General features: G+C 70.6%; 26 protein-coding genes and 3 pseudogenes. 8 read left to right on the top strand and 21 right to left on the bottom strand.

Annotation, left to right across the window (positions count from 1 at the left end):
* From ADL29_RS18375 to ADL29_RS46035, 9 genes are all read right to left on the bottom strand, one after another.
* Nucleotides 1-951: ABC transporter transmembrane domain-containing protein (locus tag ADL29_RS18375; RefSeq protein WP_169795240.1), on the bottom strand; the 951-nt coding region annotated here is incomplete at its 3' end.
* Nucleotides 948-2,561 carry a (2,3-dihydroxybenzoyl)adenylate synthase gene (locus tag ADL29_RS18370; RefSeq protein ID WP_053924723.1) on the bottom strand — a complete coding sequence of 538 codons (1,614 nt, stop codon included), beginning with the start codon at nucleotides 2,559-2,561 and terminating at the stop codon, nucleotides 948-950. The genes ADL29_RS18375 and ADL29_RS18370, both read right to left, overlap by 4 nt.
* 1 nt (nucleotide 2,562) lies before the next feature.
* Nucleotides 2,563-3,933, bottom strand: coding sequence for a salicylate synthase (locus ADL29_RS18365; RefSeq protein ID WP_078971094.1), 1,371 nt, complete (start codon nucleotides 3,931-3,933; stop codon nucleotides 2,563-2,565).
* Nucleotides 3,934-4,011: 78 nt separating this feature from the next.
* Entirely contained in the window at nucleotides 4,012-9,540 is a 5,529-nt protein-coding gene (locus ADL29_RS18360; protein WP_053924722.1) for a non-ribosomal peptide synthetase, read from the bottom strand.
* A 22-nt stretch (nucleotides 9,541-9,562) separates the two neighbouring features.
* Nucleotides 9,563-10,951 (bottom strand): FAD-binding oxidoreductase, encoded by a 1,389-nt coding sequence (locus ADL29_RS18355; protein WP_053924721.1) that lies wholly within the window; start codon nucleotides 10,949-10,951, stop codon nucleotides 9,563-9,565.
* A gap of 2 nt (nucleotides 10,952-10,953) precedes the next feature.
* Nucleotides 10,954-11,676: a VOC family protein gene (locus ADL29_RS18350; protein WP_053924720.1), complete on the bottom strand. Its 723-nt coding sequence runs from the start codon at nucleotides 11,674-11,676 to the stop codon at nucleotides 10,954-10,956.
* Nucleotides 11,670-13,943 (bottom strand): bifunctional Gfo/Idh/MocA family oxidoreductase/class I SAM-dependent methyltransferase, encoded by a 2,274-nt coding sequence (locus tag ADL29_RS18345; protein ID WP_053924719.1) that lies wholly within the window; start codon nucleotides 13,941-13,943, stop codon nucleotides 11,670-11,672. The genes ADL29_RS18350 and ADL29_RS18345 overlap by 7 nt, the downstream gene beginning before the upstream one ends.
* A complete protein-coding gene (locus ADL29_RS18340) occupies nucleotides 13,940-15,040 on the bottom strand; it encodes a saccharopine dehydrogenase NADP-binding domain-containing protein (protein ID WP_053924718.1) in 1,101 nt (366 codons plus the stop codon). The genes ADL29_RS18345 and ADL29_RS18340 overlap by 4 nt, the downstream gene beginning before the upstream one ends.
* On the bottom strand, nucleotides 15,037-22,677 hold the full coding sequence (locus ADL29_RS46035; RefSeq protein ID WP_053924717.1) for a non-ribosomal peptide synthetase: 7,641 nt from the start codon (nucleotides 22,675-22,677) through the stop codon (nucleotides 15,037-15,039). Before ADL29_RS46035 ends, ADL29_RS18340 begins: the two co-directional genes overlap by 4 nt.
* Nucleotides 22,678-22,781: 104 nt before the next feature.
* Between ADL29_RS46035 and ADL29_RS18330 the strand changes: the two genes are divergently transcribed.
* A complete protein-coding gene (locus ADL29_RS18330; protein WP_078971092.1) occupies nucleotides 22,782-24,404 on the top strand; it encodes an MFS transporter in 1,623 nt (540 codons plus the stop codon).
* 108 nt (nucleotides 24,405-24,512) lie between these two features.
* Here ADL29_RS18330 and ADL29_RS18325 read toward each other — a convergent pair whose 3' ends face one another.
* The 7 genes from ADL29_RS18325 to ADL29_RS46030 all read right to left on the bottom strand — a co-directional run bounded on the left by ADL29_RS18325 (nucleotide 24,513) and on the right by ADL29_RS46030 (nucleotide 32,423).
* Nucleotides 24,513-25,289: a thioesterase II family protein gene (locus tag ADL29_RS18325; RefSeq protein ID WP_053924715.1), complete on the bottom strand. Its 777-nt coding sequence runs from the start codon at nucleotides 25,287-25,289 to the stop codon at nucleotides 24,513-24,515.
* Nucleotides 25,290-25,392: 103 nt separating this feature from the next.
* A complete protein-coding gene (locus tag ADL29_RS18320) occupies nucleotides 25,393-28,005 on the bottom strand; it encodes an ABC transporter ATP-binding protein/permease (RefSeq protein ID WP_245689490.1) in 2,613 nt (870 codons plus the stop codon).
* Nucleotides 28,002-28,988 carry an ABC transporter permease gene (locus ADL29_RS18315; protein WP_053924714.1) on the bottom strand — a complete coding sequence of 329 codons (987 nt, stop codon included), beginning with the start codon at nucleotides 28,986-28,988 and terminating at the stop codon, nucleotides 28,002-28,004. Before ADL29_RS18315 ends, ADL29_RS18320 begins: the two co-directional genes overlap by 4 nt.
* Entirely contained in the window at nucleotides 28,985-30,571 is a 1,587-nt protein-coding gene (locus ADL29_RS18310; RefSeq protein WP_053924713.1) for an ABC transporter substrate-binding protein, read from the bottom strand. The genes ADL29_RS18315 and ADL29_RS18310 overlap by 4 nt, the downstream gene beginning before the upstream one ends.
* A 92-nt stretch (nucleotides 30,572-30,663) precedes the next feature.
* The gene (locus ADL29_RS18305) at nucleotides 30,664-31,758 is read right to left on the bottom strand and encodes a cation diffusion facilitator family transporter (RefSeq protein WP_053924712.1); all 1,095 of its coding nucleotides are present in this window, start codon (nucleotides 31,756-31,758) and stop codon (nucleotides 30,664-30,666) included.
* Nucleotides 31,759-31,857: 99 nt separating this feature from the next.
* Nucleotides 31,858-32,250, bottom strand: a complete 393-nt coding sequence (locus ADL29_RS18300) for an SCO5389 family protein (RefSeq protein ID WP_053924711.1) — start codon at nucleotides 32,248-32,250, stop codon at nucleotides 31,858-31,860.
* Between the two features lie 47 nt (nucleotides 32,251-32,297).
* Nucleotides 32,298-32,423, bottom strand: coding sequence for a hypothetical protein (locus ADL29_RS46030; RefSeq protein ID WP_281181880.1), 126 nt, complete (start codon nucleotides 32,421-32,423; stop codon nucleotides 32,298-32,300).
* Between the two features lie 185 nt (nucleotides 32,424-32,608).
* On the opposite strand from ADL29_RS46030, the gene ADL29_RS18295 reads away from it, so the two are divergent.
* From ADL29_RS18295 to ADL29_RS18275, 5 genes are read left to right on the top strand one after another with little or no spacing between them, the layout of a single operon-like run.
* Nucleotides 32,609-33,550: a metal ABC transporter solute-binding protein, Zn/Mn family gene (locus ADL29_RS18295; RefSeq protein WP_053924710.1), complete on the top strand. Its 942-nt coding sequence runs from the start codon at nucleotides 32,609-32,611 to the stop codon at nucleotides 33,548-33,550.
* On the top strand, nucleotides 33,550-34,440 hold the full coding sequence (locus tag ADL29_RS18290) for a metal ABC transporter ATP-binding protein (protein WP_053924709.1): 891 nt from the start codon (nucleotides 33,550-33,552) through the stop codon (nucleotides 34,438-34,440). Before ADL29_RS18295 ends, ADL29_RS18290 begins: the two co-directional genes overlap by 1 nt.
* Nucleotides 34,437-35,363 carry a metal ABC transporter permease gene (locus ADL29_RS18285; RefSeq protein ID WP_053924708.1) on the top strand — a complete coding sequence of 309 codons (927 nt, stop codon included), beginning with the start codon at nucleotides 34,437-34,439 and terminating at the stop codon, nucleotides 35,361-35,363. Before ADL29_RS18290 ends, ADL29_RS18285 begins: the two co-directional genes overlap by 4 nt.
* Nucleotides 35,364-35,392: 29 nt before the next feature.
* Nucleotides 35,393-35,704, top strand: a complete 312-nt coding sequence (locus ADL29_RS18280; RefSeq protein ID WP_053924707.1) for a DUF1490 family protein — start codon at nucleotides 35,393-35,395, stop codon at nucleotides 35,702-35,704.
* Between the two features lie 2 nt (nucleotides 35,705-35,706).
* A complete protein-coding gene (locus ADL29_RS18275) occupies nucleotides 35,707-37,920 on the top strand; it encodes a heavy metal translocating P-type ATPase (protein WP_053924706.1) in 2,214 nt (737 codons plus the stop codon).
* Between the two features lie 46 nt (nucleotides 37,921-37,966).
* Here the strand turns inward: ADL29_RS18275 and ADL29_RS18270 are convergent.
* The 5 genes and pseudogenes from ADL29_RS18270 to ADL29_RS18255 form a co-directional block, all read right to left on the bottom strand.
* Nucleotides 37,967-39,284, bottom strand: a pseudogene (locus ADL29_RS18270) (pyridoxal-phosphate dependent enzyme); the annotation flags it as partial.
* Nucleotides 39,285-39,547: 263 nt separating this feature from the next.
* Nucleotides 39,548-39,934: an ArsR/SmtB family transcription factor gene (locus ADL29_RS18265; RefSeq protein WP_342671171.1), complete on the bottom strand. Its 387-nt coding sequence runs from the start codon at nucleotides 39,932-39,934 to the stop codon at nucleotides 39,548-39,550.
* A gap of 1 nt (nucleotide 39,935) precedes the next feature.
* A pseudogene (locus ADL29_RS45330) lies at nucleotides 39,936-40,182 on the bottom strand ((2Fe-2S) ferredoxin domain-containing protein); the annotation flags it as partial.
* A gap of 126 nt (nucleotides 40,183-40,308) precedes the next feature.
* Nucleotides 40,309-41,007, bottom strand: a complete 699-nt coding sequence (locus ADL29_RS18260) for a cation efflux transmembrane domain-containing protein (RefSeq protein WP_053924742.1) — start codon at nucleotides 41,005-41,007, stop codon at nucleotides 40,309-40,311.
* Between the two features lie 3 nt (nucleotides 41,008-41,010).
* A complete protein-coding gene (locus ADL29_RS18255; RefSeq protein ID WP_053924705.1) occupies nucleotides 41,011-41,346 on the bottom strand; it encodes an ArsR/SmtB family transcription factor in 336 nt (111 codons plus the stop codon).
* A 173-nt stretch (nucleotides 41,347-41,519) separates the two neighbouring features.
* On the opposite strand from ADL29_RS18255, the pseudogene ADL29_RS18250 reads away from it, so the two are divergent.
* Both ADL29_RS18250 and ADL29_RS18240 read left to right on the top strand, forming a co-directional pair.
* A pseudogene (locus tag ADL29_RS18250) lies at nucleotides 41,520-42,239 on the top strand (IS6 family transposase).
* A gap of 820 nt (nucleotides 42,240-43,059) precedes the next feature.
* A complete protein-coding gene (locus ADL29_RS18240) occupies nucleotides 43,060-43,947 on the top strand; it encodes a DUF5655 domain-containing protein (RefSeq protein WP_053924703.1) in 888 nt (295 codons plus the stop codon).
* The last annotated feature ends 159 nt before the right edge of the window (nucleotides 43,948-44,106 follow it).

The raw sequence follows: 44,106 nt of genomic DNA, 5'->3' as shown, positions 1-44,106 counted from the left end.
CTTCGCATCGTTGATGTAGTTCGCCAGGTGCATCAGCGGACCGGCCGCCTCGATGGGCATCGCCCCGATCATCAGGGCGAGCAGGAAATCGGTGACCGAGATCCAGTCGGCCACCAGCATCGGCAGGCCGGTGGCGGAAAGGATCAGCAGCGTGGGCAGCGGCACGATGAACAGCCGGTGCAGCAGCCCCCCGGACCGCGAGGTCGCCAGCCAGCCGGCGACCGCCTCGGTGAACTCGTCGACCGCATCGGCGAATCGGCGGAAGGACCCCTGCCCGTCGTCGAAAGTCCGCACCACCGGCATTCCCTGCACGAACTCGACCACCGCCGCGTTGATGTTCTCGTTCGCGTCGTTGTAGCGCGCCCGCTGTGCGGCATGGTCGCGGGTCAGCAACGACAGACAGACGACGGCGATCGGCACGACGATCAGCGCGGCGAGCAGCAGCCGCCACTGCACCACTCCGAGCGCGATGGCGGCGGCCAGTGGCTGGGCGAGGCCGGAGCCGACGAACGGCAGCGCGTCCGCGACCACGTTGTGCAGCGACTTCACATCGTCCTGCACGACCTTCTTGATCCGGCCCGCACCCAGCCGCTGCACCTCACCCAGCGGCATACGCGCCAGGGCGTCCGCCAACGCGCGGCGGAGCACCACCTCCAGCTCGTAACTCGCCTCGTGTGCCATGTGCTCGGCCAGCCACCTGGCACCGAAGCCCACGAGCAGGCCAACCAGCGCGCCGCAGCTCCACCAGGCCACGACCGACCCCGACGGTTCGGCGGCAAAGAGCTCACCGACCGCGAACGCCGCACACACCAGGCCGACCACTCCGCCGACCCCGCCGAGGACCCCGAGCAGTGCCGCGCGCAGCAGACGCCTGCGGACGGCCGGGGACAGCGCCACCAGTTCCCGTATGGTCCCGAGGCCGCTTTCGGCCCTCTTCTCGCTCTCGGTCACCGCGCCACGCTCCTGGCTATCTGCTCGGCCAGGGCCCGCTTGTTGACTTTGCCCAGGCTCGTCCGCGGGAAGGAGGCCAACATTCTTACCTCGTCCGGCAGTTTGAAGGCGGCCAGGCCGCTGCGGGTGAGATGGGAGTTCAACCCCGCGCGCGTGGGTGGGGGACCGTGTGCGATGACGCAGGCGCAACTACGCTCCCCCAGAGCCTCGTCCGGAATGCCGACAATGGCGACGTCGTGCACGGCGGGGTGGCTCAGCAGCAGGTTCTCGACCTCCTCCACGGGGACCTTCTCCCCGCCCCGGTTGATGACGTCCTTGATGCGTCCCTCCACCACGAGGTGTCCGCTGGGCAGTTGCCGTACGAGGTCGCCGCTGCGGTAGAAGCCGTCGGGCGTGAAGGCCGTAGGGTTGTGCTCCTCGGCCCGGTAGTAGCCGCGCAGCGTGTACGGGCCGCGCACCAGCAGCTCGCCGACCTCGCCGGGTGTCACCTCACGGTCGTCGGCGTCGACGATCCGCAGTTCGTCGTCCCCGGCGAGCGGTCGGCCCTGCGTCTCCAGTACCAGTGGCTCGGGGTCGTCGAGCCGGGTGTAGTTGAGCAGTCCCTCGGCCATGCCGAACACCTGCTGCAGCCCGCACCCCAGCATGGGGCCGATGCGGGCCGCTGTCCCTGTCTTGAGCCGGGACCCGCCCACCTGGAGCAGCTCCAGGCTGCCGAGGTCGAACTCCGCCCACTCCGCCGCCTCCAGCCACAGCAGGGCCAGCGGCGGGACCAGCGCGGTGACCGTGATCCGTTCCCGCTCGATGAGCTGGAAGGCGTCGTCCGGGCTGGGGGTGGGAGACAGGACGACCGTGCCGCCGGCGTGCAGGGTGCCGAGCACGCCGGGGCAGGCCAGGGGAAAGTTGTGGGCGATCGGCAGGGCCACCAGATAGCGCGTGGTGGCGTCCAGGCCGGCCACCACGGCGCTGGCGATGGCGTTGTACGCGTAGTCGTCGTGCGTACGAGGGATCAACTTGGGTATGCCCGTGGTGCCCCCGGACAGCAACAGCACGGCCACTGCCGATGGGTGGGGCTCCGTAACCGGAGCCCCATCGTCCTTCGCCCCGACCGCCGACAGCGCCGTGAACTCCTCGGGCTCTCCGACGACCAGCACATGGCGCACGCTGGGCACCTCGGCGCACACCGTCCGGGCGAGCACCCGGTGATCGAAGCCCAGGTGCGTGTCCGGGATGACGTACGCCGTGGCTTCCGACAGCCGTGCCAGGTGAACGATCTCGGTCTCCCGGTGCGCGGGGAGTGCCATCACCGGCACCGCACCCAGCCGGAAGAGCGCGAAAGACAAGGCGAGGAACTCGGCGACGTTCGGTAGCTGCATCAGTACCCGGTCACCGGCGGTGATGCCCCGGCCGTGCAGCCCGGAGGCCAGCCGGTCGGCCCGGTCGTCCAGTTGGCGGTACGTCCACCTGCGCGCCCCGTCGACGACGGCGGTGTGGTCCGGCACCGCCTTGGCGCGCTCCCGTAGAAGGGAACCGAGGGTCCTGCCCTGCCAGTAGCCGCGTTCTCGGTAGCGCGCCGCAAAGTCCTCCGGCCAGCCGACACATCCGTCCAGCATCTCAAGCAACCTTCTTGTCCATCCGGTGAGTTGGGGCCACGGTCAAGGGATCGCCGTGCTGGGCCGGTACCACGTACGGCGCGACGCTGTGGAGCTTTTCGCAGGTCTCCTCGTGCTCCCGGGCGGGACGGGAGCCGGCGACCACGCCCGCCCCCGCGCGCAGCCACGCCCGGCCGTCGCGTTGGTAGACGGCGCGCAGCACCAGCGCCGCGTCCAGGGAGCCGTCGGATCCGGCCATGAGCACGGTGCCCGCGTACAGGCCGCGCGGCTCGGCCTCCAGCTCCTCGATCAGCTCGTACGCGGCGGACTTGGGAATGCCGGAGGCCGTCACTGGCGGGAAGACCGAACCCAGCGCGTCCCATGCCGTCCGGCCGTCGGCCAGGGTCGTGGTGACGCGGGACGCCAGGTGCTGCACACTGCCGCGCGGTTTGACGGTGAAGAATTCGCCGACCCGCGTGGCTTCCGGGCTGCTGACGGCGGCCAGCTCGTCGCAGGCGAGCTTGACCGATGTCGCGTGTTCGTAGATCTCCTTCGGGTCCGACAGCAGCTCCGTGCGCAGTGCCTCGTCCCTGTCCGCGTTGCCGGTGAGCGCACGCGTGCCCGCCAGGGGCTGTGTCGACGTCGTCCCGGCCGCATCGACCTCGATCACCGTCTCGGGGCTGAAGCCCGCCGCCTGCCAGCCGCCCAGGTCGAGGAGGAACGAGCGGGCCGGGGTGTTGTGGGCGCGGCCCAGCGCGTAGGTGGCGGGCAGATCGACGGGGAACGGGATGGGCACGCAGCGGGAAAGGATGACCTTCTGCAGTCGGCCCCGGGCGATTTCCGACACCGCGTGGGTCACTCCGTCGCGGTAGGCGTCTTCCTCGATGGGACTGTGGACGTCGATGGGCACGGCATCGGGCGGGGCCGGGCACGCGGGCAGATCGGTGAGCAGTTTCCGTACGGACTGGGCCACTTCCGCGTCGACGCTGCGGATCAGCGCCTCGTCCCGGGTCACCTGGACCTCCGTACGCGGGATCATCAGGTGGGCGAGGATCTCGTCCTCCGCCATCGCGGCCGGGCGGCTCGCGAGTTCGAAGGCGATCCAGCCGTAGGCGTTCCAGTCGGCGATCGGCGCTGCGGCGATTGCGGACCGCACCAGGTCCCACGGTGCGGCACCCGACCACGGCTCGGCGGCTGCGCAGCCGCCCAACGTGCTACGTACCCCGCGTGCGTCCACGCGGAGGTCCCCCAGCGGATTTCCCGCGACGTGCCAGCGCTCCCCGCGCTCGTACACCACGTAGTCCGTGAGCAGGCCGGAAGAGACCAGCTGAGTGACCACAGCCAGTGGGTCGAAAGGTCCCTTGACCAGGGTCTTTTGATAAGTCTGCGGCACAACGTACTCCTGGGGATGAATGAGGGGCCCCGGCCCGCCGGTGGCGGACGGCCGGCGGGCCGGGAGGGGGGAGAGGGCTCAGCAGGCCCGGTCGGCTGCTGGCCTCAGCAGTGCGGCGATGTGCTCGGCGACGGCGGGGGCGTTCGGCTCCTCGATGCAGCTGAAGTGGGTGCCCTCGATGCCGGTCACCGCCAGCTCGCCGACGCAGACGTCCCGCCAGAAGGCGAGCGTGCTGTCGTCCATGCCGGGCGCGAAGCCGGAGGCCCCGCGTGGCAGCAGGAAGCGGATGTCGCCCGCGTACGGCTCGGGCGTGAAGCGGGCGGACAGGAAGCTCTGCCGGAAGACCCGGAAGAGGCCGAGCGCCATCTCCGTCGGCATCTCCTGGCCGGTCGCCTCGCTCGCGGCGCGTGCGTACGCGGCGAACCGCTCCTCACGGGTGAGCGTGCCCAGCTTCCGGAAGAAGTCGCCGGCCCGGTCGAGCTCCGGATCGCCGCCGACCTCGCCGAGCGAACCCACCGGTACGCGACCGGCGTTGCGCTCGATGGCTTGCATGAAGCCACGGACCAGCGCGTCGCCGTCGATGTCGCCGAAACCGGCCTGCTCCAGGGAGATGCGCAGATTGGGGAGGAACAGCGTCTCGATCATCAGGTCGTCCTCGACGTCGAAGAGGACCGGGTGGCTGCTGACGAGGATGAGGTCCTCGACGGTCACGCCGCGTTCGTCCAGTCGCCGTGCCACCTCGGTCGCGTACAGACCGCCGAGGCAGTAGCCGATGAGCTGGACGCGGGTGTGCCCCTCGTCGACGAGCCGCTGGGCGTAGTCGTCGGCGGCGCGCTCGATCACCTCCGCCGGATCGAGGGAGCAGTACAGGTCGGTGTCCTCGACCACAATGCCGAGCACCGGGCCGAGATCCTGGGCCACCAGCTCCTTCGCCAGCGGCCGGAAGCAATCCATTGTGCCGAGCCCGGCGTGGAAGATCACCCGCAGCGGGCCGTCGCCGCCCGTGCTGAACGGTATGAGGACGGCGTTGCTTGCGTCGCTGCGCCGCCCGGCGAGGTCGAGGGCGTCGTCCGCGTCGGCCGGGCCGGGTCCGGCCTTGCTCCGCAGGAACCGGGCGAGTGCCTCGACCATCGGCTGGTTGAGCAACTGCCGCAGCAACGCGTCGAACGGGACCTCCGCCGCCTCCGGCAGCTCCTCGCGCAGTTGCCCCGCCATCCGCGCCATGATCAGCGAGTCGGCGCCGCGGTCGTAGAAGCTCTCCGAGCGGCCGATGTCACCGGTCGCGAGGGCCGCCGCCCAGAGCTCGGCGAGCCGGGCCTCCAGCTCGTCGGCGGGAGCTTCGGCGGTCTCGGCCCGTTCGGCCGCCGCGACCGGAGTGGGCCGCCAGCCGGCGAGCGTGCGCCGGTCCACCTTGCCGTTGCTGGTCAGCGGCAGGGCATCGACGACCTGTAGGTGGGAGGGGATCATGTGGGCGGGCAGCCGCTCCGCCAGGAAGCGGGCCAGCTCGTCCTCGGTCACCGCCGCCCGGTCGATCTTCAGCCGTGCCGCGAACAGGTGTACGCCCTGGGGGGCCAGGCTGTGGTCGTCGTCCGGCAGGCACAGCACCTGTTGGGCGCCCGCGCGTTCCAACAGTTCGTGCCACCGGCCGCGGTCGAGGTACGAGGCTCCGGCTGCACGGTGGGCGTCGCCGGGCTCGGTCATCATGAACGCCTGCGAGGCCAGGATCCACGGGTGTTCCCGGGTCGGCTCGGTGAGGACCAGCCAGCCGCCCGGCGCCACCAGCTCCGTCAGCCGCGCCAGCGCCGCCTCGACATCTCGTGCGTTCTCCAGCACACCGGCGGCCAGCACCACGTCGTACACGTTCGGCGTGAGCCCCTGTGCCCGGTGGTCGGTGTCGACGTCGAAGACCCCGAACCGCACCCAGGGGTACCGGCCGAAGCGGTGACGCGCTTCGGGCAGGAAGAAGGGCGCCACGTCCGTGAACAGGTAGTCCACGACGACGCCGGAGTCCGTGAGAGCTTCGAGGACTCCCTCGGTCGTGCCGCCGGTGCCCGCGCCCGCCTCCAGTACGCGGAGCGGGCGGTCGCCCCGGTGTTCCTCGGCGACGCGGTGCAGCACCGTGCGCACCGCGCGGTTGAGGTACCGCGCCATCGCGTTCTCGTGGTACAGGGAGTCGGCGACATCGAACCGACCCTCAGGGAAGAGGAGCGACACGGGGTCCTGTTTGCCGGTCAGCAGATCCGGCAGGAGCTCGGCGTTGCGCCGCACGTAGGAGAGGAGGCCGGGGGAACCGAGCTCGTCGGACCAGGCCGCCTCGACGCCCTTCCACCCCTGGGCCACGGAGTCGGTGTCGACCGGGCGACGGCAGCCGAGCCGTCCCGCGCTGTCGATATGGAGGAACCCCGCGTCGGTCAGTACGGCCAGCCAGCGCCGTACCAGCCAGTGATGGGCGGGTGCGATCCCGTGGTGCGCCAGGACCTCGTCGAATGTGTGCGTGACGCCGGGTTCCGTGAACAGGCCCAGCTCACGCAGCGCGTGCGCCATCGACGTCAGTACGGCCTCGTCGAGGCGGGCCACGTAGGCGGCGACCCGGTCGCGCTCCAGGCCCTGGGCAGCGGAATCGGCTGCCGTACGGACCGCCGGGGCAAGCCGGTCGGCGGTAACGGCCACGGGCTCCGCCGTATGCGCCGTCTCGACGACTCCGAGGAGCCCGCGCTCGGTGCCCGGCTCGCCGTCCAGGACGACACCGGTGGCCGCGACCGCCGGGTGCTCCAGCAGAGCCGCCTCGATCTCGCCCAGCTCTATGCGGTGCCCGCGGACCTTGACCTGGGTGTCCTTGCGGCCCAGGAACTCGATCTCGCCACCGGGCAGATAGCGGCCGAAGTCACCGGTGCGGTAAAGGCGTTGACCATCCGTGGGGTGGGTGAGGAACCGGTAGGCGGTCGTCTCCTGGTCGCCGAGATAGCCCTGCGCCAGCCCGTCACCGGTGATGAAGAGTTCGCCGGATGTCCACACCGGGCAGTCGCGCAGGGATGCGTCCAGCACCCGGAAGCCCTGGTTGGCCAACGGGCGGCCGTACGGGATGCTGCGCCAGCCGGGCAGCAGTCCGCGGTAGGGGTGGGCGATGGACCAGATGGAAGCCTCGGTGGCGCCGCCGAGGGAGATGACCTCCAGATCGGGTATGCGTCCGCGGATCTCTTCCGGAAGAGTGACCGGTATCCAGTCACCGGACAGCAGCGCAAGGCGCAGCGTGGGCAGTGCGAGAGTCGGCTCGGCCCCCAGGTACGTGGAGAGCATCTGCATCAGCGCGGGCACGGAGTTCCACAGCGTCACGCCGTGTGCGGCGATCAGCTCCGCCCAGTGCGACGGGTCGGTCCGCCGCTCGGCCTCGGGGAGCACCAGCGCACCGCCGACCGCCAGTGGGCCGAAGATGTCGTACACCGAAAGGTCGAAGCCGAGGTTGGCCAGGCCCAGGATCCGGTCCGCGGCGGTGACGCCGAAACGCCGGTTGACGTCGGCGATCGTATTGCCCGCCGCGCGGTGGCTGGTCACCACGCCCTTCGGCCGGCCGGTCGACCCCGAGGTGTAGATGACGTACGCCGGGGCATCCGGATCGCCGCCGGTGGGAGGCGCGGCGGGAAGCAGCGGAGCCAGCCGGTCCACGGCGGTCACCCGGGTGCCCGCGGGCCATTCGGCGTCCACCCAGGACTGGGTCAGCACCTGCGTCACGTCCGCGTCGGTGAGGATCGCGGCGCGCCGCAGCGGCGGCTGCACCGTGTCGACGGGCAGATACACCGCCCCGGCGAGCAGGATGCCGAGGACCGCGCTCACCTGGTCGACGCCCTTGTCCATGACGACCGCCACCCGGTCGCCCGTCGCGCAGCCCGCGTCGCGGAGGGCCGAGGCCACTGCCCCGGCGCGGCCCGCGAGTTCGCCGTAGGAGACGGTGCCGTGCGGGCCGATCACCGCCGGACGGTCGGGGGTACGGGCCGCCTGTGCCAGTACGTCCTGGTGCAGCAGCGTGTCGGGCAGCGGTGCGGCGGTGTCGTTGGCCCGCCTGCGGTCCTCGGCCTGCCAGGCCGGCAGCGGCACGACCTCGCCCGCGTCGGCGTCCCACGCCTGGCCCCCTGCGGCGAGAGAGCGGAGGAGTGTCTCGAAGGCATCGAACATGTCGTCCACCACGCCCTCCGGGAACACCCCGTCGCGCACGTCCCAGTTGACCTGTAGGCCCTCCGTGTCATCCATCGCCTGGCAGTCGATGAACACCTGCGGGGTCTGCGTGATGCCGAAGCCGTCCAGCCGGCCGGCCGCCCGCTGCCCCGTCCCCGGGTCGCCGAGCCCGATCGCGCTGGTGAACACGATCGGCATCAGCGCCGCCGCACGCCCGCGACGGCGGGCGAGCTCGCGCAGCACCTCCACCCCGGAGCACAGCCGGTGGTCGAGATCGTCGAAGAGCTGCCCGCTGAGCGCGGCCGCGCGCTCGGTGAACGAGCCGCCCGCGCTCCAGTCGACGGCGAGGAGGTTGACGGAGGTGAAGTCGCCGACGACATGGTTCACGTGCGGATGCAGGGGCAGCCGGTTGAGGACGGTGAGGTTGAGGGAGAAGCGGTGTGTACGGCTCCAGCGCTCGATGGCGGCCGCGTAGGCAGCCATGACGACCGAGGACGGCGTGAGCCCGCGCTGCTGGGCGCGCCGCTTCAGCTCCTCCCACACCGCGGTGTCGAGTTTCAGGAAGCGGCGCCGGAACCGGGCCGTCTCCGCCTGGCTCTCGATCACCGGAAGGTCGGGGGCGGCGGGCAGCTCGTCGATGCGGGCCCACCAGTAGTCCTTGTCCCGCTGGTAGCGGGCGCTCTCGCGCAGCTTCCGCTCGGCGAGCAGATAGTCCCGGAAGGTGATGTCCACGGGCGGCAGCACATGCTCCGGATCGTCGTGCAGCGCCTCGAACTCGGCCAACAGCAGCCACATGCTGGCCCAGTCGGCGATCAGGAAGTCCATGGACAGGTGGAGGACGGCGCGCTCGTCGGTCCTGGTGACGCGCAGGTCGAACAGCGGCCACTGGGTCGTTTCGTACACGCGGTGGCCCAGTGCGTCGCGGGCCGCCTCCAGTTCGGACTGAATGCGTTCCTCGCCCGCGTCGCGCAGGTCGGTGGCCGGTACGGACAGTCGTGGCACGTTCGGAAGGACCCGCTGGTGCCCGTCGGACGAGATGACGGCCCGCAGCATGTCGTGCCGCTCGACGAGCCGGTTCCACGCCGCCTCGACGCGCTCCGGGGCGAGGTCCGGGTAGTTCACTTCGAGGTACACGTGGCAGGCGACGCCCCCGAAGCCGAAAGCATCGTTCCGGCCCAGCAGGTAGGCGGACTGTACGTCGGTCAGGGGGAACGGCTCATGTCGCGTGTCGGGATCCGGAGTGAGAGCGGCCGTTGCGGTGGCGGCCTGAAGATGCTCGACGACGGCGGACTTGTGAGCGCGGAGGGACTCCAGGCGCTCGGGGTTCATGACTCCCCTGGGCGCGCGGTACCGCAACTGCCCGGCCTCCTCCCAGAGCTGGACGCCGGCGCGCTGCAGACCTGCGATCAGATCGACGATCGCGGTGTCACTGGACATTCTGGTGGTCTCCTTGGTTGCGTCAGTCGCGCGTCGGCGGGAGCGGGGGAACGTTGGCGTTGAACCGGAAGGTGTTGCCCGGGTCCCAGGTCTGCTTCAGGCGGGCCAGCCGCTCGTACGTCGCGGGCCCGTAGGAGGCCCGCACCCACTCGGGTTCGGGGTCGGGCAGCAGATTCACGTACGGCCCTTCGGTGAGGCCCTGCAGCGAGCGCCAGCCCCTTACGGCCGGGGCGAGGTGCGCGGGGTTGTCGGCGGCTCCGTACCACTGCGCGCAGATCTCGACGAACCACTGGGCGTCCCGGTGGGTGAAGGCGGTCGGCCCGGAGGGCGCGCGGCGGATCGCGCCGCCCAGAGCCCCGAACACGACGGAGAAGTTGGGCCCCGCTGCCTGCCACTGCTTGATGAGCATGTCGACGGTGGTGTTGGAGAGTTCGCCGAGCAGCTCGCCCCGGTTATAGACGTGCTGGTGGGCGAAGTCCGGCGGAGAGGGGAGCAGGCGCTGGTAGGCCACGTACGACATGGCTGATATGCCGTCGGAGACCGGCTTCGGGGCGCCGTCGCGCAGCGGTGCCAGCACCTCCGCCGCCCGGTCGGGGTCCCCGAACCAGGTCGGGATCAGTACCGCGCACCGCTCAAAGTGCAGGTGTTCGGGAATGAACGGCAGGGGAGGAGCGGTCCATATAATGGCGACGAGCGAGGCTTCGTCGGGTGCGCCGGCCAGCCAGTCGCGGGCCGTACGGAGAGCGGCTGGCGCGTTCTCGGCAGGATGGACCAGCGGGCCCGCCACGACTCCACTCACCGGGTGCAGCCGGAAGCCGAAGCGGGTGACCACACCGAAGTTGCCACCGCCGCCGCGCAGCCCCCAGAACAGCTCGGGGTTCTCGTCCGCATCGGCCCTCACCTGCTTTCCCTCGGCCGTGACGAGGTCGAAGAACGCGACGTTGTCGCTGGTGAGGCCGTACTGCCGGGACAGATCCCCGACCCCGCCGTGCAGCGTGTGGCCGGCGATTCCCACATCGGTGTTGCGCGGTCCCGGCACGGCGAGTCCGAACTCCTGGGTGGCCGGGTCGAGTTCGCCCCAGGTGGCCCCGGGTTCCACGACGGCGAGACGTGCCTGGGGGTCCACCTCGATACGTTTCATGGGGGAGAGGTCGAGCAGCACCCCGTCGTCGCACGTCCCCCAGCCCGCCACATTGGCCCCGCCTCCGCGTACCGCGACGGGAAGGCGGTGCGCGCGGGCATGGGCCAGGGCGGTGACCACGTCCGCCGTGTCGGTGCAGCGTGCGATCAGGGTCGGCCGCCGGTCGATCCGGGCGTTCCGTACCCGCCGCGCGGCGTCGTAGCCGGGCGCGCCTGGGGCGAGTACGTCACCCCGGAAGCGTGCCCATATGTCTGTTGTTGTCGATTCCATTTTCACGCTTCCTCACGGGTGGCGGAGGCGGGGGATGCGGGGGAGGCGATAAGCGCGCCGCCGTGGAGTTTGTCGGTGTCCAACTCGCTCTCCAGACCGTCGAGTTCGACCGCGAGCACGCCGGTGCGGGCGGCAGGCTCGACCGTCAGCCACCGGTCGTGGTCGCCGATGAGCGCGTCGAACGAGCTCCGGTCGGCGTCCGCCACTCCCATCCGGACCCGGGCGATGCCCTTCGCGCCGTTCGCATGGGTCACCTGAGCGGGCCGCTGCGGCGGGTCGTACGCGGAGACGACGAACGGCAGCGAGGCGGGTCGCGGCGCCAGGAACTGGTAGCGGACCGGCGCACCGTCCGGCCGGGTGCGTTTGCCCCTGATCAAACGGGACACCGGCACGCCTGCCGCCAGCAGCGCGGCCCGGGCCTCGGTCAGATCGGTGCTCTCGGTCTCCAGCGCGAGATCGCGCCAGCCCTCGCCGGGCCCCGCCCACCGGGCCAGGCGCTCGCCCGCCGGGCCCCCGTAGGCGGCGGCGAACGGCCACCGCAAAAGGGCGACGGCGCGGGGCAGTTCGAAGAACTCGATGAACGGCCCGTCGGTGAACCAGAGCAGAGCGTTGTGGGCCCGATCGGGATCGCTGCCCCACTCCATGGTGAACCCGAGGTCCTCGAAGTCCCGTACGGCGTCGGCGATGCTGTCGACCTTGCACAGGACGTGACTGCACGTCAGCACACCGGCCCCCGTGCGACAAAGAGCCGCTGCCCCAGCGGCGCCAGCGGATGGTCCTCGCCCGGCAGGATCCGTACGTCCTCCAGACCGGCCTTCGACAGGACGCCGAGCCACTGGTCCTGGTTGAGGAACGTGGTGCCCGACTGCTGCCTCGCGTCCTCCGGAGGCGTCATCATGAACGCCTGGGAGGCCGTGATCTCCAGGTGCTCGCGGGTCGGCTCGGTGATCAACAGCCGGCCGCCGGGTGCCAGCAGGTCGACGAGCCGGCACACGGTGGCGTCGGTGTCGCGGGCGGCGTTCAGCACGCCGGCGGCGATGACGACGTCCAGCGAACCGGGACGGAATCCCTGCTTGGCGAGATCCCGGTCGATGTCGAGGACACCGAAGCGCATCCACGGGTACTCGGCGAAGCGCTCCCGCGCCGGGACGACGAAGAAGTTCGAGACGTCGGTGAACAGGTAGTCGATGCCGGGAGCCTGGCCGCACGGCTGGTCGCCCAGCGCCCGGACGACCGCCTCCGTTGTCGCACCCGTGCCCGCACCCACCTCGAGGACCCGCAGCGTACGACCCTCGGAAGCGCCCGGTGTGAGACGGCGTACGGCCGCGCCCACGGCCGCGTTGAGATACCGGGCCGTCACCGTGTCCCGGTATACCGCGTCGGCGGTCGCCGTCCGCCCCTCCGGGAAGAGGAGGAGGGCCGCCTGCTGCTCGCCGCGCATCAGCTCGGGCAGCCGCTCGGCGTTCAGCCGCAGATAGTCGATGAACTCCGCCGAGCCCAGCCGCCCCGTCCACGCCTCGGCGGCCAGGTCCCACGACCGCTCTACGGCGGCCGTCCGGACCGGCTGCGTGCCGCGGAAGAGACAGCCCTCCTGGCTGATCAGCCGCCGCTCGACGAGCACATCGAGCCAGCGCGCGATCAGCCGGTGATGCTGCGGCGCCACACCAGCGGTGGTGAGGATCTCTTCTGCCGTATGCCCCCGCCCGGGATCGTCCAGGAGGCCATGGCGCTGAAGCGTCAGCAGCATCGAGGACAGCACGGCCTCGTCGAGCCGGGCCACAAACGTCCGGGAGTGCCGGGCCGTGACAGCCGCGCCATGCGATTCGGCCGCAGCCGCCGCGCACGCCACCACACCATCCGACACCTCGCTCGAGGTAGCCGGTCGCTGGACGGCCGGCTCGTCCTCGATCCCCGTCACGGCGGCCATCAGCTCGGTCACCGGAAACACCTGATGCTCCTCGCCCTGCCGCAGCGCCGGGTAACCCAGCTCGGACGTGACGTCCTGCCACATCCGGCACAAGGTCAAGTGATACTGGTCCGGCCGCTCGGCGCCCGGCTCGCCCAGGATCCCGGCGCGCAGCGCCACCAGGTCCCGCCCGATCGCCTGCGGCCAGAGCTCACCGAGGATGTGGCGGTAGCTCGGCGGCTGTGCCGGGCCGAGCAACACCGTGCTCGGCTCCCCGAGATGCGCCGACTCGACTGCCGCGAAATCGAAGCGGTTCTTGACCGCGTCCGGGATGTGCAGCCGAGGACTCCACAGCACCGGACCATGCGTGTCGGACAGAGTCAGGCTGCCGCTGTCCGTGCCGATGGTCACCCGGTGCAGCAGGTGGATGTGGTTGTCCGGGTCCGCCGGATCGACCTGGTTCTGCACGCGCACGGTGAGCGGAACCCCACCGATCACGCCGTTGAGCAGCGCGAACGGAGCATCTGCCGCGCCGCTTGCCGCCGTGATCCGCCATGGGCGTACGGTCCCGGCCAGCGCGTCGCCGAGGAGGTGGACCAGCGGAAACGCGACCTGCATCGAGCAGACGGCGTCCACGTAGACCGCAGATTGCTTGGCGAGCAGCGTACGGGCCGCGGCGACGAAGCGGCGTACGGCGGGCAGCCGCACATACAGGTCACCGAGCCGATAGCGGACCCCGTGTCGCCGCGCCTCGCGCAGGCACACGACCAGATCCTCGTGGTGCACGGGCTGCTCCTGCACGACATGAATGCCACGGCGCAGCAGCCGCAGCGCCAGCTCGGTGCCGGTGCCGCCCATCACGCCCGAGCGCACCACCACACAGGCCACGTCGATGTCGTCCGGGAGCTGGTCAGGGTCGGTGAACAGCGGCACCCCGAAGCGCCGCGCGCACTCGACGGACCGTGCGCTGCCCTTGGCGAGCACGCCAGCGAGCTCGAACTCGTCGCCCAACCCGGCGAGTGCGGCCAGATAGAACTGGCCGAAGGTCGTCCCGCACACCACCGCGCGAAGCCGTCGGCCGCTCACAGCGCTCCCTCCTCGGCCATCGACAGCTCGTCGAGCGCCCCGTCGAAGACCGTCAGTTCGCACAGTTCCGGTACCTTCCGCAGCCGATCGACGGCGGCGAGCGGATCGAGCGCCGTCGCGGCGCAGTGCGCCCCGCCCGGCACCTCGCCGTGCAGCGCGGCCAGCGCGGCCACGGCGGCGACGGCGCCCGTGAGCTGGGCGATGCCCGGAGCCCGCAGCACGGCCGTACGGGTCACCGGCCGACCGGAGGCCGTTCCGTCGAGCTGGAGCAGATAGGTCACGTACGGGGTGCGCCCGGCGACATCCAGCGCCGTGGCCCGGCACAGCCCGGCAATCGCCTCGGTCCGGTCCAGGACGCGGGCGGCATCCAGAGCGGTGCCCAGGTGCGCACCGTCGAGCACGGTGTACCAGCGGCCCTCGATCAACTTCAGGTCGTATGCGAGCCGTTCGCCCTCGGAGTCGACGTACGGAAACGCCGAGACCGGGCGCGGAAAGAACGCCAGCTCGACTCCGGCCCGGCGGGTCAGCGCGCCCGGCCGGCGGCACCCGTCCTGCCACTGGGCCAAAGCCTCGTTCGAACCGCCGAGGACGCCGTGCAGATAGTCCTCCGCGCCGATAGCGGTGAAGCGGTCGAGCACCCCGGTGTACGCGGTCAGTCCGTGGACGGCGTCGAAATCCGTCGCGGCCAGCCAGCGCGGCAGCAGCCCGGACAGGCCCGGCAGCGCGCCGGCGGCGAACACCGCACTGCGCCCGCCCGCGGCCATGCCGATCGCTTCCAGTCGCTCGCCGCCGCCCGCATCGACGTGATGCGCGCCCGCGATCAGCGCCGCGTACGCGACCCGTTCGGCCGTGCGGTGCGAGGGCCCCGCGCAGTGGAGCACCACGTCGCAGCCCCGGACGAACGCCGCCAGCGACGCCGCGTCGTCGACATCGACCGCGACCGCTTCCGCCTCCCCGGACGGCATCTCCGCGGCCACGAACCGCCGCGCTCTCTCCACGCTCCGGCCGCCGACCCGCAGCGGGCCGGCGCCCCACCCGTACAGCAGCCGGGCGGCCTGGGCCCCCGCGGCGCCGTAACCGCCGATGATGCCGATCACAGGGCACCTTCCTCGATGTCGCCGTGCCGTTCCTGTTCCTCGGCCACGGCCGCCGCCACCTGGGCGAGGCTCGGCCCCGAGAAGATGCGTCGCAGCGGCAACTCGACCGCATAGCGCTGCTTGAGCTGGGTGATCAACCGGGTGGCGAGCAGGCTGTCGCCGCCGAGTTCGAAGAAGCTCCGCCTGCGGCCGAGCACGGAGGGGCCGGACAGCCCGAGCAGTTCGGCCCACAGGGCCGCGATGTCCCGTTCCAGCTCGCCCACCGGCGGTTCATCCGCAGCTTCCGCCTCGTCGTCGCAGGTCAGCGCGGAGATCGCCGTGCGGTCCACCTTGCCGTTGGTGCTGAGCGGCAGCCAGGGCAGCACCTCGATGCGCTCGGGCACCATGTGCGCCGGGAGCAGGGCCGTCAGATGCTCGCGCAGCCGCACCGGGTCCATCGGGACGGCGGTCTCCGGCCACCGCGCGTGGACCAGCTCGCTGAAGGACGCGCCGACCGTGCGGTGTCCGGACTCGTGCCACCCGGCCCGTGCGAACAGTTCGGCCCAGCGCGCTCCGGACAGTGTCGGGGAGCCCGCCTGTCGGCGTTCGCGATCGAAGTCGATGTAACCGTGGTCGAGCAGCGCCGCGGTCAGCAACGCGACGGGCGTCAGTTCGGTACGCTCCACAGCCAGCAGGACGCCACCCGGCCGCGCCAGCAGGCCCGCCAGTGCGGGACCCCGGGCCGGATCCGGATAGCGGTGCAGCACGTTGTCGGCCAGCACCACGTCGAAACGGTGCCGTAGTTCGTCCGGGACCACCGTGCCGCGCAGGCGCAGACAGGACGTGTCGTGCGGCAGCGTGCCCAGCCGCCCGGCCGCGGCGCCCACCATCGCCGGCGCGGGATCGAGCAGGGTGTAGCGCACCTGCCCGGGGCCGAGCCGGGCCAGCAGCCGCGCTGCCGTACGGCCGTCGCGCCCGTCGAGCTGGACCACCTCGATCGGCCTGCCCGCGGCCTCGGCCAGGGCGGCCAGCTCGCGGGCGATCTCGGCCACGGACTCGGCGGTTCCGGGATCCCGGTCCGCCAGGTTCGCCGGGGCGAGGACGTCGTCGTCGAGCAGCACGGTGGCGTCGAGCCGCCCGGCCAGGATCTCCCGGTAGTCGCCCAGCCGGTCCAGCAGGCGCCGGTGAGCGCGGGCGACGAGCGCGCCGTAGTCGTCCAGTCCGACGGTTGCCGGCTCTTGCCGGGCGAGTGCGGCGGGCAGTTTCGGTCCGGCCCCGAAGGCACCGGCGTCCTCGACGAGTACCTTGCGTTCGACCAGCCAGCGCAGCCACAGCCGCACGACCGGCAGGTGCTCGTCGGCCACACCGATCCGCGCGGCCAGCCCGGACATCCCCTCCGCATCCCCATCGGCGAGCGTCGCCAGCTGCAGCAGCTCGGCCAGTACGGCCTCGGCGGCCTTCGACTCGTGCTGTGCGGCGCGGGCGCGCGCCGCCAGGACGTCGGCCGACGGCTCCCGGCTCTCTGCCAGCCGGCTCGCCATCAGGGCGCCGTTCTCCCCCGTGGGAGTGGCCGGGACGACGGCGGCGACCAGCCGTCGGCCCGAGGCCGCTCCGGCCACGCTGACCACCGCATGGGCGACGCCCTCGTAGTCCTGCAACGCGGCCTCGATCTCGCCGAGTTCGATGCGGTGGCCGCGGATCTTCACCTGGTGGTCGGCCCGGCCGAGGAACTCCAGCGTGCCGTCGGGCCAGTACCGGCCGAGGTCGCCGGTGCGGTACCAGCGCCCGCCGTCGGCGTCGACGAACTGCCGCGCCGTCAGGTCAGGGGCACCGCGATAGCCCTCGGCGACACCGGCGCCGCCGATCCACAGCTCCCCGGCGACCCAGTCCGGGCAGTCGCGCCCTCGTTCGTCGACGACCCGGAAGCGCTGGTTGCGCAGCGGGAAGCCGTACGGAATGGCACGCCACGCCGGGTCGACCCGCGCCACCTCGAACGCATTCGACCAGATCGCGGCCTCGGTCGCCCCGCCGAGGGCGACGAACCGGCATGCGGGCCGCTGCGCGGCGAGCCGTCCCGGAAGGTCCAGGCCCACCCAGTCGCCGGAGACCAGCACGAGCCGCAGCGGATCGGGGGCCTGCGCACCCTCGGCAACGACCAGCAGCATGTCGAGCAGCGCCGGCACGGTGTTCCAGATCGTGACGCGGTGGCGCCGTACGAGCTCCAGCCAGCGCTGTGCGTCGCGCCGGGACTCCTCCTCGATGAGGACGACCGCGCCCCCGGCCGACAGCGGCCCGAAGATGTCGTAGACGGACAGGTCGAAGTCCAGCGCGGATACGGCCAGGACGCGATCGGACTCACCGACCCCGAACCGCTCGTTGATGTCCGCGACGGTGTTCACCGCGGCCCGGTGCGTGATCTCCACGCCCTTCGGGTCACCCGTGGAACCCGAGGTGAAGATCACGTACGCGAGCCGGCCCGGGGACACCTCGGCCGGGCCCGCTGCCGGCTCGGCCGACAGAGCGTCACCGATCAGGATCGGGAGGACGCCGTCGCCCCGGTTCGATGCCGCCTGCACCACCTCGTCGGTCACGACATAGCGGGCCCCGGCCAGGCGGTGGATACGGTCACGCCGGGCTCGCGGCTGGTCGACGCCGACCGGGAGATACGCCGCCCCGGCCGCGAGCACGCCCAGCACCGCGACGACCTGATCGGGTCCCTTCGGCACGGTGACGGCGACGGCCTCGCCGGGCCGGACGCCCTTCGCGCCGAGAACGGCTGCCAGCCGCAGTGCCCGGTCCGCGAGTTCCCCGTATGTCAGCTGCTTCCCGTCGTCCCACACCAGGGCCGTACGCTGCGGCTGTTCGCCGGCGAGGCGGAAGAAGTCCTGGTGGAGGAGACGGTCGGGTGGCGTGGTGCCCGTCGCGTTGACCGCCGTACGGGTCAGCCGCTGGGCCTCGGGCAACAGGTCGGGGGCCGGCGCGTCCCACTCGGCTGAGCTCAGCCACTCCAACAGCCGCAGATAGCCGTCGAACATGGCGTCGACGAGGCCCTCGGGGAACAGTTCCTCGACCACGTCCCAGTTCAGGCGGACGCCGCCGTCGATCTCCGTTACCTGGTGGTCCAGCCACACCTGCGGAGTCTGCGAGACGCCCCACACCGGTTCGGCGAACGGCGCGCGCGGCGCCGTCGTGACAGCCTCGCCCACACCGAGTGCGCTGGTGAACACCACGGGCATGGTCACCTCGGGCTCCCCGGTGTGCCGGGCGAGGTCGCGCAGCACCTGGACCGCCGACAGGTCCCGGTGGTCGAGCGCGCGCCACAGTTCCTCCTGGGTGCGCCGGGCGGTGGCCAGCCAGCTCTCGCCCGGCCGGGGTCGGTACGCCACGAGCATCAGTGAGGTGAAGTCCCCGAGGACATTGTTGATGTCGGGGTGCACGTCCTTGCGGTCGAACAGGGTGAGGTTGAGGGTGAGGTCCGCCCGTGTGCTCCACCTGCCGAGCACCTCGGCGAAGGCCGACAGCAGCACGGCGGAGGGGGTGAGCCCGTGGGTACGCGCCCGGTCGACGATCCGCTGCCATGGCCCGGCTTCGATACGGGACTCGCGCCGGGTGAACCGAGGCTGCTCCACCGCGGACGGGTCGATGGCCAGCGGAAGCTGCGGCGCGGGCGGCAGCTGTGGCAGCTGCCCGGCCCAGTAGTCCTGTGCGGCGGCCAGGGCTTCGGGTTCAGGGGCGGCGTCGAGGACGTAGTCACGGAACGTCACGCCCACCGACGGCAGTTCGGCGTCCGGGTCCTCGTAGAGCGCACCCAGCTCCGCGTAGAAGGTGAGGATGCTCAGCGCGTCGAGGACGATGTTGTCCACGCCGACGGCCAGCCGGGTGCGGTGGCCCGAGCGCACGCCGCGGAGGGAGAACAGCGGCCAGCTCGCCGGGTCGAAGACCTGGTGCGAGGCCGACCGCCGCAGATCGGCGAACGCGGCCTCGGGGTCCGGTCCGGTGTCCACGACCGGCACGGTGTAGCGCGGAACTTCGGGCAGGATGAGCTGGCGTCCCTGTGCGTCGAAGACCGCTCGCAGCATCTCGTGCCGCTCGATGAGCCGGTTGACCGCGGACTCCAGGCGCGCCACGTCGAGGTCCACGACGTCGTACTCGCGGTAGAAGTGGCAGCCGATCCCGCCGAGGGTGAAGCCCTCGTCGCGGCCCAGCCAGTAGGCACGCTGGACGTCGGTCAGGGGGAACGGCTCATGCCGGCGCGCGGGATCGGCGACCAGGAGACGGTGCTCCCGGGCACTTTCGTCCGACAGCCTCAATACGGCGGCGAAATCGGCCAGTACGGGGTGGGCGAAGAGCTCGGTCAGCTTGATGTCGGCGAAGCCCTCCGCGCGCAGCCGCCCCACCAGGCGCGTCGCCAGCAGTGAATCGCCTCCCAGGGCGAAGAAGTCGTGCTCGCGGCCGACCTCGGACACCCCCAGGACGTCCCGCCAGGCCGCGGCCGCACGCCGTTCGATCTCGCCTGACGGAGGGGTGGCCGGCATGGCCGCCTCCTGCGCAGCAGTCGCCCGGCGTACCGTCGTACGGTCGACCTTGCCGTTGGCGCTGAGCGGCAGCGCGGGCAGGACGGCGATCCGCTCGGGCACCATGGCCGCCGGCAGCCGCTCCGTCAGGAAGGCGCGCAGCCCCGCCACGTCGACGCCGGAGCCCGCGGCGGTGACGCCCGCGGCCAGACGCCCGTCATCGCCGACGACCGTCACGCCGTGCGCGACCTCGGCATGGGCCGTCAACGCCGCCTCGATCTCGCCGAGTTCGATGCGATGGCCCCGCACCTTGACCTGGTGGTCGGTCCGGCCGAGGAACTCCAGTGTCCCGTCCGGCCAATACCGTGCCCGGTCACCGGTGCGGTACCACCGCAGGCCGTCGACTTCCAGGAAGCTGTCCGTGGTGCGGGCGGAGTCGCCGCGGTAGCCGCGGGCGACGCCCGCGCCGCCGATCCACAGCTCGCCGGGCACCCAGTCAGGGCAGTCGCGCCCGAGAGCGTCGACCACGCGGCACTCGACGTTGCGCAGCGGAGTCCCGTACGGCACGGACCTCCAGTGCGGGGGGACCTCGTCGACCTCGCAGATGGTGGAGTGGATCGCGGTCTCGGTGGTACCGCCGAGCGCGACGAACCGGCAGCCGGGCGCGAACGCGGCCGTCCGTCCGGGCAGGTCCAGCGGTATCCAGTCGCCGCCGAGCAAGACGAGACGCAGAGCGGGCTCGTGTGCGGTGTGGCCCGCGGCGGTGATGAGCATGTCCAGCAGCGCGGGTACGCAGTTGACGACCGTCGGCCGGTGCCGGTGCAACAGCTCGGCCCAGACGGTGGCGTCGCGGCGCGCGGGTTCCTCGACGCACACCACCGCGCCGCCGACCGACAGCGGACCGAAGACGTCGTACACCGACAGGTCGAAGTCGAGTGCCGACAGGGCGAGGGTCCGGTCGGCCGGGCCGACGGAGAAGCGCTCGTTGAGGTCGTCGATCGTGTTCATCGCCGCGGCGTGGGTGAGTTCCACGCCCTTCGGCTCGCCGGTGGAACCAGACGTGTAGATCACATACGCGAGGTCCGTGTCGTTCCCGGCCGCGGGCGCGTCCAGCGGTTCGATGCCGTCCGGTACGGCGATGTCGTCGAGGACCAGCCGTACACCGGCCGCGTGGTGGATCCGCTCTCGGCGTACGGGCGGTTGGTCGGTGCCGAGCGGCAGATACGCGGCGCCCGCGGCCAGAACGCCGAGGACGGCCGTGATCTGATCGGGACCCTTGGGCAGGGTGATCGCCACGAGGTCGCCGGGGCCGACGCCCTGTGTGCGAAGGCGGGCCGCGAGCCGGAGCGTGCGATCGGCCAGTTCGCCGTAGGTGAGCGAGCCGTCCGTGCCCCACACCAGCGCGGTGGCTGCCGGTTTGCGCGCGGCATGGGAGAAGAACCCCTCGTGCAGCCGTGCACCTGGACGCGGTCCGGCGGTGTCGTTGGCATGCGCGCGTGCGTCGAGTTGCGCAGCAGGCAGCAGCGGCGGCACCGGCGCCGACCAGGTGTCCGGGTCGGACAGCAACCGGTCGAGCAGCGCGGCGTACCCGTCGAACATTGCGTCCAGGACTCCCGGCGCGAATGCGTCCTTCCGTGCGTCCCAGTTGACTAGCAGTCCACCGTCCACCTCGGTGACCTGGGCGTCGAGCCACACCTGGGGCCCCTGCGAGATGATCCAGGACGCCTCGCCGAAGCATGCGCGCACATCCTCGGAGAACAGCTCGCCGAGGCCGAGGGCGCTGGTGTAGACGACCGGCGCGAGGACCTGCCGGCCGTGGAGCCGGGAGGCGTCGCGCAGCACCTCGACGCCGGAGTGTCCGCTGTGCGCGGCGTCGGCGTGGAAGCGGTTCTGCAACCGCGCAGCACGCTCGGCGAACGAGCCGGGAGCGGCGCCGTCCCAGGCCAGCAGAACGGACGAGGTGAAGTCGCCGACCAGCGAAGCGACCTGCGGGTCCAGGGGCTCGCGGTCGAACAGGGGCAGATTGAGCAGGAAGTTCGGTTCCGCGCTGAAGGCCGTGAGCGTCTCCGCGAAGACGGCGGCGAGCGCCATGGCGGGGGTCAGTCCGTGGCGCCGCGCGGACTGTTCCATGCGACGTACGGTCTCGGCGTCCAGTCGGCGGTGCCGCCGTACGACGGTGGTGGCCGCCGACTCTGTGTAGCCGGGCGCGAGGGGGAGCTGCGGGGCCGAGGGAAGCTCGGGCAGTCGGCCGTGCCAGTAGGCGCGGTCCGCTGCGAGTGTGGTCGCCCGCTGTGGTGCGGTCCGTGCCGCGCGGCGTTCGGCGAGATAGCGCGGGTAGTTGTAGTCCAGCGGGGGGAGTGGCTCGTCGGGGCGGGCGTAGAGCGCGGCGAGATCCGCGAGGAGGACGCGCAGGCTCAGCGCGTCGGCGACGACCATGTCGAGGTTGACGTGCAGCCGCGTACCACCCGGACGTATGGCCGGCGGCAGCAGTGAGAGCTGGATGTCGAAGACCTCGCCGGCCGCGATGTCCATGGATCGGTGGGACAGACATCGGCGCAGCTCCGCGAGTCGGCGTTCCGCATCGGCGGCGTCCAGCGCACGCAGGTCGTGGACGCGGAGTCCCGGCCAGGTGCTCTCGGGCGCGATCCGCTGGCGGCCGTCGTCGAGGATCCGCGCGCGCAGCATGCCGTGGCGGGCGAACAGGGCCCGTACCGCTGCCTCGAGGCGTGCGGGATCGACGTCCGTGCCGTCGAACTCGTGGTAGAAGTGCGCGGCCACACCGCCGAGTTGCTGGCCATCGGCACGCCCGACCCAGTAGGCGTGCTGCATCAGCGCCAGCTCGAACGGCTCGGACTCGTCCACGTCAACGGCCTGCGCCGGGTCCGGCGTCGGCCCGCCTGCGTCGCCATGCGGCCGGTCGGTCAGCTTGCGCCAGGCGGCGAGCGTCGGTTCGGCCGCGAGGTCGGCGAAGCCGATGTCCAGTCCGGCGCGCCGCCACTGGCCGGCCAGCCGCATCATGCGCAGCGAATCCAGCCCCAGCTCGATGAGGTTGGCGTGCTCGTCCACGTCCTCCGCGGGAAGGCCGAGCAGTGTCCCGACGGCTCGGGGCAGATCGATCGGTGCGGTTCCACGGTCCTGCGGCAAGTGGATGCCCTTTCCCTGGGAGGTGGAGGTGCTCTGGGGCGCGGTCGGTGCCGCATCACAGATATTAATAGCATTGAAAATCATTTTCATCTAGTCTCGTATGCATGACTGATACAGAGACAGATGCCGTGCGGCACAAGGATCAAGAGGGCGAGACCGAAGCGCCCGTCCCGGCCGAGGTTCACGCCGGGAGGCGGTGGACGACCGCGGTGACCTCGCTGGCGGCAGCGTTGATGACCCTCGACATCACGGTCGTCAATGTGGCGCTGCCGCAGATCGGCGCCGGCCTCAACGCCACGCTCGACAACCTCCAGTGGATCGTCAACGCCTACACGCTGACCTTCGCGGCGCTGCTGCTGACCGCGGGATCGGTCTCGGACCGGATCGGACGCCGCCGGATCTTCCTTGCGGGCGTGGGGCTCTTCACGGTGGCCTCGGCCGGCTGCGCGCTGGCCCCGAACGCGGCGACCCTGATCGCGGCCCGAGCCGTCCAGGGCGCGGGCGGCGCCATGGTGCTCGGCACCTCGCTCGCGCTGATCGCGGGGGCCTACGAAGGGGCGCCCGACCGCCGGCGCAAAACGGCGATCGCGCTGTTCACGGCCGGTGGGGCCGTTTCTGCGGCGACCGGCCCGCTGGTCGGCGGGGTGATCGTCGAGTGGCTGAGCTGGCCGTTCCTCTTCGCGGTCAATGTGCCGATCGGCATATTCATCCTGGTCGCAGCGGTCCGTAAGGTCCCCGAGAGCGCGGCCGCCGATGCCCAGCAGAAGATCGACTGGGCGGGGGCGGTGCTGGCCGTACTGGCCTTGTTCGCGCTGAACTACGGGCTGCTGGCAGGCTCCGAGAAGGGCTGGTCCCAGACCGATGTGACGCTCGCGCTCGGCGCGGGCGGGCTGCTGGCCGCGGCCTTCGTTGCCGTGCAGTGGCGGCTGGGGTCGCACGCGATGCTGGACTTGCGGCTGTTCGCCATCCCCACCTTCAGCGGCGCCGTGCTGCTGAGCTTCGCGGCCCGCATCTTCAGCTTCGGAATGCTGCCCTTCCTGACTCTCTGGCTCGGCGGCATCCTGGGCCACACGCCATTCCAGATCGGACTGATCCTGCTCGCGCAGTCGATCGCGCTCGTCCTCGCCGCCCCGCTCAGCGCCATGTTGACCAAGGTGATGTCGGTGTCCAAGGTGCTCGCGCTCGGCATGGCCGTGGTCGCGACCGGACAGTTCCTCGCCGTCGGCATCGGACCGGGCGACGACTGGACGGCGGTTCTGCCCATGCTGGTCCTGCTCGGTGTCGGCGCCGGATTCACGCTGCCGCACCTCCTGGACCTTGCCGTGGGAGTGGTGCCCGCTTCCCGGGCCGGTACGGCCTCGGGCGCGGCCAACAGCTTCTTCCCGCTGGGGACCGCCACGGGTGTCGCCGCGTTCGGCGTGGTGCTGAGCGGCAAGGTCGATGCCACCATGTCCGCGGAGGCGCTGGGCCGGCTCTCCGTCCCGGCGGACGGTACGGGGCCGCTGCGCGCACTGGTCACCGCCGGCCAGTTCGACGCGCTCGGCGCGGCGGTGCCCTCGGCGGCCCGCGGCCCGGTACTGGACCTGGCCCGCGGCGCCTACACCGAGGCTCTGTCCGCCATCTTCCTCATCGCCGGAGTGGCCGGTGCGCTGGCGGCCCTGGCAAGCCTCGTACTCGTACGCGACACCGACGCCCACCGCGCGGAGGCGGCCGCCGACGCCGACTGACGACGATCGAACGGCACGAGACGGCCGCGGTCACGAGCCCCCACTGGCTCTCGACCGCGGCCGTCGTCTGCACACCGCCGGCTGGCACTGGACCGGCGGCGGCAGTCCTCACACCGGTCGGCGACCGGTCTTCGCGGGCGCAGGAGTGGCCGAGCGGAGCCGGTGCAGCACCGCGTCGACCACCTCACGCGGCCGGTCCGAGAGGTAGAAGTGCCCTCCGGGGAAGCTCAGCCGCTCGAACGCCTCCGTGGTCCAGGTGTGCCAGCCGTCGGCCTCCTGCGCCGTCAGCTCGGTGTCCCGGTCACCGATGAGCGCCGTCACCGGACAGGGCAGAAGCCCGACGGGACGGGCCTCGTACGTCTCGATCAACCGGTAGTCGCCCCGGATGGCGGGCAGCACCAGCTGCCGGAACTCGGGCATGGCGAGCAGCGTGGGATCCGTGCCGCCGAGGCGCACGAGCTCGGCGCACAGGGCGTCGTCGTCCAGCAGGTGCAGGGCGCCGCCGTGGTGGTGCTGCGGCGCCTCACGGGCGGAGGCGAAGAGATGTACGGGCGCGCGGTGCCCACGGCGCAGCAGGTGCAGGACGAGTTCGTGGGCGACGGTGGCGCCCATACTGTGCCCGAAGACCGCCCAGGGCCGGTCCAGAAGCGGCACCACCGCGTCCGCGAGGCCGGCCACCAGGCCGGGCAGGTTCGCCGGGAAGAGGTCGTCGAGCCGGTCCTCCCGGCCGGGCGGGCAGGCGAGCAGCAGTTCCACCTCCGGCGGCAGCAGCCCGGCCCAGGTGCGGTAGAGACCGGTCGAGCCACCGGCGTGCGGCAGGCACAGCAGGCGCAGACCGGCGTGCGGGCGGGGCAGAGGACGGCGCAACCAGCGGTCGGCAGGCATCACGGGTTTCCTTGTCGATGATGTGAACACGCGGTGTGCGGTTGTTCGTGGCGGATGGTGCGGGAGCGGCAGGTGCGTTGCAGGGGCAGACGCGTCACCGTGCTCATCGGTCCCCGGCCGCGGGGACGGAGCCGGCTACCACGGGCAACCGAGGCACGGCGGCGAGCAGTTCTCCGGTGACCGGATCGGCGGGGGAGGTGAGCAGTCGGCGGGCCGGGCCGCTCTCGCGGATACGGCCATCGGCGAGCACGGCGAGCCGACCGCCGAGGCGCGCAGGCACGGACAGATCGTGGGTGACCACGACCAGCGCCACGCCCGTCTCCCGGCGCAACTCGGCGAGCAGCGCGACCACCGTGGCCGCGGTCGGTGCGTCGAGCGCGCTGGTGACCTCGTCGCACAGCAGCACCGCGGGCTCGACGGCCAGCGCCCTTGCCAGCGCGACCCGTTGCCGCTGCCCGCCGGACAACTGCTCGGGCACGCGCTCCGCATGGTCCGCCGTCAGCCCGACCCGATCCAGCAGACGGTGCACCTCTCGGCGTACGGCGTCGGGACCCAGATCGGGCCGATGTCGGCGCAACGGACGGGCGACGATCCGCCCCACCGTGTGGCGCGGGTTGAGCGAGTCGTGCGGGTCCTGAGGGACGAGCTGGACCAGCCGCAGCTGCTCACCCGATCGCCCGCGCAGTCCCCGCGGCACCTTGGCCCCCGCCAGCCGCAGGTCGCCGGTCCATTCGGAGTGGAGCCCCGTGAGGCAGCGCAGCAGGGTGGTCTTGCCGCCGCCCGACGGGCCGACCACGCTCAGGCAGCCGCCGGGCTCGACGGACAGGTCGATGCCCTGCAACACGGGACGGCCGTCGCGCCCTGCGTCCAGCCCGCTCAGGCACAGCACGGGGGCCGTGCCGGGCAGAGCGCCGCCGGTCGCATCGTCCGTGGGTGTTTCCGTTGGCGATTCGGAACCAGCGGTGAAGCGCGCCGAAGGCAGCGCAACCGCCCGCGCCGCGCCGACCAGCTCCCGTGCGGCAGGGCTGGCCGGCCGTTTCAGGACCTCGGCCACCGGACCGTGCTCGACGAGACGACCCGCATCGAGCACCGCGACCTCATCGGCGATCGACGCCACTTGGGCCAGATCGTGCGCGATCAGCAGGACGGCCGGTCCGCCGTCGCGCCGCAGGTCGCCCACATCGGCCAGCAGAGCGGCCGCCGTCGCCGGATCCAGAGCGCTGGTGGGTTCGTCCAGCACCAGCAGATCGGGCTCGTGGGCGAGTGCCGCGGCCAGAGCCACGCGCTGGCGCTGCCCACCGGAGAGCTGGTGCGGCAGCCGGCGCAGGAACTCGTCGTCGTCCGGCAGCCGGACCCTGCGCAGGGCCGCCCGGATCCGCTCCGGCCGTTCCGGACGTCGGATCGATCGGGCGCGCAGGAACTCGCCGATGTGGTCGGCGACCCGCATCGTCGGGGCGAGCGAGGTGCGAGGGTCCTGCGGAACGTAACCCGCGTGACGGCTGCGCAGCCGCCTCAGCGCCCTTTGCGGCAGGCCGAACACGGGCCGCCCGGCAAGCCGTACGTCACCACGGCACAGCTCCAGTCCCGGCCGCAGCTCGCCGAGGGCGGCCAGGCCCACGGTGGTCTTGCCGCTACCTGATGGTCCGATCAGGGCGAGCATGCGGCCCGGTACCAGGTCCAGGCCGACGCCGTCGACGATGGTGCGCGAACCGCCGGGGCCGGCGGCGGGAGCCTCGACGGTGAGGTCGCGCAACCGCAGCACAGCGTCATTCACGCCCTCTGCTGTGTCGGCGCACAGGGGGTACGGCTTCCCTCTCCGCTTCCTCGGGCGGCGCGCGGCAGGAAAGATGGCATCCAGAAGCACGTTGGCGGCGAGCAGCAGGAGGAGGATCCCCGCCGCCGGCACCGCGACCGCGAGCGGCTGCAGAGTGAGGCCGTCCCGGTTCTCCAGCAACATCAACCCCCAGTCGGCAGCGGGCGGTTGAGCCCCGTACCCGAGGAATCCGGCGGTGGCGACGATGAAGACCGAGCCGACGAAGCGCACCCCGGCATCGGTGGCGAGCACCGGCGCCAGATTGGGGAGGACCTCGCGCATCAGGACGTACCCGGTGCGCTCGCCGCGCGCCAGGGCCGCCTCGACGTAGTCGTGCTGGAGCGCCTGAAGAGTGGCGGCGCGCACCACGCGCACGATCTCGGGCAGCAGCACCACGACCGTGGCCGCCCCGACACCGGCCGTTCCGCGCCCCACCGCCACCACGGTCACGCTGAGCAGGAGGAAGGCGGGCAGGCTCAGCAGCACGTCCGCGCATCTCAGCACTGTCGTGTCGATGCGGCCCCCGCGCAGCGCGGCCAGCATTCCGGCTGCCGCCCCCGCGACGTAGGCGACCGCGAGTGCCGCGACGGAGAGCAGCACCAGCGAGCAGCCGCCCGCGAGGAACCGGCTCAGCACATCCGCACCGAGGTGATCGGTCCCCAGCGACGCCGCACCACCCGCCGGGGCATATGGCATGTCGAGTACCTCGCCCGTCCCATGGGGTGCCAGCAGGGGACCCAGCAGCGCCAGCAGCACGGCGCCGGCGAGAACGCTCGCCGCGACCACCGCCCGGGGCTTTCTCCGTCGGCGTACGGACTTCCGGTCCTCCGGCGGGGCGCCCGGCACGGCGACGGGGGCCACCACCTCTTGCGGGTCTTGCGTGGCCACCTTGTCCAGAGTCATGTGCCATTCCTTGCGGCCGGGTTGAGCGAGGCGGCGAGCGCATCCGCCAGCACGTTGAGGGCCACGGTCATGGCCGCAACCAGCACGGTCACTCCGAGCACCACGGGTGCGTCACGGGCAGCGGTGGCATTCACCAGCGCGGCTGCCAGACCGGGGTAGCCGAACAGCGTCTCGGCGACGAGCGTTCCGCCGAGCAGATAGGAGAGATACCGGGCCAGTACGGGTACGGCGGGCACCACCGCCGCCGGCAGTACCCACCGGAGCACCACCCGGCGCTCCGGCACGCCACCCAACCGGGCCGCCTGCGCGGCGTCCGATGCGGTCGCCGCGATGACGCCGGAGCGCACCAGCCGTACGTTCTGGGCCAGGCAGACCGAGAGCAGGGTCATCACGGGCAGCACCAGGACCTGAGGCTCACTCAGCACACTCCCGTCGGCGGACGGCACCGACACCGCCGGGAACCAGCCCAGGCCGACGGCGAAGAGCAGCACCAGCAGAGTGCCGGTGACGAACTCCGGCAGGCTGACCAGAGTGAGCGTCGAGGTCGACACGGCCCGGTCCACCACCCGGCCCGCGCGCAGCCCGGCCCAGAGGCCGAGGCTGATGGCGATCGGCACGAGGAGCGCCGCGGCCACGGCGCCGAGCAGCAGCGAGTTGCCCGCCCGCGCGGCGATCAGCTGGGAGACCGGCTCGCCGTTGACGTACGAGGTGCCGAGGTCGCCGTGGAGGGCACCCCACAGCCAGTGCCCGTAACGCTCCCACGGCGGGTGGTCCAGGCCCATGTCATGCCGCAGCTCCGCGATCCGCTCCGGACTCGCCTGACCGGCAAGCTGCGCCGTGGCGGCGTCGCCGGGTGCCAATGTGGTTGCCACGAAGACCAGCAGCGACGCGGCGACCAGCGTGCCGGCCGCGGTGAGAAGACGGCGCAGCCACCAGAGGGAGGCGTGGAACCGGTGGCTACGCCGGGTCGATGAGGCCGTCACGGGCGGAGGAAGGCGTCGCGCAGACACGGATAGTCGAAGAAGCCGCGGGCCTCGACACCGTGGACGGCCGGGGTGGACGCCGCGAGCGGGGGCATCCGGGCGAAGACCGCGTCCCCGCCGTGCTCGTACAGATAGTGCTGCACGTCATGGACCGTGCGGCTGCGCTTGCCGTCCCCGACGGCCGCATGCATCGCCGACAGCAGACCGTCCAGGGTGTCGTTCGACGGCCCGGTGAACGGGTACGAGGCGTGGGACCCGTAGTAGAACGAGAGCGAGAGCGGCAGCGGCATCGGGTGGAACAGATTCGTCTGCAGCGGCGTGCTGAGCAGCTTCTTGATGTCGCTGTAGTAGTCCGCGGCCGGGATCTTGTCCACCGCGACCGCCATTCCGGCCGCCTTCGCCTGCTGTACGAAGGCGGTGGCGCTCTCCAGCGTCCCGTACTCGTAATCGCTGGTGCGCACGGACAGCTTCGCCTCGCCGAGCCTGGCCTTCTTGAGCAACCGGCGGGCCTTCTCCGGATCGTGGGCGCGGCGCGGCAGCGAGCTGTCGTACCAGGTCTGGTGCCTGCCCAGCGCGTCGTCGGCGACTTCGCCCTGGCCGAGGGTGACGGAACGGACCAGCGCCTCGCGGTCGATCGCGTAACGCACCGCCTGTACGGCCTCGGGCTCGGTGAACGGCTCGGTGCCGAGGTTCATGCTGAGCGACAGCTCGCTCCACAGCTCCTTGGGCGCGGTGAGGACGCGGACCTTCGGGTTCTTGTTCTCGGCGCGGGCGGCGCTGAGGGAGATCGCACCGGCATAGTCGAACTGACCGGACTTCAGGCCGTTGAGGCGGGCGCCCGCCTCGGCCACCGAGAACAGTTCGACCGCGTCGAGGTAGGGGCCGCCGTGGTCCGCGTCCCAGTAGTCCTTGCGCGCTTTGAGCAGGCTGCTGCCACGCGACCACTTCTTCAGGACGAACGGCCCGGAGCCGAGAGCGCGCTCGAAGTCTTTCGTGCCGGCAGGGAAGACGAATATGGACTGGGCGAGCACCAGGTCGAAGAAGCCGTCGGGCCCCTTCAGGTGCAGTTCGACCGTGCGCGGGTCGCGCACCTTCGACGCCTTCGCGTCGAAGCCGCCGAGCAGCCCGCTCTGCGCGGTCGGGTTGGACGCCAGGGTGCGGAGGCTGAACAGTACGTCTTCGGCGGTGAGTTTGCGGCCGTCGCTGAAGGTGATGCCGTCCCGTACGCGCACGGTCCACCGGGTGGCGTCCGCGTTGTGCTCGACGGACTCGGCGATACGCCACACCGGCTTGCTCTTCTCGATCTCCCCGAGCGTGTCCCAGACCAGCCGGGCGCGCACGTAGTCCACGGCGCTAGAGGTCGCACGGATCACGCTCGTCGACTCGGTGCTGGACCCGGCGAACGCCGCCCGGAGCTTTCCGCCGCGGCGCGGGGCGACGGACGGAGTTGCGCTGCTGCCGAGCGGCGTGTGTCCCGACGATCCGTCTCCGCAGGCGGCCAGCAAGCCGCCGCCGAGTACGACACCCAGCCCGGAGCCAACCGTCCGCAGGATTGAACGGCGGGATACCTGATCGAAGTTCACATCGTCCTCTTTCGGGGCGTATGGAAGACGGGCCTGAGCGAGCGGGGGGTCCCAGCGTCTTTGACGCACCTTAAAGGAAACGAAAACGATTTTCAATAAACTCGCGTGTGGTGAGCGAGGGCAAGGTGCGGATTCGCTGTCCCCACCGCGGGAGCCGGGTCGGCGTGGACCAGGGCCGCGGTCAGGCGGGGCACGGCATGCAACAAGGCGTGCTCGGCTTCCACCGTGACTTGATGCGCCGCCCGCACGCTCAGCTCACCGTCGACAACCACCGCGACCTCGGCCCGCAGTCGATGGCCGATCCAACGCATCCGCAACTCGCCGATGTCCTTGACCTCGGGGACCTTCATCAGTGCTTGCTCTGCCGTGTCGACCAGCGTCGGGTTCACGGCGTCCATGACGCGGCTGAAGACCTCGCGGGCGGCGTCACGGAGGACCAGCAGGATCGCGACGGTGATGGCGAGCCCCACGAGGGGATCCGCGAGCTGCCAGCCCAACGCCGCACCCCCTGCTGCCAGGAGGACGGCCAGGGAAGTGAAACCGTCCGTACGGGCATGCAGCCCGTCGGCGATCAGGGCGGCCGAGCCGATCTCACGTCCGACGCGGATGCGGTATCTGGCCACCCACTCGTTTCCCAGGAAGCCCACCACGGCTGCCGCGGCGACCGCGAGAAGGGAGTGCACCGGGCGCGGATCGAGCAGCCGGTCGACCGCGGACCAGGCGGCGAACGCGGCGGAGCCGGCAATGGTGAGCACGATGGCAATGCCGGCCACATCCTCGGAACGCCCGTAGCCGTAAGTGAACCTACGGGTCGCCACCCGGCGACCGAGTGCGAAGGCCACCGCGAGGGGGACGGCGGTCAGCGCGTCGGCGGCATTGTGGACCGTGTCGCCCAGCAGTGCCACGGATCCGGACAGGGTGAAAACGAAACCCTGGACGAGGGCCGTGGCCCCCAGCGCGGCAAGGGAGATCCACAGGGCGCGCATGCCCTGTGCCGAGGACTCCAGCGCACGGTCGATCTTGTCAGCGGATGCGTGCGAGTGGGGCCGGGTGGGATGACTGAGTCGATGCGCCCATCGCGCCGCCCGGCCGGAGGGCTGGTGGTCGTGGTCGTGATGGGGATGGTGGTGAGCCTGCTCGTCGTGCTGATGTCCGTGCCCCTGCGCATGGTCCCGCTGATCGCTCACGTGATCGCCTTTCGTCGAGCCGAGGTGATGGCGGTGCGACGCCGGATGAGGCCGTCGGCGGCGAGGGGTGCGGCTCCCGCCGTTACGGAGATGGTGAGGTCAGCAGTCGCGGAGCCCGGGGGACTGGTTGAGGATCTGGGCGCGCTCAGAGGTGAACCTGGTGTGGGCCTCGCTGCCGTGTGCCTCGGGCCGGAAGGCGGCGACCCGGTGGCAGTTCATGAAGGCCAGCGAGATGTTGAAGTGCCGCTCCAGGCTCCCGCGGATTGCGTTGCTGGCGAGGGCACGCAGCAGCTGTCCGCGCTCGGCCTCCGAGGGCGGCGGGGTGAAGTTGTCGACGAACTCGGCGTCGCCTGCCCGGAGTTCCTCGCTCAGGTCAGCGATGGGGTCGTAGGCGTAGGCCAGGGACTCGCGGACGGTGGCCACGGAGTCCTCTTCGCGGATCTTGCCCCGCTCTGCTTGGCCCAGGAGCTGCGGGGAAACGTTCAGAGGCATCGTTGGTGTCCTCTCGTACGGATGGGTGTGGCGGTTGGTCCGAATGGTCAGGCGGCGGATGGTGCGGAGGGCGTGGCGCCGACGTCGAGCAGGGCCGCCGGGCCGTGCTCGAATCCGGGGTCGATCTGGGCGGCCAGATCCTGGCCGGTGGCCTTGTGCTCACGGCTGATCACCCCCGGTGGTGCTCGCTGGAGCGCTTACGCCAGAGATTAAATGGAAATGAAAGTCATGTCCACGCGGCGCTGGATCATGTGTCGCCCTGGCCCTCTTGTCCCTGGCGCTCCAGTGGAGGGGGGCTGGGGGCGGGCTGATAATGAAGCGATAACCGTTTCGGTTTCTCTTCGCTCGGGAGGCCGCGATGCGGGCGTCCTCGATCCGCGGCCGGGCTTCGCTCACGGGTATGGGTGTGGTGCTGGCGCTGGTATGCGGGTGCGGCAACACCACGAATGGGGTTGCGCCCGGCAGCTCCCGGAGCGGCGCCTCCTCGCCCGTCGTACCGGTCGTCGCCTCGACAAACGTGTACGGGAACATCGCCCGTCAGATCGGCGGCGACAGAGTCAAGGTCGTCTCGATCATCAGCGACCCGGCGCAGGACCCGCACTCTTACGAGGCCAGCACACAGAACCGGCTGGAGCTGTCCAAAGCGAAGGTCGTCATCGAGAACGGCGGCGGCTACGACGACTTCATCGGCCGGATGCTGGACGGCTCGAAGAACTCCTCGCCCACGGTCATTGACGCCGTACAGGTCTCGGGGAAGGCAGCCAAGGAAGGCACGGACCTCAACGAGCACGTCTGGTACGACTTCCCGACGATGCGGAAGCTGGCCGACCGGATCGCCGCCGCCCTGGCCAAGGCCGCGCCCGCCGACGCCGACACCTTCCGGCAACACGCAAAGACGTTCAAGGAACGGCTGACCACGCTGGAAAACAAGGAACAGCAGATCAGGGCGGCCCACAGCGGCGCGCCCGTGGCAGTCACCGAGCCCGTACCGCTGTATCTGACCGAGGCGAGCGGGCTGCGCAACAAGACGCCCGCCGACTTCAGCCAGGCCGTCGAGGAGGGTAGCGACGTCTCCCCGCGCAGCCTGCGTCAGACGCTCGCCCTGTACACCGGCAACCACGTCCAGGCGCTGATCTACAACCAGCAGACCTCCAGCCCCGAGACGGAGCAGGTCAAGAAGGCGGCCGAGGAGCACGGGATCCCGGTGGTCCCGGTGACCGAGACGCTCCCCCCGGGTGAGGACTACATCGGCTGGATGAAGGCGAATGTCGCAGCACTGAAGCACGCACTGGATACGTGATGGACCGAACCGAGGCCGTAGCGCCGTCTCCCGAGCCGAGCGGAACCGCCGGGCGGGGCAGGGAGAGCCCGGCGGCCGGACCCGTGATCAGTATGCGCAGTGGCACTCTGGCCTACGGCGACCGGGTCCTGTGGCGCGGCCTGGACCTCGACGTACAGCCGGGAGAACTCCTCGCCGTACTCGGGCCGAACGGGTCGGGCAAGACCAGCCTGCTGCGGGTGCTGCTCGGCCGGCAGCAGCTCACCGAGGGATCGCTGACCGTCCTCGGACACGCGCCGCGTCGTGGCGGCCGGCACATCGGGTACATCCCGCAGCAGACCTCACTGCCTGCCCACACCATGCTCCGCGCCCGTGACCTGGTGCGCCTCGGCCTGGACGGGCATCTCTGGGGCCTGCCGCTGACCCGGCCCGCGGTGCGCCGCCGCGTGGACGACCTCCTGGCCTCGGTCGGCGCGACGTGCTACGCGGATGTTCCGGTCGGACGGCTGTCCGGCGGCGAGCGACAGCGGGTCCGCATCGCCCAGGCGCTGGCGACCGACCCGCGGATCTTGCTGTGCGACGAGCCCCTGCTCTCGCTCGATCTACAGCATCAGCGCACGGTCGTCACCTTGGTGGAACGTCGGCTCCGCGCCGCCGAGACCGCGGTCGTCTTCGTGACGCACGAGATCAACCCCGTCCTGGGCCTGGTGGACCGCATCCTCTACCTGGCCGGGGGCGGATTCCGGATAGGGCCCCCGGACGAAGTCATGACCTCCGCGGCCCTCTCGGAGCTGTACGGCACGCACGTCGACGTCATTCGCATCGGGGGCCGGATTGTCGTGGTCGGGGCCCCCGACGCTGGCCCTGACCACCCGCACGCCGATGCGCCGGAGGAGGGAGAGAGCCAGTGATCGGGCTTGGGCTGGTCGCCGATGGCGGGGGAGACGGCGGCATCTGGCATCAGATCTTCAACTTCGACCACTACGGCGAACTGCTCGCACTGGTCCAGAATTCGCTGCTCGCCGGTGCGCTGCTCGGCTTGGTCGGCGGGCTGGTCGGAGTATTCGTGATCATGCGGGATCTGCCGTTCGCGGTGCACGGCATCAGCGAGTTGTCGTTCGCCGGGGCCTCGGCGGCGCTGCTGCTTGGAGTGAACATCGTGGCCGGGTCCATCGTGGGATCCCTGCTGGCGGCGGCAGCGATCGGCGTTCTGGGTGTCCGCGCTCGCGACCGCAATTCGGTGATCGGCATCATCATGCCGTTCGGGCTCGGGCTCGGGGTGCTGTTCCTGTCCCTCTACAAGGGGCGCGCGGCGAACAAATTCGGCATCCTGACCGGCCAGATCATCGCTGTCGACACGCCGCAGATGGCCTGGCTCATCGGCACATCCGTGGTGGTGCTCATCGCGCTTGCCGTCGTGTGGAAGCCGCTGACCTTCGCCGGTGTCGATCCGGAGGTGGCCGAGGCCCGCGGAGTGCCGATTCGGGCGCTGTCCTTGGTCTTCATGCTGCTGCTGGGCCTGGCGGTGGCGCTGTGCGTGCAGATCGTGGGGGCGTTGCTGGTGCTTGCGCTGCTGGTCACGCCAGCGGCTGCGGCGGCCCGGATCACTGCGTCCCCCGTGTTGCTGCCTGTGCTGAGCGTGGTCTTTGCGCTGTGTGCGATGGAAGGTGGGACTCTGCTCGCGCTCGGCAGCACCATTCCCATCAGCCCGTATGTCACCACCATCGCGTTCGTGATCTACCTCGGGTGCCGGCTGGTGGAGACGCTGCGCACGAAGCAGGTCGGGCGGATCGCACTCGGTTCGCCCGGCGACCCCGTACAGACGCACACTTGAAGGGAGCGGTTTTGACGGAAGGAGATCTCATGCATCCCGTCGCGCTCGCCGGCGCAGCAGCTGGGCGCCTCGCGCACTACGCGATCTCCGGAGTGGTGGGCGCCCTGATCATCAAAGGTGCAGCCAAGCGCCTCCCTGAAGCAAAGCCTGCCGCACGCAAGGCGGTTGTCGGGGGCCTGGCCGGTGGAATCGTGGCTGGGCGTTGGCTGGCGTCGGCCGCGGAAGAGGCCCGGCTCAAGGCCGGTGACGTTCTCGCCGAGGCCCGTACGTCACTGGGCGAAGAGGTTCCGCCACCCTCTGCGGTTGCGACTGAGGGCCACGAGCACGACCACGAGCACTAACCATGTCCGGTGTGGTCGTCCGCTCCGTCGCCTCGGGACGGGCCCGGCTGACCGTCCCGTGGGTACGGGCGCGCCCCGGCAGTGCAGGCTTGGTCGATGAACGGCTGACTGGGATGCGGGGCTTCCGGGCGCTGCGCATTTTCCCGCGCACCGGCAGCGTGGTGATCTGGATGGTGCCGGACCTCCTGGACGTCGACCGCTTGATCGCCGCACTCGAAGAGGCCCCACCCGCCTCCATGCCCGCGAAACCCACGCGTTCCACGCCCGACTCCTCCACCGGCGAACTCGCCCGGCTGGTCGTTGGTGGCGCGGTCCTCGCTCTCGTAGCTGTGCGCCGGCTGCTGCGCCGCCCCCGCATCACTGCCGGCTCCTCCGGCCTCCTGGGGGCAATCACCCTCTTCACCGGCCTGCCGTTCTTCCGTGGCGCCCTGCGTTCGCTGCGCGGCCGCAGTCACCCAGGTACCGACACCCTCGTTACGGCAGCCACCGTCATCTCGCTGGTACTGCGCGAGAACGTGGTGGCCCTCACCGTCCTGTGGCTGCTGAACATCGGCGAGTTTCTACAGACCCTGACCCTGCGCCGTACCCGGCGCGCCATCGAGGAGTTGCTCACCATCGGCGAGGAGCGGGTCTGGCTCGTGCGGGAGGATGGAGGCGAAGGAGCGGACGGCGAGGGACGTGTCGAGGTCGAGGTGGCGCTCGAAGAGGTCGCGCCGGGCGACGCCGTGGCCGTCTACGAGCACCACCGGATCCCGGTCGACGGACAGGTCGTCAGCGGCGAAGCCCTCGTCGACCAAGCCGCGATCACCGGTGAGGCGCTGCCCATCTACGCCCGCGCGGACGCCGAGGTCTACGCCGGGACCATCGTCACCTCCGGCTCGCTCACCGTCCGTGCCACCTCCGTCGGCGCGGACACCACCGTCGGCCGCATCATCAGCCGCGTCGAGGAGGCGCAGTCCGACCGGGCGCCGATCCAAACCGTCGCCACCCGCTTCACCCAGCGCTTCGTCCCCGTCTCCTTCGCCCTCGCCGCCCTGACCTACGCCGTCACCCGCGACGCCCGCCGCGCCATGACGATGCTGCTGATCGCCTGTCCCTGCGCGGCCGGGCTCGCCACGCCCACCGCCATCAGCGCCGCCATCGGCAACGGCGCCCGCCGCGGCACCCTCATCAAGGGCGGCACCCACCTGGAGGGCATCGGCCGGGTCACCGCCGTCGTCTTCGACAAGACCGGCACCCTCACCTTCGGGCGGCCGCTGGTCACCAGCGTGGTCACCCTCAGCGACCGATACACCGCCGACCAGGTCCTCTCCCTGGCCGCCTCCGGCGAACTGCACGCCCGCCACCCCCTCGCCCAGGCCATCGTCGCCCACACCGAGGAACAACACCTGCGCGCGCCCATCCACCAAGCCTGCGAAGTCGTCCTCGGCATGGGCATGCGCGCCGAACTCGATGGCACCCAGCTGCTGGTGGGCAGCCCCGCCTTGCTCCGCCAGCACGGCGTCGAGCTGACCGGTGAAGCCCAGGGATGGACCGAACAGCTGCGCGGCGGTGGCGAGACCGTCATCTGCATCGCCCACGACGAGGACCTGATCGGCCTGCTCGGAGTCTCCGACGCCGTACGGTCTGGGGCCGGCACCGTCATCCGGCAGCTGACCGACCTCGGAGTGTCCCGTGTAGTGCTGCTCACCGGCGACGCACCCGAGACCGCCCAGGCCGTCGCCGACACCCTCGGCATCGCCGAAGTCCACGCGCACGCTCTGCCCGAGGGCAAGCTCCAGCTGATCCGCGATCTCCAGGCTGAGGGCTACACGGTCGCGATGGTCGGCGACGGCACCAACGACGCCCCCGCCCTGGCCCTCGCCGACGTCGGCATCTCCATGGGCGCGCACTCCTCCCATGTCGCCCTGGAAACCGCCGACATCGCCCTGCCCGGCGACGACCTGCGGCAGGTCCCCGCCGTCGTCGAACTCAGCCGCCACACCCTGCGCGTCGTCCGCCAGAACTACGGCCTCGCCATCGGCGTCAACCTCCTCGGCCTGATCGCAGGCGCCGGCGGCTCCATGAACCCGGTCCTGGCCGCTCTGCTGCACAACACCAGCAGCATCGCAGTGGTCGGCAACTCCGCCCGGCTGGTCAACCACACCCCGCACCTTCCCCCGGTGGCCGACGACGTACTGATCGCAGCGCCACTGGAGGACCACCGGGTGCGCTGACATCTCGCCCGGGAGCGTGTCCCGGCCTCCCCGTCAGTCCCGGGTCAGCGTCGCGCCAGGCAATGATGCCGCCGGTGAGACTACGGACGTCGGGATGTCCCATACGCGTCAGCAGCGCAGCGTAACGGGCGGACTGTTCGCCGACGGGACAGGTCAGCAGGACCGGCTGCCGCCTGCTGAACGGCAAGCCCCCTCGCACCAGCTCGGCGAACAGCTCGTCGACGATGTTGATCGCTCCCTCGATGTGCAGCGAGGCATACGCGAACGGGCTGCGCAGGTCGACCACCACGGGCCGCTCCTGCGCGATCCACTGCTGGGCTTCCTGGACGTCGATAACCGAGGCCGCGCCGATCTCAGCGCTGGTCAGGTCGGCCACCGAGTTCTTGCGAGGCGGCTGATGGGAGAGGTCGGGACGCCGCTGCTTGATATAGCTGACGTAGCTCTCGATACGGTCGCGCACGATGAATACCGCCGATTTGCGGCCCCCCGCCTCTGGCCTGACGTGACGTCAGCTCTGTATCGGCCGCGCGTAGGTGTCGTACGGTCCCGTGGTAGGCGGCTCCGCCGGTGGGTCCGGCCAGGATGCCGCAGCGGCGGGCCAGGGTCAGCATGCCGTCAATGGCCTCGTCGGAGGTCACCGGCTCCGGAGCATCGTAGGTGGCCGGGTCGACGAGGCCGACCTCATATGCCTCATCGATGGTGCGGATGCCCGGTATGAAGTCGTGCTTGCCCGCAACCAGACCCACAACCTTCACGTTCGGATCGTGCCCGCGCAGCACTCCTGCCACCCCGGTGGAGGAACCGGCGGTACCCACGCAGGCGATGAACCAGTCTGGTGCCCGGCCGCCCAGATCCTTCACGATCTCCGGCCCGGTGCCGGCGGCGTGCGCCTCGCTGTTGCGGGCATTGAAGTACTGGTCCGTGTGCAGGTAAGCCCTGCCGGGCTCGGACAACTCCCGGTGAAAGAGAGTCAACGGGTCTTCGGTATTGGTCGGGTCGAGGCATTCGGTCTGTCCGGGCAGCTCCTCGATCTCGGCACCCAGCAGCAGAAGCAGATCCTTGATTTCCGGTACCCGCATCCGGTTCGTGACGCTCTTGAACGACAGGCCGTGCATCCCCGCGATCACAGCCAGGGCCTTCGCCGTATTGCCGCTGGACAGCTCCACTACCTGGCTGCCCCTCTCCACTGCGGTAGCCAGGCCGGGCTGCGCCATGTTCCACGCGGCGCGGTCCTTGACCGAGCCGAAGGGGTTGAGCAACTCCAGTTTGGCGTACAGGTCGATGTGACGCAGACCGTGCACGGCCGGGTCGATGTGCACCAGCGGGGTATTCCCGATGGCGTCGATGATGCTGTCGTACAACACGGCTGTCCCCCCGGACGTGTGATCGGCCAGTAGTGCCCGTCGAGGCACCGGCTCCGGAAACCGCGTCTTGAGAGGCGCAGAGCCCCGCTCGGCGACGAATGCGGAGGAACTCCTCCGATATTGGCAGAGACCTCAGACGCGGGTCCGGATACACAGGCAGCCGCCACGAGACCCCTCGTACGGGCATGCCCGACCTCGACGTGCGCGGTTCGACGGTAACCACTTCCCCCTTGCTAGGGTCATTACACCCTTTGAGAGCGCGTCTACCAGGCCCCTGCCTCATTGCGGTCAACCGCCGGGAGCGGCATCCGCGTCATCGCGCATGGCGAGGCGCAAGTGCTCGATGCGGTAAAGGCTTCGTCCAGTAGTTGCGCGACGTGATTGTCGTAGAGGCGGTAGACGATGCTTCGCCCAGCACGGCGGCGGTGAAGAGGCTGAGGACGCACAGCAGCGAATTGGTGGGAGACGGCGGACTGCTCCGTCCCGACGGCCGCGGTGAGTTCGGTCACCGACAGCGGCCCGTGCCGCAGTCGCGTGAGAATCAGGAACCGGGACGGGGTGCCCAGGGTCTGAAGGGTGGCGGCGACCGTGCAGACCGTGGCGTCGCCGAGGCGAGCGGCCCTGACCTGCACTGGCAGACCGCTCGCCATGTCACCGGCGTGCACAGCGTCCGTGAGCGCGGGTACGCGCCTGCGCCCAGGGGAATTTGTCGTCGGTGCTGTCATCCCCAGCGCCCAGCCGATCCAGGTCGCCCGCCAGCCCTCCGGCGACGGCCTTCGCCGGAGGGCTGGACGACGACGATGTTGGCCTGTCCGCACGGGCCGAGGCATTCGGTTGAGCGGTCCGCGAACCGCCCGCCCGATTCCGCTGCGGCGGCGCGGAGTCGGGCGAGCTGCCACACCGCCGACGAGGTACTGATGGCGGCGCCGTTGAAGGACCGGCGGGTGCGCTCAGGTCCGCCCGGGGAACGGGCGAAGGGACAGCTGCACCTTCAGCTGCTCGCCTTGGTGCAGCGCAGCGGGACTCAGCAGGCATCGGATCCGGATCGGCAGCCGTTGACGCCGGAAGTGGCGGGCGCCTCAGAGGCAGCGGGCATCGTGCAGCATCCGTCTCCGCGCCAGGCGTCGCGGCCTTCCTTGGCAGCGACGGTGGCGATCACGAGGGCGGCGATCGGGTCGGCCCACGCCCAGTCGAACAGCAGGTTGGCAAGGAGCCCGAGCAGGAGCACGGCGGACAGGTAGGTGCACAGCAGGGTCTGCTTGGAGTCGGCGACCGCGGCGGCAGAGTGGAGTTCGCGTCCGGCCTTGCGCTGGGCGAACGACAGGAACGGCATGACAGCCAGCGAGAGGGCAGCAAGGACGATGCCGGCTACCGAGTGCGCGGCTTCACCAGTGCCCGTGAGCGCCCGGAGGGAGTCGACAGCCACGTATGCAGCGAGGGCGAAGAACGAAAGCGCGATGATGCGAAGGGTGGTCTTCTCCCGGGCCTCGCGGACGGCCTGGTCGCTGGCGGAGAACTGCCATGCCACAGCAACGGCGGAGGAGACCTCGATCACCGAGTCGAAGCCGAAGCCGATGAGGGCGGCGGAGGAGGCGAGAGCGCCGCACATGATGGCGACGACCGCCTCGATGACGTTGTAGGTGATGGTGGCGGCCACCAGCAGACGTATCCGGCGCGCGAGTACCTCCTGGTGGGCCGGGCCGGTGCCTATGGACGTGGACATCACCTAGCAGCACCCCCTCTTGTCGGCTTCGACGCAAGTGCGGTCGGCCTCGACGGCGGTGATCGCGGTGCGCAGGTTGTCGAGTGCATGACCGAGCCGGGGGTCGGCGAGTTCATAGCGGGTGCGGCGACCGACAGGTACCGCGACCACCAGCCCGCAGTCGCGCAGGCATGCCAGGTGATTGGACAGCCGGGTGCGCGAGATCCCGAGCCGGTCGGCCAAATGGGCAGGGTGCTCCGGGGATTCGCGCAGGGCCAGCATCAACTGGCAGCGGATCGGGTCAGCGAGGGCCCGCCCGAAGCGCGCCAGTACCTGGACTTCGGTGGCAAGGGTCAGCATCTCTTTAGAGTACATAGAATCTTGAATTCAGGTAATGGTGAACTGTTTGCTGCGGGGCGGTCGGACGAAGGTCTGGGGAGATCGGCATCGACGGGGCCGCCGCGGCACCGTCAACTTGGTGGTCGGGGTCCGTGGGATGATTTTCGGTCGATCGTCTTGGAGAGGGCCTGTTCGTGGAGACCGCCACCGTCGACGCTCCGTCGTCCAAGGGCTTCCGGTATCCGGGCGAGGTCATCGCTCACTGTGTGTGGCTGTACCACCGTTTCCCGCTCTCCTTCCGGGAGATCGAGGAGCTGATACTGGAGCGGGGCGTCACGGTCTCGTACGAGATGGTGCGGCAGTGGTGCGCCAAGTTCGGCCAGGACTACGCCAACCGGCTGCGCCGGCGTCGCCCCAGGCCCGGGACAAGTGGCACATGGACGAGGTTTCATCAAGACCAACGGGCGGCAGCACTACCTCTGGCGTGCCGTTGACCAGGACGGCAACGTCCTCGACATTCTCGTCCAGCCCAAGCGGAACGCGCGTGCGGCCGAGCGGTTCTTCCGCCGCCTGCTCAAGGAGTACGAGTATCTGCCCCGGGTGATCGTTACGGACAAGCCGCGCTCCCTGTGGCGCGGCGCACCGCCAGGTGATGCCCTCGGTGGAGCACCGCAGCTCTCGGTACCTGAACAACCGGGCGGAAAACTCGCATCAGCCCACGAGGCAACGGGAGCGCGCCATGCGGCGCTTCACCTCACCCGGCCACGCACAGAGATTCCTCTCCGCTTTCAGCGGCATCTCACCCCCACTTCCGGCCCCGACGCCACCTGCTCACAGCCCGTGACTACCGAACCGAAATGCACCACCGCTTCATCACCTGGCGAGAAGCCACCGGCTGCACAGTCACCGCCTGAAGACAACCGGCCCGGCAGGCCAGCATGCCCCAACCCGCCCTTCAGTCACATAAGTTGACAACACCCCTGTGCCCCCTCGGCTCACTACACACTGCGGCATACCCTGACAGGTGCCACTGACAATCGGCCCGCCTACGGGGGAGATGAGGCTGCCCGACAACGTTGCTGCAGAGGTGACGCCAGGCTTGTGGCTGAGGCTGAGGGCGGAGCGGCGCTTCGCCCGGGAGCGTGTGGACCCGACGGAGGTCGGCGAAACAAGCGAGGTGCGGCGCGCGTGGGCCGTCGCCTCTCTGCCGGAGCGCCAATCAAGCAATGAGGTCACGCCTCGGGTCTTTATTTGGTGCGGGCTGCTGGGCCTGGGGCTGCTGACGCAAATCAAGTTCTGTTGCGTCCCTTGCTGAGGAAACAGGCGCACGAACTTCAGCAGGTATCGCCATCTGTGGCGGCCATTTTGAAATATCGACGCCGGCGGAGCGGTTAAATGGCTACCGCTCTGGCAGCTGTGCGGATTTCTGAACGGTGAGCAGCCGTTGGTGCCTCGCTGTCAGCGCGCAACTCGGTAGATCAGGTGCTTAGAAGGCGCCTGCTCTATCCACTGAGCTACGGGGGCTGAGCTGCGAAAACGCAGTCTTCCAGCACTCGCCCCACGGAGCTTGTGGGACGTATGTGGGATCAGTAGATCCCACAGGATCCGTGGGACGCGAGCGCCCCAGGCGGGCCGTACGTAGGGTCTCACACAATCTTCACGGATCAGCAGCCCATCGCGGAAACAATTCTGCACCCGCCCGACGTTCCTGCTCTTCGAGTCGAGGAGGGGAAGGTGTCGGGCCTGAAGCTGTTCAACACGAAAGACGGCGTGACCGAGGTCACGCCGCGTCTTGCCGAGGTCGAGGCGGATGTGCAGGACCTCATCGAGGCGCACATGGAGACGATGCTGGGGGTGCGGTTCCTGGCGAGCGAGTACGTCATCGACTGCGTCGACGGCGGGCGGATCGACTCGCTGGGGCTCGACGAGAACAACGCGCCCACGGTCATCGAATTCAAGCGCGGCACTGACGCAGGCGTGATACATCAAGGTCTCTACTACATGGCCTGGCTGATGGACCACAAGGACGCCTTCCGGAACCTGGTCCGCGACCGACTCGGGGCCTCGGCCGCGTCCCAGATCCTGTGGAGCAGCCCCAGGCTGATCTGCGTCGCCGGCGACTTCACCCGCTACGACGCGCACGCCGTACGCGAGCACCGCCGCAGCATCGACCTGGTCCGCTACCGGTACTTCGGCAACGACCACATCGGCCTTGAGACCGTGGCTTCCGTCACCGGCCAGTCGGCGGCAACCAAGCGTGCCCGCCGACGCGCGGCCGGGCTGCCGCCGGCCCGTAGACGGGACGGAGCGATGGCGGAGCTGGCGGAGGCGGTCGACGGGGCGCTTCTCGGCCTCGGGGACGGCGTCACCCGGGTCCAGCGCAAGCAGTACGCGGCCTACCAGCGGCTGCGGAACTTCGCCTGCGTCTGTCCTCCACAGCAGACCAAGCTCCTGGTCTACCTCAAGGCCGACCCGAAGGGCGTCGACCTCGTTCCTGGGTTCACCCGGGACGTGACGGGACTGGGTCACCACGGCACGGGCGACCTGGAGGTGCAGCTGCGTACGGAGCGGGACTTGGAGCGTGCCCAGGACCTGTTCCGTCTCAGCTACGCCGCGGCGTAGTGAGCCCGGGAGTCGAAGGACGCGGGCGGGGGCGGTTATGGTCTGCGGTCGTTCGTGCGCTGCCTTTCGACGTGCCGGTCAGGTAATGGCGGTGGAGTAACAATCCTCCGGAGAATGGCGCGTTTGGCCAACCGCCGATCTGCGGCTATGTTGCCCCAT

It is taken from the genome of Streptomyces chattanoogensis (assembly GCF_001294335.1).
In the GTDB taxonomy this organism is placed as follows: domain Bacteria; phylum Actinomycetota; class Actinomycetes; order Streptomycetales; family Streptomycetaceae; genus Streptomyces; species Streptomyces chattanoogensis.
This window is presented reverse-complemented; position numbering and strand designations above follow the sequence as displayed.

Coding starts and splice junctions, on each gene's coding strand:
- ADL29_RS18330 (WP_078971092.1), top strand. CDS start 22,782: ATGACTGATACAGAGACAGATGCCGTGCGGCACAAGGATCAAGAGGGC.
- ADL29_RS18280 (WP_053924707.1), top strand. CDS start 35,393: ATGCATCCCGTCGCGCTCGCCGGCGCAGCAGCTGGGCGCCTCGCGCAC.
- ADL29_RS18320 (WP_245689490.1), bottom strand. CDS start 28,005: ATGACTCTGGACAAGGTGGCCACGCAAGACCCGCAAGAGGTGGTGGCC.
- ADL29_RS18370 (WP_053924723.1), bottom strand. CDS start 2,561: ATGCTGGACGGATGTGTCGGCTGGCCGGAGGACTTTGCGGCGCGCTAC.
- ADL29_RS18325 (WP_053924715.1), bottom strand. CDS start 25,289: ATGCCTGCCGACCGCTGGTTGCGCCGTCCTCTGCCCCGCCCGCACGCC.
- ADL29_RS18355 (WP_053924721.1), bottom strand. CDS start 10,951: ATGGAATCGACAACAACAGACATATGGGCACGCTTCCGGGGTGACGTA.
- ADL29_RS18275 (WP_053924706.1), top strand. CDS start 35,707: ATGTCCGGTGTGGTCGTCCGCTCCGTCGCCTCGGGACGGGCCCGGCTG.
- ADL29_RS18360 (WP_053924722.1), bottom strand. CDS start 9,540: ATGTCCAGTGACACCGCGATCGTCGATCTGATCGCAGGTCTGCAGCGC.
- ADL29_RS18260 (WP_053924742.1), bottom strand. CDS start 41,007: ATGTCCACGTCCATAGGCACCGGCCCGGCCCACCAGGAGGTACTCGCG.
- ADL29_RS18290 (WP_053924709.1), top strand. CDS start 33,550: ATGGACCGAACCGAGGCCGTAGCGCCGTCTCCCGAGCCGAGCGGAACC.
- ADL29_RS18295 (WP_053924710.1), top strand. CDS start 32,609: ATGCGGGCGTCCTCGATCCGCGGCCGGGCTTCGCTCACGGGTATGGGT.
- ADL29_RS18255 (WP_053924705.1), bottom strand. CDS start 41,346: ATGCTGACCCTTGCCACCGAAGTCCAGGTACTGGCGCGCTTCGGGCGG.
- ADL29_RS18300 (WP_053924711.1), bottom strand. CDS start 32,250: ATGCCTCTGAACGTTTCCCCGCAGCTCCTGGGCCAAGCAGAGCGGGGC.
- ADL29_RS18265 (WP_342671171.1), bottom strand. CDS start 39,934: ATGGCGAGCGGTCTGCCAGTGCAGGTCAGGGCCGCTCGCCTCGGCGAC.